This is a genomic window from Streptomyces sp. NTD91, assembly GCF_059510455.1.
Genome location: NZ_JCAJZW010000005.1, coordinates 1 through 56,564, shown reverse-complemented (window position 1 = coordinate 56,564; position 56,564 = coordinate 1). Strand labels below are relative to the sequence as shown.

49 protein-coding genes and 2 pseudogenes (1 of these 51 running past the window's edge) are annotated in these 56,564 nt (G+C 72.1%); 21 read left to right on the top strand and 30 right to left on the bottom strand.

Annotation, left to right across the window (positions count from 1 at the left end):
* On the bottom strand, positions 1 to 2,279 hold the 5' portion of the coding sequence (locus tag AC5WRT_RS07745) for a UPF0182 family membrane protein (RefSeq protein ID WP_496093625.1). 628 nt of this gene lie to the left of the window's left edge; 2,279 of the gene's 2,907 nt are visible here — the first part of the coding sequence; it begins with the start codon at positions 2,277 to 2,279; the stop codon falls past the left edge of the window.
* 163 nt (positions 2,280 to 2,442) lie between these two features.
* Between AC5WRT_RS07745 and AC5WRT_RS07740 the strand changes: the two genes are divergently transcribed.
* Positions 2,443 to 2,985, top strand: a complete 543-nt coding sequence (locus tag AC5WRT_RS07740; RefSeq protein ID WP_496093601.1) for a PPA1309 family protein — start codon at positions 2,443 to 2,445, stop codon at positions 2,983 to 2,985.
* A gap of 96 nt (positions 2,986 to 3,081) precedes the next feature.
* Here AC5WRT_RS07740 and AC5WRT_RS07735 read toward each other — a convergent pair whose 3' ends face one another.
* The 4 genes from AC5WRT_RS07735 to AC5WRT_RS07720 all read right to left on the bottom strand — a co-directional run bounded on the left by AC5WRT_RS07735 (position 3,082) and on the right by AC5WRT_RS07720 (position 6,269).
* Positions 3,082 to 4,179, bottom strand: coding sequence for a YlbL family protein (locus AC5WRT_RS07735; protein WP_496093602.1), 1,098 nt, complete (start codon positions 4,177 to 4,179; stop codon positions 3,082 to 3,084).
* 50 nt (positions 4,180 to 4,229) lie between these two features.
* Entirely contained in the window at positions 4,230 to 4,403 is a 174-nt protein-coding gene (locus AC5WRT_RS07730) for a hypothetical protein (protein WP_496093603.1), read from the bottom strand.
* Between the two features lie 183 nt (positions 4,404 to 4,586).
* A complete protein-coding gene (locus AC5WRT_RS07725) occupies positions 4,587 to 5,045 on the bottom strand; it encodes a molybdenum cofactor biosynthesis protein MoaE (RefSeq protein ID WP_496093604.1) in 459 nt (152 codons plus the stop codon).
* Positions 5,046 to 5,147: 102 nt separating this feature from the next.
* Entirely contained in the window at positions 5,148 to 6,269 is a 1,122-nt protein-coding gene (locus AC5WRT_RS07720; protein WP_496093605.1) for an SDR family oxidoreductase, read from the bottom strand.
* Between the two features lie 192 nt (positions 6,270 to 6,461).
* Here AC5WRT_RS07720 and AC5WRT_RS07715 point away from each other — a divergent pair, with 192 nt between their 5' ends.
* Together AC5WRT_RS07715 and AC5WRT_RS07710 are read left to right on the top strand one after the other, a co-directional pair.
* Positions 6,462 to 7,919 (top strand): zinc-dependent metalloprotease, encoded by a 1,458-nt coding sequence (locus AC5WRT_RS07715; protein WP_496093606.1) that lies wholly within the window; start codon positions 6,462 to 6,464, stop codon positions 7,917 to 7,919.
* A complete protein-coding gene (locus tag AC5WRT_RS07710; RefSeq protein WP_496093607.1) occupies positions 7,916 to 8,431 on the top strand; it encodes an NUDIX hydrolase in 516 nt (171 codons plus the stop codon). The genes AC5WRT_RS07715 and AC5WRT_RS07710 overlap by 4 nt, the downstream gene beginning before the upstream one ends.
* Before the next feature lie 56 nt (positions 8,432 to 8,487).
* Here the strand turns inward: AC5WRT_RS07710 and AC5WRT_RS07705 are convergent, their stop codons facing one another.
* From AC5WRT_RS07705 to AC5WRT_RS07690, 4 genes are all read right to left on the bottom strand, one after another.
* Positions 8,488 to 9,243 (bottom strand): AIM24 family protein, encoded by a 756-nt coding sequence (locus tag AC5WRT_RS07705; protein ID WP_496093608.1) that lies wholly within the window; start codon positions 9,241 to 9,243, stop codon positions 8,488 to 8,490.
* 17 nt (positions 9,244 to 9,260) lie between these two features.
* On the bottom strand, positions 9,261 to 9,941 hold the full coding sequence (locus AC5WRT_RS07700; protein WP_496093609.1) for an AIM24 family protein: 681 nt from the start codon (positions 9,939 to 9,941) through the stop codon (positions 9,261 to 9,263).
* An 11-nt stretch (positions 9,942 to 9,952) separates the two neighbouring features.
* Entirely contained in the window at positions 9,953 to 11,704 is a 1,752-nt protein-coding gene (locus AC5WRT_RS07695) for a TerD family protein (protein ID WP_496100037.1), read from the bottom strand.
* 130 nt (positions 11,705 to 11,834) lie between these two features.
* Positions 11,835 to 12,431 (bottom strand): M48 metallopeptidase family protein, encoded by a 597-nt coding sequence (locus AC5WRT_RS07690; RefSeq protein ID WP_496093611.1) that lies wholly within the window; start codon positions 12,429 to 12,431, stop codon positions 11,835 to 11,837.
* A 331-nt stretch (positions 12,432 to 12,762) separates the two neighbouring features.
* Here AC5WRT_RS07690 and AC5WRT_RS07685 point away from each other — a divergent pair, with 331 nt between their 5' ends.
* Both AC5WRT_RS07685 and AC5WRT_RS07680 read left to right on the top strand, forming a co-directional pair.
* On the top strand, positions 12,763 to 13,974 hold the full coding sequence (locus tag AC5WRT_RS07685; RefSeq protein ID WP_496093612.1) for a TOMM precursor leader peptide-binding protein: 1,212 nt from the start codon (positions 12,763 to 12,765) through the stop codon (positions 13,972 to 13,974).
* Positions 13,967 to 15,391, top strand: a complete 1,425-nt coding sequence (locus tag AC5WRT_RS07680) for an ABC1 kinase family protein (RefSeq protein WP_496093613.1) — start codon at positions 13,967 to 13,969, stop codon at positions 15,389 to 15,391. The genes AC5WRT_RS07685 and AC5WRT_RS07680 overlap by 8 nt, the downstream gene beginning before the upstream one ends.
* Positions 15,392 to 15,476: 85 nt before the next feature.
* On the opposite strand, the gene AC5WRT_RS07675 is transcribed toward AC5WRT_RS07680, so the two are convergent.
* From AC5WRT_RS07675 to AC5WRT_RS07655, 5 genes are all read right to left on the bottom strand, one after another.
* Positions 15,477 to 15,689 carry a hypothetical protein gene (locus AC5WRT_RS07675; protein ID WP_496098197.1) on the bottom strand — a complete coding sequence of 71 codons (213 nt, stop codon included), beginning with the start codon at positions 15,687 to 15,689 and terminating at the stop codon, positions 15,477 to 15,479.
* A gap of 137 nt (positions 15,690 to 15,826) precedes the next feature.
* Positions 15,827 to 16,150 carry a putative WhiB-interacting protein gene (locus AC5WRT_RS07670; RefSeq protein ID WP_496098196.1) on the bottom strand — a complete coding sequence of 108 codons (324 nt, stop codon included), beginning with the start codon at positions 16,148 to 16,150 and terminating at the stop codon, positions 15,827 to 15,829.
* Positions 16,147 to 16,515, bottom strand: coding sequence for a WhiB family transcriptional regulator (locus AC5WRT_RS07665; RefSeq protein ID WP_351799421.1), 369 nt, complete (start codon positions 16,513 to 16,515; stop codon positions 16,147 to 16,149). The genes AC5WRT_RS07670 and AC5WRT_RS07665 overlap by 4 nt, the downstream gene beginning before the upstream one ends.
* A gap of 172 nt (positions 16,516 to 16,687) precedes the next feature.
* The gene (locus AC5WRT_RS07660) at positions 16,688 to 17,008 is read right to left on the bottom strand and encodes a hypothetical protein (protein ID WP_496098195.1); all 321 of its coding nucleotides are present in this window, start codon (positions 17,006 to 17,008) and stop codon (positions 16,688 to 16,690) included.
* Between the two features lie 142 nt (positions 17,009 to 17,150).
* Positions 17,151 to 19,451 carry an ATP-dependent DNA helicase UvrD2 gene (locus AC5WRT_RS07655; protein WP_496100036.1) on the bottom strand — a complete coding sequence of 767 codons (2,301 nt, stop codon included), beginning with the start codon at positions 19,449 to 19,451 and terminating at the stop codon, positions 17,151 to 17,153.
* Positions 19,452 to 19,575: 124 nt separating this feature from the next.
* Between AC5WRT_RS07655 and AC5WRT_RS07650 the strand changes: the two genes are divergently transcribed.
* Genes AC5WRT_RS07650 through AC5WRT_RS07635 form a run of 4 tightly spaced genes read left to right on the top strand, consistent with a single transcriptional unit; the run spans position 19,576 to position 21,778 of the window.
* Entirely contained in the window at positions 19,576 to 19,833 is a 258-nt protein-coding gene (locus AC5WRT_RS07650) for a mycoredoxin (RefSeq protein WP_496098193.1), read from the top strand.
* A 52-nt stretch (positions 19,834 to 19,885) separates the two neighbouring features.
* On the top strand, positions 19,886 to 20,743 hold the full coding sequence (locus AC5WRT_RS07645; protein ID WP_496098192.1) for a phosphotransferase: 858 nt from the start codon (positions 19,886 to 19,888) through the stop codon (positions 20,741 to 20,743).
* A gap of 28 nt (positions 20,744 to 20,771) precedes the next feature.
* Positions 20,772 to 21,344: a DUF6879 family protein gene (locus AC5WRT_RS07640; RefSeq protein WP_496098200.1), complete on the top strand. Its 573-nt coding sequence runs from the start codon at positions 20,772 to 20,774 to the stop codon at positions 21,342 to 21,344.
* Positions 21,326 to 21,778 (top strand): helix-turn-helix domain-containing protein, encoded by a 453-nt coding sequence (locus tag AC5WRT_RS07635; protein ID WP_496098199.1) that lies wholly within the window; start codon positions 21,326 to 21,328, stop codon positions 21,776 to 21,778. Before AC5WRT_RS07640 ends, AC5WRT_RS07635 begins: the two co-directional genes overlap by 19 nt.
* Positions 21,779 to 21,827: 49 nt before the next feature.
* On the opposite strand, the gene AC5WRT_RS07630 is transcribed toward AC5WRT_RS07635, so the two are convergent.
* On the bottom strand, positions 21,828 to 22,412 hold the full coding sequence (locus tag AC5WRT_RS07630; protein WP_496098191.1) for a recombinase family protein: 585 nt from the start codon (positions 22,410 to 22,412) through the stop codon (positions 21,828 to 21,830).
* 152 nt (positions 22,413 to 22,564) lie between these two features.
* Here AC5WRT_RS07630 and AC5WRT_RS07625 point away from each other — a divergent pair.
* A pseudogene (locus AC5WRT_RS07625) lies at positions 22,565 to 22,660 on the top strand (NrdH-redoxin); the annotation flags it as partial.
* Positions 22,661 to 22,787: 127 nt separating this feature from the next.
* Here the strand turns inward: AC5WRT_RS07625 and nudC are convergent.
* The 5 genes from nudC to AC5WRT_RS07600 form a co-directional block, all read right to left on the bottom strand.
* The gene (gene nudC, locus AC5WRT_RS07620) at positions 22,788 to 23,732 is read right to left on the bottom strand and encodes an NAD(+) diphosphatase (protein ID WP_496098190.1); all 945 of its coding nucleotides are present in this window, start codon (positions 23,730 to 23,732) and stop codon (positions 22,788 to 22,790) included.
* Positions 23,733 to 23,871: 139 nt separating this feature from the next.
* Positions 23,872 to 25,275 carry a dipeptidase gene (locus AC5WRT_RS07615; RefSeq protein WP_496098189.1) on the bottom strand — a complete coding sequence of 468 codons (1,404 nt, stop codon included), beginning with the start codon at positions 25,273 to 25,275 and terminating at the stop codon, positions 23,872 to 23,874.
* Positions 25,276 to 25,328: 53 nt separating this feature from the next.
* Positions 25,329 to 29,003: an ATP-dependent helicase gene (locus tag AC5WRT_RS07610; RefSeq protein ID WP_496100035.1), complete on the bottom strand. Its 3,675-nt coding sequence runs from the start codon at positions 29,001 to 29,003 to the stop codon at positions 25,329 to 25,331.
* Between the two features lie 114 nt (positions 29,004 to 29,117).
* Positions 29,118 to 32,558 (bottom strand): ATP-dependent helicase, encoded by a 3,441-nt coding sequence (locus AC5WRT_RS07605; protein WP_496100034.1) that lies wholly within the window; start codon positions 32,556 to 32,558, stop codon positions 29,118 to 29,120.
* 257 nt (positions 32,559 to 32,815) lie between these two features.
* Positions 32,816 to 33,202 carry an MGMT family protein gene (locus AC5WRT_RS07600; protein ID WP_496098186.1) on the bottom strand — a complete coding sequence of 129 codons (387 nt, stop codon included), beginning with the start codon at positions 33,200 to 33,202 and terminating at the stop codon, positions 32,816 to 32,818.
* 177 nt (positions 33,203 to 33,379) lie between these two features.
* Here AC5WRT_RS07600 and AC5WRT_RS07595 point away from each other — a divergent pair, with 177 nt between their 5' ends.
* From AC5WRT_RS07595 to AC5WRT_RS07580, 4 genes and pseudogenes are all read left to right on the top strand, one after another.
* A complete protein-coding gene (locus AC5WRT_RS07595; protein WP_496098185.1) occupies positions 33,380 to 36,256 on the top strand; it encodes a lysylphosphatidylglycerol synthase domain-containing protein in 2,877 nt (958 codons plus the stop codon).
* 72 nt (positions 36,257 to 36,328) lie between these two features.
* Positions 36,329 to 37,873 (top strand): alpha/beta hydrolase, encoded by a 1,545-nt coding sequence (locus AC5WRT_RS07590; protein WP_496098184.1) that lies wholly within the window; start codon positions 36,329 to 36,331, stop codon positions 37,871 to 37,873.
* Between the two features lie 5 nt (positions 37,874 to 37,878).
* A pseudogene (locus AC5WRT_RS07585) lies at positions 37,879 to 38,152 on the top strand (alpha/beta fold hydrolase); the annotation flags it as partial.
* Positions 38,153 to 38,256: 104 nt separating this feature from the next.
* Positions 38,257 to 39,006 (top strand): hypothetical protein, encoded by a 750-nt coding sequence (locus tag AC5WRT_RS07580; RefSeq protein ID WP_496100033.1) that lies wholly within the window; start codon positions 38,257 to 38,259, stop codon positions 39,004 to 39,006.
* A 45-nt stretch (positions 39,007 to 39,051) separates the two neighbouring features.
* Here the strand turns inward: AC5WRT_RS07580 and AC5WRT_RS07575 are convergent, their stop codons facing one another.
* From AC5WRT_RS07575 to AC5WRT_RS07545, 7 genes are all read right to left on the bottom strand, one after another.
* Positions 39,052 to 39,189 (bottom strand): hypothetical protein, encoded by a 138-nt coding sequence (locus AC5WRT_RS07575; RefSeq protein WP_496100032.1) that lies wholly within the window; start codon positions 39,187 to 39,189, stop codon positions 39,052 to 39,054.
* A gap of 158 nt (positions 39,190 to 39,347) precedes the next feature.
* On the bottom strand, positions 39,348 to 39,881 hold the full coding sequence (locus tag AC5WRT_RS07570; RefSeq protein WP_496100031.1) for a hypothetical protein: 534 nt from the start codon (positions 39,879 to 39,881) through the stop codon (positions 39,348 to 39,350).
* A 327-nt stretch (positions 39,882 to 40,208) separates the two neighbouring features.
* The gene (moeZ, locus tag AC5WRT_RS07565) at positions 40,209 to 41,387 is read right to left on the bottom strand and encodes an adenylyltransferase/sulfurtransferase MoeZ (RefSeq protein WP_496098181.1); all 1,179 of its coding nucleotides are present in this window, start codon (positions 41,385 to 41,387) and stop codon (positions 40,209 to 40,211) included.
* Positions 41,388 to 41,450: 63 nt separating this feature from the next.
* Positions 41,451 to 42,200: a spherulation-specific family 4 protein gene (locus AC5WRT_RS07560; RefSeq protein WP_496100030.1), complete on the bottom strand. Its 750-nt coding sequence runs from the start codon at positions 42,198 to 42,200 to the stop codon at positions 41,451 to 41,453.
* On the bottom strand, positions 42,188 to 43,147 hold the full coding sequence (locus AC5WRT_RS07555) for an NAD-dependent epimerase/dehydratase family protein (RefSeq protein WP_496100029.1): 960 nt from the start codon (positions 43,145 to 43,147) through the stop codon (positions 42,188 to 42,190). The genes AC5WRT_RS07560 and AC5WRT_RS07555 overlap by 13 nt, the downstream gene beginning before the upstream one ends.
* A 418-nt stretch (positions 43,148 to 43,565) precedes the next feature.
* The gene (locus tag AC5WRT_RS07550; RefSeq protein ID WP_496100097.1) at positions 43,566 to 44,921 is read right to left on the bottom strand and encodes a hypothetical protein; all 1,356 of its coding nucleotides are present in this window, start codon (positions 44,919 to 44,921) and stop codon (positions 43,566 to 43,568) included.
* Positions 44,922 to 45,028: 107 nt separating this feature from the next.
* Complete coding sequence (locus tag AC5WRT_RS07545) at positions 45,029 to 46,834, bottom strand: DUF3492 domain-containing protein (RefSeq protein ID WP_496098178.1); 1,806 nt, start codon at positions 46,832 to 46,834, stop codon at positions 45,029 to 45,031.
* Between the two features lie 246 nt (positions 46,835 to 47,080).
* On the opposite strand from AC5WRT_RS07545, the gene AC5WRT_RS07540 reads away from it, so the two are divergent.
* A complete protein-coding gene (locus AC5WRT_RS07540) occupies positions 47,081 to 47,239 on the top strand; it encodes a hypothetical protein (RefSeq protein ID WP_496098177.1) in 159 nt (52 codons plus the stop codon).
* 10 nt (positions 47,240 to 47,249) lie between these two features.
* On the opposite strand, the gene AC5WRT_RS07535 is transcribed toward AC5WRT_RS07540, so the two are convergent.
* Together AC5WRT_RS07535 and AC5WRT_RS07530 are read right to left on the bottom strand one after the other, a co-directional pair.
* Positions 47,250 to 48,860 carry a DUF3152 domain-containing protein gene (locus AC5WRT_RS07535; RefSeq protein WP_496098176.1) on the bottom strand — a complete coding sequence of 537 codons (1,611 nt, stop codon included), beginning with the start codon at positions 48,858 to 48,860 and terminating at the stop codon, positions 47,250 to 47,252.
* A gap of 7 nt (positions 48,861 to 48,867) precedes the next feature.
* Positions 48,868 to 49,851 (bottom strand): alpha/beta fold hydrolase, encoded by a 984-nt coding sequence (locus tag AC5WRT_RS07530; RefSeq protein ID WP_496098175.1) that lies wholly within the window; start codon positions 49,849 to 49,851, stop codon positions 48,868 to 48,870.
* Between the two features lie 232 nt (positions 49,852 to 50,083).
* Between AC5WRT_RS07530 and AC5WRT_RS07525 the strand changes: the two genes are divergently transcribed.
* The 4 genes from AC5WRT_RS07525 to AC5WRT_RS07510 all read left to right on the top strand — a co-directional run bounded on the left by AC5WRT_RS07525 (position 50,084) and on the right by AC5WRT_RS07510 (position 51,902).
* Positions 50,084 to 50,308 (top strand): Rv3202a family protein, encoded by a 225-nt coding sequence (locus AC5WRT_RS07525; protein WP_496098174.1) that lies wholly within the window; start codon positions 50,084 to 50,086, stop codon positions 50,306 to 50,308.
* A gap of 156 nt (positions 50,309 to 50,464) precedes the next feature.
* On the top strand, positions 50,465 to 51,106 hold the full coding sequence (locus AC5WRT_RS07520) for a TetR/AcrR family transcriptional regulator (protein WP_103817680.1): 642 nt from the start codon (positions 50,465 to 50,467) through the stop codon (positions 51,104 to 51,106).
* A gap of 133 nt (positions 51,107 to 51,239) precedes the next feature.
* Complete coding sequence (locus tag AC5WRT_RS07515; protein WP_496098173.1) at positions 51,240 to 51,467, top strand: DUF3107 domain-containing protein; 228 nt, start codon at positions 51,240 to 51,242, stop codon at positions 51,465 to 51,467.
* A 171-nt stretch (positions 51,468 to 51,638) separates the two neighbouring features.
* The gene (locus tag AC5WRT_RS07510; protein ID WP_496098172.1) at positions 51,639 to 51,902 is read left to right on the top strand and encodes a hypothetical protein; all 264 of its coding nucleotides are present in this window, start codon (positions 51,639 to 51,641) and stop codon (positions 51,900 to 51,902) included.
* Positions 51,903 to 52,019: 117 nt separating this feature from the next.
* Here the strand turns inward: AC5WRT_RS07510 and AC5WRT_RS07505 are convergent, their stop codons facing one another.
* Positions 52,020 to 52,757 carry a ferritin-like fold-containing protein gene (locus tag AC5WRT_RS07505; protein WP_496098171.1) on the bottom strand — a complete coding sequence of 246 codons (738 nt, stop codon included), beginning with the start codon at positions 52,755 to 52,757 and terminating at the stop codon, positions 52,020 to 52,022.
* Between the two features lie 400 nt (positions 52,758 to 53,157).
* Here AC5WRT_RS07505 and AC5WRT_RS07500 point away from each other — a divergent pair, with 400 nt between their 5' ends.
* Both AC5WRT_RS07500 and AC5WRT_RS07495 read left to right on the top strand, forming a co-directional pair.
* A complete protein-coding gene (locus AC5WRT_RS07500; protein ID WP_496100028.1) occupies positions 53,158 to 55,443 on the top strand; it encodes a DEAD/DEAH box helicase in 2,286 nt (761 codons plus the stop codon).
* Positions 55,444 to 55,561: 118 nt separating this feature from the next.
* On the top strand, positions 55,562 to 56,440 hold the full coding sequence (locus AC5WRT_RS07495; protein WP_496098916.1) for an alpha/beta fold hydrolase: 879 nt from the start codon (positions 55,562 to 55,564) through the stop codon (positions 56,438 to 56,440).
* Positions 56,441 to 56,564: the final 124 nt, after the last annotated feature.

Genomic DNA, 56,564 nt, shown 5'->3' with positions numbered 1-56,564 from the left:
GTGAACGTCGTCGTCAGCGAGAACGCCTGCTTGCTCTGGTCCGGCATCTTCATGCTCAGGTAGTACGGCGGCACCGCGCTGCCCGAGTCGTTGGTCGGGTCGTCGGGCACCTGCCAGACCTCGCTGCCGGTGAGGAACGTCTGCGCGTCCGTCACGTGGTAGCGGGTGAGCAGCTCGCGCTGGACCTTGAACAGGTCCTGCGGGTAGCGAAGATGGGCCAGTAGGTCCTTCGAGATGGCGCTCTTCGGCTGCACCGTGCCCGGGAACGCCTTCATCCAGGTCTTCAGCACGGGGTCCTGGGTGTCCCACTGGTACAGCCTGACCTCGCCGGTGTAGGCGTCGACGGTCGCCTTCACCGAGTTGCGGATGTAGTTGACCTGGTTCTGCTGGGCCACCACCGCGCGGTTGTTGTTCGCGGCGGTCAGCGAGTCGGCCGTCGTGTCGCCCAGGGTCGTACGGGAGGAGTACGGGTAGCCGTTCGACGTCGTGTACGCGTCGACGATCCACTGGATACGGCCGTCGACGACCGCCGGATAGGCGTCGCCGTCGATGGTCAGCCAGGGGGCGACCGCCTCCACGCGCTCCTTGGGCGTGCGGTTGTACAGGATCCGCGAGCCCTTGCCGATCGCGCCGGAGTAGAGGATCTGCGGTTCGTTGAACGCCACCGCGTACGCGGCCCGGTTGATCGGGTTGTCGAGGTTGACGCCGCTCCTGCCGGTGTAGCTGGTGGTCTTCTCGTCGCCGTTGTCCGCCGAGTAGTCGACCTCCTTCTGCGGCCCGCCGACGATCGAGTAGGTCGTGGTCTTCTCGCCGTAGTAGACGCGCTGCTGGTACGTTCCGAGGTCGCCCCTGGACGGCAGGTCCGACTCGGTGAACACCGGCTGGCCCTGGTCGTCGGCCTCGGTTCCCCTGGCGGCCACCACGCCGTAGCCGTGCGTGTAGCGGAAGTGGTCGTTGATCCAGTTGTTCTTCGGGACGCCGTCGAGGTTCAGCTCGCGCAGCCCGATGACCGTGTCCTGCTCCTTGGCGTCCCCGCCGTCCTTCGAGGGGTACCGGTCGACGTCCAGGTTGGTCGGGAAGGCGTAGTAGTTCTTCATCTGCTGCGCCTGCTGGAACGTCGGCGAGACGATGTTCGGGTCCATGATCCGGAGGCTCGCCGCGTCGTCCGCGTCGCCTCGCAGCTTGGTCTTGTCCGAGGTCGTGGACTTGCCGGCGTACTCGGTGACCTTGGTGTCGCCGATGCCGTACGCCTCGCGGGTGGCCGTGAGGTTCTTCTGGACGTACGGCGCTTCCTTCGCCTGCTCGTTGGGCTGGACCTGGAACTTCTGCACGATCGCCGGGTACAGCCCGCCGATCAGGATCGCCGAGAGGACCATCAGGCCGAAGCCGATGACCGGCAGCTGCCAGGTGCGCCGCCACAGCGTGGCGAAGAACAGCAGCGCGCAGATGACGGCGATGCAGAACAGGATCGTCTTCGCCGGCAGGTACGCGTTGGCGTCGACGTAGCGCAGGCCGGTCCATTCGCCCGTCGCCTTGAAGTCGCTGGACTTCACGGCCAGGCCGTACCGGTCGAGCCAGTAGGCGACGGCCTTGAGGGCGACGAAGAGGCCGAGCAGCACCGACAGATGCCCGGTCGCGGCGGCGGTGGCCCGCGCACCGGGGCTGGTGACCCGCAGCCCGCCGTACAGATAGTGCGTGAGCGCGGCGGCGATCAGGCACAGGATGGCGGTGGCGAAGCCGAAGCCGAGCAGAAAGCGGTACCAGGGCAGGTCGAAGGCGTAGAAGGATACGTCGAGGTGGAACTGGGGATCCTTCTGGTGGAAGGGCACGCCGTTGACCCACATCAGCCAGGTCCGCCACTGGCCGGCCGCGGAGGCGCCGGCGATCAGCCCGACGAGCGCGGTGACGGCGATCAGCAGCCACTTCTTGTACGGCGCGATGCTCATCCGGTAGCGGTCGAGGCTCTGCTGCTCCATGGACATGGCACTGAGCGGGGGCCGCAGGCGGTGCGCCAGCCAGACGTTGACCCCCACCGCGACCGCCATCAGCAGGCCGAAGACGACGAAGAGGCCGATCTTGGTCCACAGCGTGGTCGTGAACACGGACGAGTAGTGCACCGACCGGTACCACAGCCAGTCCGTCCAGAAGCCCGCGAACATGGTGAAGGCCATGCCGAGGACGGCGAGGACGCCCAGTGTCATGAGCAGGGTCCGTGCCCCCCGGGACGGGCGGCCCGCTCTGATCCGTGGCCCCGTCGGGCCTCCGCCGCGGTCCGGCATCTGGAAAGCCAAGGTGCGCACCTCGAAGTCGCTGTCGATCCGTCAGGCCCGACTGGTCGCGGGCCGGCCGTGGCCCCCCGTGATCGCGGACCCACACCTATGCAACTTACTCACGGTTTGCTCGGTTCCCGATTCCGGCCCTGAACGAGGCAGGATTGTGACCATGTCCAACACTCCCATGGCAGCGAGCCCGCTCACCCGGGCCGTACTCGAGATCGACGAGTACGTCTCCGGCCTCGGCTGGGACCAGCCCGCTCGCCTCTTCGCCCTTGTCGACACCGCACGGCTGCGGGCACAGGAACCCGCGCTCGCGGCCCAGCTGGGTCTCGAGGACGAGTCCGCGTCCTCCGGTCTCACCCCGATCGAGCAGGACGAGATCCCGACCGGCAAGCCGCTGGACGAGTTCCTCGGCACGATCGCCTGGCCCGACGCGGTGACCGGCTGCGCACTCTCCGTGGAGCGCCTGATGCTGCCACCGTCCGCCGAGGCGCAGGTCCCGCGGGATCTGAGCGAGGCGCAGCTGACCAAGTGGGTGGCCGAGCACCCCGAGCGCCAGGAGGTGCGCATGACGGTCGCGGTGCTGCGCGACGGCAGCCGCGACTCGGCACTGCGGCTGCGCGAGAAGGACAGCCCGACGGAGGTCCTGACCGGCCCGGACCTGGTGCCCGGCCTGGCCGAGGCCCTGACGGCGACGTTCGAGGACTGAGTCTTCGCGGTACGGCGACGGGGGCCCCTCGTGCTCGTGGGGCGCCCTCAGCCGTGGCACGGGTCCGCCGGGCAGCACACCCGCCGTGCGTGCCGCTCAGCCCTTGGTGGTGCACTGCGGCAGCGCCGCGGTGTTCCCGGTGCGGATGTCCTTCAGCGCGTCGAGCGCGTCCTTGATCGTCCCGACCTTGACCAGCCGCAGCCCGCTCGGGGTGTCCTTGGCCGCGGCCGCGCAGTTGTCGGCCGGCGTCAGGAAGTACTGGGCGCCCTTGTCGCGTGCGCCGACGGTCTTCATCTCGACGCCGCCGATCGGGCCGACGGTGCCGTTGTCGTCGATGGTGCCGGTGCCGGCGACGAACCTGCCGCCGGTCAGGCTGCCCGGGGTGAGCTTGTCGTAGATGCCGAGCGCGAACATCAGACCGGCGCTGGGGCCGCCGACGTCGGCGAGCTTGATGTCGATGGTGAACGGGAAGGTGTGGTCGGTGCCGGCGGAGATCCCGACGATGGCCCGCTTGGGCCCGCTGTCGTCGGACGTCTTCGTGGTCAGGGTGATGTCCCGGGTCGCGGTCGCCGTCCTGTGGGCCTTCTCGGCGGCGGCCTGCTCCCTGGCGGGGACGACGGTGAAGACGACGTTCTGTCCGGGCTTGTGCCTGGTGACGAGCTTGGCGACGTCGGCGGGCTGCTTGACGGCCGTGCCGTCGACCGCCTTGATCACGTCACCGGCGTGCAGCCGGCCCTCGGCGGGGGCGCCCTTGACGACGGTGGAGACGATCACCCAGGACTTCACCGGGATGCCCAGCTGCTTCAGGGCGGCGACCTTGGCGCTCTCCTGGGACTGGCTGAACTCCTCGGCGTTCTCCTGGGTGGACTGCTGCTCCGTCTTGCCGTCCGGGTAGAGCGTGTCGTGCGGCACGATCTTGGTGTCGGGGTCGAGCCATCCGTAGACCGCCTCCACCAGGTTCATGCGGAAATCCGCGCTGGTCACCCGGACGGTCGTCATGTTCAGATTGCCGTCGGTCGGGTACGTCCTGTGCCCGGAGATCTGCAGCACCGGCTCGCCGTCGTGGTCCGCCAGCGTGTTCACGGTCGGGCCGGGGGACATCTCCGCGTACGGCACGGGGATGAGCACTCCCGCGCACAGGAGCGCGATCAGCATCAGGGTGGAGGCGAGCATCGTCGCGGTGCGGCGTGGCATGCCACGACAGTACGGGACGCCTCTGTCAGCGCACCGTCAGGGCACCCACCTCACACGCCGCCGGCACCCGTGTGGGACCGCTCCATGGCCTCCCGGAACCGGGCATAACCGTCCAGCTCGGGGCCGTCGCCGCGCACCTTGCGAGTCCTGCTGGCCCAACTGCCCCACAGCCCGCCGCCGATCGCGGCCATGAGCGGGATCAGCAGCCAGACAAGCGCCCCCATGCCGGCCTCCCAACGCTGTGAGCGTCCGCAACTGACTGATGAGCAGATTAACCGTCCGCACTGACAACGCTCACGCGAGGGGGGCGGTTACGCAACACGGGGTCGTCCGTGTGCTCCAGGTGACGTACGCCAGAGGCTCCCACCGGCCTCCCGCGGTCCGGCCACCACCCCTCGACGAGGGTGCTAAGCGCCGACCCATTCCTCCGTACCATCCGAGAACTTCTGGTGCTTCCAGATGGGCACCTCGTGCTTGAGGTCGTCGATCAGCCTGCGGCAGGCGTCGAAGGCCTCGGCCCGGTGCGGACAGGCCACGGCGACGACCACCGCCAGATCCCCGACCCGGAGGTCCCCGACCCGGTGCAGGGCGGCCAGCGCCCGCACCGGATACTCGGCCGTCACCTTCTCGGCGACGCGCCGCATCTCGGCCTCGGCACTGGGGTGACAGGAGTAGCCGAGCGCGTCCACGTCCGCACCCCCGTCGTGGTTGCGCACGGTCCCCACGAACAGGGCGACGCCCCCGGCCGCGGCGTCCCCCACGGCCTGGAACACCTCGTCCACGGAGAGCGTGGTCTCCCGGACACCGATCAGCCTGATGGGATCCTGTGCCGCCTGCTCGCCGGGGTGCTCGCTCGTGTGTGCCATGCCCCCATCGTGCCGCACGCCCGTGACACCGGGGAATACGAGATTCACCAGGCAGCCGCGTGGCCGCTTTCGGAGCCTCCTACGACGTGGCCGCGCGGCGGCTCACACGCGGCGCCGGGCCTTGCGGGCCCGCCGTACGACGGCCGCCGCGCCCAGCAGAGCCACCGTCGCCCCCGCGGCACCGGCGGCCGTGGCGTCCTTGCGCCCCAGGCGGCGTCCGGCCACTGTGTGCCGCCCGGAGACCTCCTCCAGCAGCTCCGCGAGCACCTCCTCGTTGGTCCACCGCGGCCGCCACCCGGCGTCGTGCAACCGGCTCCCGCTGACCACCCAGGGGTACATCGTGTAGGCCAGGTCCCCCGCCGGGGACGGGGTGAGCCCGATCCGGTGCAGCCGGGCCGCCGCGCCGAGCGCGACCGCCGACGGCAGCTCCATCCGTCGGATCCCGCTCAGTTCCTCGACCTCCTCCTGCTCCAGCCACCCGTCACAGCCGACGGCGAGTTCCCCCTCGACCTTCTCCAGGACGGCGTACTCCAGCGCGCTGCACAGGTCCTCGACGTGGCAGAACTGCCACGCGGGCCGGGACCCGGCGACGACCAGCAGCCGCGGCGACTCGAAGTACCGGGTCAGCGCGGTGTCGGTGCCGCCGACCAGCACGGCGGGCCGTACGACGGTGACGTTCAGCCCCGGATGCGCCCGCGGCGCGCGCCGGGCCAGCCGCTCGATCTCCAGCAGGTCCCCCACCCCGGTGGCCTCGGCGGTCGCGCGCAGTTCGGCGTCCTCCGACAGGGGCAGCTCGTTGTCCGGCAGCGCGCCGTACACCGTCGCCGAGGTGCACAGCACGACCCGGTGCACGCCGGCCGCCGCCGCGGCGGTCAGGACGGTCTGCGTCCCCCGGACGTTGTAAGCGGTGCGGGCGGCCGGATCGGTCTCCAGATCGAGGTCGAGCGCGAGGTGGACGACCACGTCGGCGCCGCGCAGCTTGTCCGCGATGGCGGGGTCGCGCACGTCGAGGATGTGCCAGGTGGCGTCGGCGCACTCGCCGCGCCGCTCGTCGATGGCGACGACCTGCCTGATCTCCTCGGAGGCCGCGAGCCGCTCGGTGAGCAGGGCCCCGACACCGCGGGCGGCGCCGGTGACCGCGACGACGGGTCCGCGCACGCCGGGAGCCGCGGACGGGGTTGAGGGGTTTCGCGCTGCGCGAACCTGAGGGTCTGGGGAACTCACCGGGCGTCTCCAGCGGTTGTCTTCAATACGAGCGCGAGTGACGCGTACGTACCAGGTGCATCCATCCTGCCGCAGGCCTGCCGTGGGCGAAGCACCGAGGCCCGATCGGGTCCGGGTGTCTACGCTGGGTGGTGTTGTCGGGCAGCCGCGCCGCCGGAGACAGACCGGCGGCCTTACCAGCCGAGGATTCCCGTGAGTGACACCCCATTCGGTTTCGGCCTTCCGCCGGAGGAGCCGGAGGACGGCGACGAGGGCAAGAAGAAGGACCAGCAGAGCGGTGGTGGGCAGGGACCGGCCAACCCGTTCGGCTTCGGCGGCCTGCCCGGAGCCGGAGGCTTTGGCGGCCCCGGCGCCGACAATCCGCTCGCAGCGATGTTCGGGTCGCTGAATCCCACGGATCTGGGCGCCGCGTTCCAGCAGCTGGGTCAGATGCTCTCCTACGAGGGGGGCCCGGTGAACTGGGACATGGCCAAGCAGATCGCCCGCCAGACGGTCGCCCAGGGCACCCCGGACGGCACGAAGGACGCGAGCGTGGGCCCGGCCGACCGCAGGGCGGTCGAGGAGGCCGTCCGCCTGGCCGACCTGTGGCTGGACGACGCGACGTCCCTGCCGTCGGGCTCCGGCTCGGCGGTGGCCTGGTCCCGCGCGGAGTGGGTCGAGGCGACCCTGCCCGCCTGGCAGGAGCTGGTCGACCCGGTCGCCGAGCGGGTCGGCGCCGCCATGGGCGACGTCCTGCCGGAGGAGATGCAGGCCATGGCGGGCCCGCTGATCGGCATGATGCGCTCGATGGGCGGCGCCATGTTCGGCACGCAGATCGGGCAGGCCGTCGGCGTGCTCGCGGGCGAGGTCGTCGGCTCCACCGACATCGGCCTGCCGCTCGGCCCGGCCGGCAAGGCCGCGCTGCTGCCGGCCAACGTGGAGGCCTTCGGCAAGGACCTCGGCGTGCCGCAGGAGGAGGTCCGGCTGTACCTGGCGCTGCGCGAGGCCGCCCACCAGCGCCTGTTCGCGCATGTGCCGTGGCTGCGCTCGCACCTGTTCGGCGCGGTCGACGGGTACGCGCGCGGGATCAAGGTCGACACGGCCAAGCTGGAGGACGTGGTCGGCCAGTTCGACCCGCAGAACCCCGAGCAGCTGCAGGACGCGCTCCAGCAGGGCATGTTCCAGCCGGAGGACACGCCCGAGCAGAAGGCCGCCCTGGCCCGTCTGGAGACCGCTCTGGCCCTCGTCGAGGGCTGGGTGGACGCGGTCGTCCACGCGGCCGCGAAGCCGCGCCTGGCGTCCGCCGACGCGCTGCGCGAGACGCTGCGCCGCCGACGTGCGACGGGCGGCCCGGCCGAGCAGACGTTCGCCACGCTGATCGGCCTGGAGCTGCGCCCGCGCCGGCTGCGCGACGCCTCCCGCCTGTGGGCCTCGCTCACGGACGCGCGCGGCGTCGACGGCCGGGACGGTCTGTGGGCCCACCCGGACATGCTGCCGACGGCGACCGACCTGGACGACCCGGACGGCTTCGTGCACCGCGAGCAACTGGACTTCTCCGAGCTGGACAAGATGCTCGGCGAGGCCGCAGGCGGTCACCGGGGCAAGCCGGACCTGCGCAAGAAGGACGACGGCGAGGCCGAGACCGACGACAAGGACGGCGACACCGAGTGAGCCTCCACGACGACGCGGTCCTCGTGCTGAAGGAGTACGGGGACCAGGAAGAGCTGCGCCAGGCCTACCTGGACCACCTTCAGGCGCACCCGGACGGCCTGTGGAAGGCCTGCCGGGCCGGACACATCACGGCGAGCGCTCTGGTGGTCGACCCGGAGCGCGGGCGGGTGCTGCTGACCCTGCACAAGAAGATCCGGATGTGGCTGCAGATGGGTGGCCACTGCGAGCCGGCCGACGCCACACTGGCGGACGCCGCGCTGCGCGAGGCGACGGAGGAGTCGGGCATCGCGGGGCTGACGCTGCTGCGCGGCGGCCCGGTGCGCCTGGACCGCCATCACACGCCCTGCGCCTGGCACCTGGACGTGCAGTACGCCGCCGTCGCACCGGACGGCGCCGTGGAGGCGATCAGTGACGAATCTCTCGACCTGCGCTGGTTCACCTACGACGAGGTGGCCGGTGTGGCCGACGAGTCGGTCGTACGGCTGCTGGCGGCCACCCGCGCCAGGCTCTGAACGGGCGAGGGGCGATCGTCTTCGAGGTCGCCCCTCGCGTTCACCCCACCTGCCGCTCAGTTCCAGACGTTGCCCTGGTTCTGCCCGCGGGCCCCGTGCTGCCCCATGCCGAACTGCGCGGCGAGGCCCTGCCCGATCACCGCGTTCTGCGGCGGCAGAAGCTCGCTGGGCTGGACGAGCGCGAACCCCGAGCCCATGAAGCTCAGCTCCCAGCCCTCACCGGTGTTGCCGCGCCGGCGCCACACCCCGGAGGAGTGCGTCTGGGCCTGCATCTGTACGCGCAGTCCGGTCGACCAGGCGACGATCGCGTCCGCGTCGCAGTTGACGTACTTGTCGGGCGTGACCTGCATCAACAGCGGCGCGCCCGAGGTCATCAGGGCGACTTTGCCGCGCCCTGTGATGTTCAGCTGGTACTTCCCCGAGCCGGAGATGCCGTAGAGGCTGTCGACGGCGACGACCTCGTAGTGCAGCGAGGAGTCCATGGCGAGGACGTAGGAGCTGTCGACGGTCAGCCCGTCCTGCTCGACGTCCATGATGTGCACGTGCTGGGCCAGGTTGGCGAGGTACACCGTGCCCTGCCCGTGACAGCGCATCAGGTCCAGGCCCTCGCCGGTGTACGCACGCGCGCGTGCCTGGTCGTTGCTGCGGTACTCGGCGTCGAACTCGACCAGGCCCTGGTAGGCGACCATCGTGCCCTTGCGGGCGAGGATGTCGTCGTGCCCCTCCAGGGTGACCCGGAGCAACTGCTGGTTCTGCAACGCCCAGCGCTCCTGCGTCCGGACGTCGTTGTGCGCGAAAAGCGGACTCTGCATGGCTTCCTGACTTCCCCTCAGCCCCGGACCCGGAGACGGTCGGTGCTGTCCTCGCTGGGCTGGACGACGACGATGCCCTGGCCGGAGAAGGCCATCTGGTAGGCCTCTCCGCTGCCCCGGCCGATCAGCGACTGCGCCTTGAAGCTGCGCTTGCCCTTCACCTTGAGGTTGGGCGACCACGCGACGAGCGCGTCCGGGTCGACGTACGTCTCGTCCTCGCCGCCGCCGCAGTCGACGACGATCGGCGTGCCCCGGGAGGTCAGCGCGACCCATCCCTGCCCGGAGATCTTCGTGTTCCACAGGCCCTGACCGGCGAACTTGGCGAGCCCCTTCACACGCTCCACGCCCCAGGCGAGGTGCGCGTCGAAGGCGAGCAGATTGGTGGCGTTGACGGAGATCCCGTCGCCGTTGAGGTTGATCACGACGACGTCGGCGCCGTAGTCGGCGAGGTAGAGCAGGCCGTCGCCGGAGCACTTCATCAGGGGCGCGCCCTCGCCGGTGATCCAGTCGCGCGCGATCTGGCGGACGGCCGGCGGGTTGGGCTCGTACTGGACGAAGCCTTCGTAGGCGACCATCGAGCCCACGCGCGCGAGGAGGTCGTTCCCGGTCTGCATGGCGACCTTCAGCATGTGGCTGCCGTGGTTCTCCATGCGGGCGGTGACGGGGGCGGGGGCGAAGCCCGCGAGCGGCTGGTTCATGACGGGCTCCCTCAGACCTCGTACGGCTGGACGACGATGAAGTTGCCGGGAGCGCCCCGGAACTGGAGGTTGACGCTCTCGCCGGTGTCGCCCGGGTAGGCGTTGCGGCGCATGCGGACCTGGCTGGAGACGATCACCTGGGAGGCGGCCGACCAGGCCACGACGGCGTTGCAGTCGGCGAAGGTCGTCGGCGTGACCGGCAGCACCACGGGTGTGCCGTGCGTCTTGACGACGATCGTGCCGGTGCCCTGGAACTGCATGGTGAACAGCGCGCCGCCGGGGATGCCGTGCCCCTCGATACGGCGGACCTCGTACTGAAGGCCCTCGTCGAAGGCGAGGACGTTCTCCGCGGACACGCAGATCGCGTCGCCCTGCAGCTCCACGGGGTGCAGATGGGTGGAGTTCTCGGCGAGGAACACCTGGCCGTTGCCGGTGCAGCGCATCAACTGCATCTCCTGGCCGGTGGCGTTGCCGACGATCCGCCCGGCGAAGCCGGCACCCTTGTAGGCGAAGTCGACCTTGCCCTGGTAGAGCACCATGCTGCCCTGCTTGGCCAGCACCGGCTGCCCGCCGATGCCGAGGTCGACGCGGATGAGCTTCTTGTTCTGCTGCGTCCAGCGCTGTCCGGTCGGCGTCTCCTTGTACATCTGCAGCGCGGCCGTGACCCCGGCACCGCCCTGCGGGGTGCCCTGCGGCACTGCGTAGGCATCGGGCCGGCCGGACATCTGCCCGTAGCCCGGCGGCATGGGCGCGGAGGGCCGGCCGCCGTAGGAGGGCGGCTGCTGGCCGTGGCCGGGCGGCATCGGCGCGGCCGGGCCGCCGTAGGACTGCTGCTGGGGCGGCTGACCGTACGGCTGCCGGGGCGGCTGACCGCCGTACTGCGGCTGGTCGTACGGCGCGGGGGCCGGGGCCGGCGGCGGGACGGTGGCGCCGGCGGACGGGATCATGGGGGCGATGACCGTCGGCGCGGCGTGCACGTTCGGCGCGGGTGCGGGAGCCGGCGGCGGCATCTGGCCGGGGGGCGTGAAGCCCTGCGGGGGCGTGGCTCCGGACGGCGGGGGGAAGCCCTGTGCGGCGGGCTGCGGCACGGGGGCCGCAGTGGGCGCGGGAGCCGACGGAGCAGGGGCGGGAGGGGCCGGGGCGGCGAACGGGGGCGGGGTCGTGGCCTGGGCGGGTGGCGCGAAGCCGGGGGCGGCACCGGACTGCGGCTGCTGCGCGGCGACAGGTGCCTCCTCCTCCAGCACCTCGCCGCCGAAGTTCTTCAGCAGCGCCTCCAGTCCGCCGTCGAAGCCCTGTCCGACGGCCGCGAACCGCCACACGTCCTTCAGGTAGATGTCGCCGAGCATCACGGCGCGCTCGGTGGAGAACTCGGCGCCAGTGAACGCGTAGCGCGCGACCTCCTCACCGCCCGCCACGATGCGCAGGTAGCCGGGGGCGATCTGCGACATCTGCCCGTCGCCGTCGACGGTCGCAGTGAAGGACAGCTTGCGGATGTGCGACGGGATCCGGTCCAACGTGACCCGGAACGACTCGGTGTCGCCCGCCTGCGCGCCGAGCAGCTGGATGGACTCCTCCGGGGACTTCGGCTGGTTGAAGAACACGAAGTACCGGTCGTCCGAGAGGCGCTCGTCGGCGTCCAGACCGAAGCAGCTGATGTCGAAGGTCAGCCCGGGGGCGGAGATCTGCACGCCTACGTACAGATCCGTGCCCGCCGTGAGGTCACTGATCCTGGCCTTGTGGCCGCGTTGGAATTCCCTGGCCATGCGTAACGACCGTCCCCCATCCCGAATGTGAGTTGCGTCGCGCCAGGCTAACGGCTCGGTCCGGGATCGGACGCAACCGGTACAGACCCGGTACACAACCGCGTCCGGAGACGGACCGAGGGCACACGGCTCACTGTCTGCGCGCCCCGGGCACATGCGGCAGCCGCTCCGCCGCGACGACCCCTTCGAGGTAGCCGCGGGCCCGCTCCGTACGCGGGTACGTCTCCAGCAGCCGCCAGAAGTCCGGCCCGTGGCCGGGGACCAGGAGATGGGCCAGCTCATGGCAGAGGACGTAGTCGACGACGTACTCGGGCATCCCCTGCAGCCGGTGCGACAGCCGGATGCTGCCCTCGGCCGGGGTGCACGAACCCCAGCGGGTGTTCTGGTTGGTGACCCAGCGCACGGAGGCGGGCCGGGCCCGGCCGTCGAAGTACTGCGCCGACAGCCGCTCGGCACGCTCGGCCAGCTCGGCGTCGCCGAGCACCCGCCTGCTCTCCTGGGCGGCGAGTTTGTCGAGCATGACGGTGATCCAGCGCTGCTCCTCCGCCTTCGACATCCGGGCGGGGATCAGTACGACGGTGCGATCGCCCTCGCGGTACGCGGAGACCGTCCGGCGGCGCCGGGCACTCCTGCGGACCTCGATCGCGCTCGCCCCCGAGCCGCCGGGCGGCTGGCTCGTCGTGCTGCGCTGTGTCTCTCCGGCGCGGTGCAGTGGGTCGGCGGGCACGCCCCGACGTTACCCGCTGGGCACGGCCGAAGTCCCGGCTCCGGAACGGTTGGATGCCAATCCCCACCGTGCGTTTGATTCCTATGATTCCTACGACCGATCCGCACATCCGGTTTATCCGGTTCACCGGGTTCCGTGCGGGCCCTTCGACCGCTTCACCCCGGCAGGTTGTACGACCATCACCCCCAGCCTGTGGACAACTCTCGGCGCCGGCCCCCTGCACACGGCATGCTGGCAGGCGTCGGCGGAACATGACCGGTTCCACCGGCGAAGCGACGTTCCGGACGCTCCAGGTGGTCCGGGATGCTTTCCATCGATACGGGGGCCCCTCATGCATCCGGTGGTGAAACCCGCGCTGCGGCGCGGCTGGCGTGATCGCGACACCGTCCAGTTCGGGATGACGCCCGCGCACGCACTGACACTGGGACCGATGGACCCGGCGACGCGCGACGTCCTGGACCTGCTCAACGGCACCCGCGGGCTGCCGCTGCTCCGCGAGGAAGGCCGCCGCATGAACCTCCCGGCCGGCCAGGTCGACACCCTGCTGGCACGGCTGACCCGGGCAGGCCTGATCGACGACGCACGCGGCGGCGGACCGGCCGCAGACGCGCTGCGCCAGAAGACAGAGGTCCTGCGGCGGCTGCGTCCCGACCTCGCCGCACTGTCCCTGACCACGGCCGAGCCGGGCGGCGCGCTCGCCCGGCTCGCCGCCCGCCGCGCCCTGCGCGTGCAGGTACGGGGCGCGGGACGGGTCGGCGCGATCCTGGCCTCGGCGCTGTCGGGCGCCGGGGTCGGCGAGGTCGACGTGCGCGACAGCGGACGCGTGGAGCCGTGGGACGTGGCGCCGGGCGGGCTGCCCGCCGAGTCGGTCGGCGAACGCCGGGACACCGCCGCGCGGGCCGCCGTACGCCGCGCGGCACCCGACCGCCCACCGCGCCACGCCCACTCCCCCGGATCCGGCACCCGGGACCCCGGACACGCCCTGGTGATCCTCACGCCCCGGGACGACGTGGCCGTGCACGCCCCCGACCCGGCCGACGCCGAGCCGCTCGTGGCCTCCGGCACGCCTCATCTGTACGCCGGCGTCGTCGAGGGCACCGGTGTCGTCGGACCGCTCGTCCTGCCCGGGGAAACCGGCTGCGCCGGCTGCCTGCACCTGGACCGCACGGACCGGGATCCGGTGTGGCCGCGACTGACCGCCCAGTGGAGGTGCGCCAGGGCCCGCCGGGTGGGGGCCTGCGATCTGACGCTGGCCACGGCGGTCGCCGGGCTGGCCGCGGCACACGCGCTCGCCTTCCTCGACGGGCGGTCGCCGTCCAGCACCGGCATCCGCTGGGAGGTCTCCGCACCCGCTCTGGACTGGCAGACCCGACCGGTTCGGCCGCATCCGGCATGCGGGTGCGGCGCTGCGGACAGACCTAAAGAGGAGCACTCCTCAACCGACGGCTCGGCACGCGCGACAATGGCGGTGCGACGACCGTCGACGGAGCGACGCACAGCGGGCGCGGCGCGGCCGACTGTGACTTGGAGGGCGCATGTCTGATCTTCCCCGGAAGGCGGTCACCCGTACCGCCAAGCTCGCCGCGCTCCCGCTCGGCTTCGCAGGCCGGGCCACCTGGGGGCTGGGCAAGCGGATCGTGGGCGAGTCCGCGGAGATCGTCGGCCGGGAACTGCAACAACGCACGGCGGAGCAGCTGTTCAAGGTGCTGGGCGAGCTGAAGGGGGGTGCGATGAAGTTCGGGCAGGCCCTGTCCGTCTTCGAGTCCGCGCTGCCCGAGGAGGTCGCCGGCCCCTATCGCGCCGCCCTGACCAAGCTCCAGGAGGCGGCCCCGCCGATGCCGACCCGCACGGTGCACGGGGTGCTCGAGGAGCGGCTGGGTCCGGACTGGCGCGACCTGTTCGAGGAGTTCGAGGACAAGCCGGCCGCCGCCGCCTCGATCGGGCAGGTGCACCGGGCCGTGTGGCACGACGGCCGGGAGGTGGCGGTCAAGGTGCAGTACCCGGGCGCCGGCGAGGCCCTGCTCTCCGACCTCGGGCAACTCAGTCGGTTCGCACGCCTGCTGGGACCGCTGATTCCCGGCATGGACATCAAGCCGCTCATCGCGGAGCTGAGGGACCGGGTCTCCGAGGAACTCGACTACGACCTGGAGGCCCAGGCCCAGACCGCGCACGCGGAGGAGTTCGCCGACGACCCGGACGTGGTGGTCCCGGCGGTGGTGCACCAGTGCGATCAGGTTCTGGTGACGGAGTGGATCGACGGCATCCCGCTGTCGGAGGTCATCTCGGACGGCACTCCCGAGCAGCGGGACCGCGCCGGCCAGCTCCTGGCCCGGTTCCTCTTCTCGGGCCCGGCCCGCACCGGCCTGCTGCACGCCGACCCGCATCCCGGAAACTTCCGGCTGCTGCCCGGCGGTCCGGCCGGCGAGGACGACTGGCGCCTGGGCGTCCTGGACTTCGGCACCGTCGACCGGCTGCCCGGCGGACTGCCGTTGCCGATCGGGGTCTCGTTGCGCATGACGCTGGACGGCGAGGCCGAGACGGTCTACGAACTCCTCTGCGAGGAGGGCTTCGTGAAGGAGTCCATAGAGCTGGATCCCGACGCGGTCCTCGACTACCTGCTGCCGATCATCGAACCGGCCCGCGTCGAGGCGTTCACCTTCAGCCGCGGCTGGATGCGCAACCAGGCCGCCCGCATCGCCGACCCACGCTCCCCCGCGTACCAGCTGGGCAAGCGGCTCAACCTGCCGCCGGCCTATCTGCTGATCCACCGGGTGACCCTGAGCACGATCGGCGTCCTGTGCCAGCTCGGTGCCACGGTACGCCTCCGCGAGGAGCTGGAGGAGTGGCTACCGGGTTTCGTCTCCGAGAGCACGGATGTCACGGAGGGCACGCAGGTCGGCGACGTCCCCGGCCTCACGGACGACGAGCTGCCCGAGGAGGAGTCCGCGGCGGAGGCGTGATCCGGGGTACGCGGGATCGGGTGACGCGGGGTCCTCGAAAGTGGGGAGGGGGCGGGGGGCGGGGGGGAGGCCGCCGAAAGGCTGCTCACCACCACGACGAGTCCAGCCGGCCCTCGATCGCCCTCAGGTTCTCCCTGGAGCAGGTGTCGCAGAAGTACTGGCGGACGCCGTTCTCCACGGAGCAGGTCCAGGTGGCGGGCGGGGGGCCGTCGGCGGGGGTGCCGCAGCGGGCGCACACATGGATGCGGCGCTCCGAGGTGGAGCCGCCCTGATCGCTTCCTCCGGGAAGACTCGTCACCTGGCGACAATAACTCCCTCGGCGGCCGATCGCCGTACAACGCACCGCGGGGGCCGGTCCGTTCGGCCGGACCGGCCCCCGCTCCAGAAGGCTTCGCCTCCCGGGCCGGGAGGCCACCGCTTCCGCAGGTGTGATCGTTACTGCATGACCGCCATGGCCAGCGCGCGCCGGGCGCGCAGCGAGGCGCGCTCGGCCCGGCGCTGCATCCTCTGGGCGACCGCCAGGCGCACGGCCCGGCGTTCCCTCCCAGCGGCATGGAGTCGCTCGTGCATATGCGCACGAGCCAGGGCTTCTTGCATGAGTTGCATCTCTCGGGTCCTGTTCTGGCGCGCTTCGGTCGCGCCGGTGGTGGTGACGTCTTCGGTCGCGGAGCCTGCGGGCTCGCTGGTGGACGGCTTCATCGGGGCCTGCTTCTGGGGGTCGTGCGTGAGGGGGCGGTCGATCGTTCCTGCGGTGTTCATGCCGTGACCGGGTTCTTCCGCGGGCGGCCACGCGGCCGCTTCCGGGCGACGACGACACCCTGGACGAACAGCTCGCCGCCCCAGACGCCCCAGGGCTCGCGCCGCTCCTTGGCGCCGGCGAGGCAGGCCTCGATCAGCGGGCAGGTGCGGCAGAGGGACTTGGCGTACTCGACGTCCGCGGGCGACTCCGCGAAGAAGACCTCCGGGTCGTAGGAGCGGCAGGGGACGGGTACGCCGAGGTTCTCGATGGCGTCGTCGAGCGCGGTGAGCGCGGTGAGGGGGATCAAGGTGGGGTCCTCCGTGAGGCCGGGCGGGGGGATCGTTTGCGAAGGCGGTACGGACGGGGCGTGCGCTTCGAGTTGCACGGTCTGTCTTCCTCGTCTGGTCGTTCCGGCCGGTTGACCGGGTGTCGGCTTGGTACCGGGTTCTTTTCTTGTCCCGAGGCCCCTTCGCTCCGTCGTCCCCGTTCGGGGAAAACAGAAGGGCCGCGGATCCCGGATGGGGTTCCGCGGCCCTGAAGGCGCCGGCCTGATCGGATCAGGCTGGATCACTCCAGGGTTCTGGCCCACGGAAGGCCCACATCAGGTGGTGCTGCGTCGTCTGCTTCCGGAATCCGGCACCGGCCGCCGCAAAGGCATAGGCCTGTGCCTGTGCCGCTACCGCTTCCAGTGCCTTGGTCGGTCGCTCATTGCGCTCACGGACGGGAAGGCCCGCGAGAGCGTGGGAGGACTCCGGACGGACGGCACGAATGCCGGACAGACCGGTGCCCTGGTGAGAGGCGCCGAGCATGCACAGGGAGACGGCCGAGCGATCGGTCAGTTTGGCCGTGCTGATGGTGCTGGTGTTGATGCTGATCACTGGACTCGCCTCCTCTCGGCGTCTCTGGGACTGGGGTGAGCCAGTCCGTTCGGATGTGCAAGTACATCACGGAACCAGGGCCTTGGAGAAGGCCGCTGCTTCCGTGCCTAGAACCTATGGGGATTGCTGGGGGACGCGCAAACTATTTTTTCGACGAGTTCGCATCAGTCGTCCTCGTCGCCTGCCCCGTCTCGCGCCCTGCACAGATGGCCAGAACGTCCGGTCCGTAGCTGCGCAGCTTGCGGCTGAGGACGCCGGGGATGCGGGAGAGTTCGGCGGGGCTCTCCGGCCTCGCCTCGGCGATGGCCATGAGGGTGCGGTCGGTGAACACACAGAAATCGGGCTGTCCGGTGCGCTCGGCCTGGACCGCGCGCCACTCCCGCAGCCGTTCGTAGAGCCCTTCGTCCATGTCGGAGGGGCAGTCCTCACAGCGCATCAGCTTCATCTCACCCGCGTCGGTGAGGGTGCGGCCGCAGACCCGGCAGCGGGCGGGGGTGCGCTGGGCGCGCCGGGGGGCGGGGGTGGTGCGCCCGGCCGTCCCGCGCTCGACGCCTCCGGCCGTGGCGGTGCCGGTGCGGCCGACCGTGGCGGTGGTGCCGGGGCGCAGCCCGTCGAGGAAGCGGCTCGGTCTGCGGTTGGGCCGGCCGCCGGGCGAGCGGGACAGGGCCCAGGAAAGGTGCAGCCGTTCCCGCGCACGGGTGACGCCCACGTAGAGGAGCCGACGTTCCTCCTCGATCTGCTCGTCCGTTCTGGCGTAGGTGATGGGCAGCATGCCCTCGGCGACACCGACCAGGAAGACGACGTCCCACTCCAGTCCCTTGGCGGCGTGCAGGGAGGCGAGCGTGACGCCCTGGACGGTGGGGGCGTGCTGGGCGCCCGCCCGCTCGTCGAGTTCGGAGACGAAGTCACCGAGGGTGGCGCCGGGTCTGGCGGCGGCGAGGTCCTGGGCGAGGTTGACGAGGGCGGCGAGGGACTCCCAGCGCTCTCTGACGGCGCCGGAGCCGGCCGGGGGCTCGGTGGTCCAGCCTTCTCCGGACAGGACGGCACGCACCTGGGAGGGCAGGTCCACGGCGTCGTCCAGCAGGGAGTCGTTGCCGCCGAAGCGGGCCGCGCCGCGCAGGGCGATGCCGGCCTTGCGGATCTCGGGCCGATCGAAGAAGCGTTCGGCTCCGCGCAGCTGGTACGGGACGCCGGCGTCGGCGAGGGCCTGCTCGAAGGTCTCGGACTGGGCGTTCGTGCGGAACAGAACGGCGATCTCGGCGGCCGGGACGCCCGCGTCGATCAGTTCGCGGATGCGCCGTGCGGTGCCTTCGGCCTCGGCGGGCTCGTCCGTGTACTCGGTGTGGACCGGCTCGGGGCCCGGGGCGCGCTGGGAGATCAGTTCCAGCCGGTGGTCGGCGGCGCGGCCGCGGGCCTGGGCGAGCAGCCCGTTGGCGAGGTGCACGACCTGGGGGGTGGAGCGGTAGTCGCGGACGAGTTTGACGACGGTGGCGCCGGGGTGGCGGGCGCGGAAGTCGAGCAGGTGGTCGGGTGTTGCTCCGGTGAACGAGTAGATGGTCTGGCTGGCGTCGCCGACGACGCACAGGTTGTCGCGGTCCCCGAGCCACAGCTCCAGCAGCCGCTGTTGCAGCGGGCTGACGTCCTGGTACTCGTCGACGACGAAGTACTGGTACTGGGCGCGGACCTGTTCGGCGATGTCGTGCCGGTCCTGGAGGACGGCGACGGTGAGCAGCAGGACGTCCTCGAAGTCGATCACGCCGCGGTCGCGCTTGAGGTCTTCGTAGGCCGCGTAGAGGTGGGCGATCTCGGCGGGGGCGCGCGGGGCCTCGCGGCCGGCCTTCGCGGCCGCGTACGGGTAGTCGGCGGGGGTGGTCTGGGTGACCTTGGCCCATTCGATCTCGGCGGTGGCGTCGCGCAGCTCGCCCCGGTCCAGCCGGGTGCCGAGGCTCGCTGCCGCGTCGGCGACGAGTTGGATCTTGCGGTCGATGAGCCGGGGCATGCTGCCACCGATCGCTTTCGGCCAGAAGTACTGGAGCTGGCGCAGGGCGGCGGAGTGGAAGGTGCGGGCCTGGACGCCGTGGGCACCGAGCTGGCGGAGCCGGCCGCGCATCTCGCCGGCGGCGCGGTTGGTGAAGGTGACGGCGAGGACGCTGGAGGGCTGGAGGATGCCGGCGCGCACCCCGTAGGCGATGCGGTGGGTGATGGCGCGGGTCTTGCCCGTGCCCGCTCCGGCCAGGACGCACACCGGGCCGTGCAGGGCGGTGGCCACCGCTCGCTGCTCGGGGTCGAGCCCGTCGAGCACCGCGTCGGCGGAGTCCGGTGCCTGCGGGAAGAGGGTGGAGTGCGTTGCTGCTGTCACACCGCCATGCTGCCAGGTCGCCCGGGACTGCCGTGCCGGTTGTCCACAGGCAGGCGCAGATGGTCGTACTGATGCGGTCGGCATCACCGTGGCCTGTGGACATCCCGGGGCGCAGCGGCCGGGGATACCCCGGGTGGGAATGGCCGGCGGCTCGCGTACGTTCCTCCCCCTGGACGATTTTCCGAGCTGCCTGAGGAGCGCGAGAGACATGCAGGGCACTGTGACGATGTACAGCACGACTTGGTGCGGCTACTGCCGGCGGCTGAAGAGCCAGCTGGACCGGGAGGGCATCGCCTACACCGAGATCAACATCGAGCAGGACCCCGAGTCCGCCGCTTTCGTGGAGAAGGCGAACGGCGGAAACCAGACGGTCCCGACCGTCCAGGTAGTTCCCTCCACTGGTGGCGCCGAGGTCGTGATGACGAACCCGAGCCTTGCCCAGGTGAAGCAGGCGCTCGGCGTCTGACTCACATGACGCCCACGACCCCCGACCGGCCTGGCGCCGGATCGGGGGTTTTGTGTGCCCAGCCTGTACGAGGCGGCCTGGCGGTAGCGTGATCGGCATGACGACCGAGGACGAGGCGGACTGCGAGGCGCTGGTCGGAGGCATGGTGAACGCGGGCGCGGTCTTCCGCCGGGGTGCGTTGGTGGAACGCCCGGCACCGCACAACGCACACGCCCTCCATGCCCACCTCCTCGCGCTGAAAGAGCACGGCTTCGACGCGGCTCCGACTCCCGTGGGTCTGACTGCTGACGGTCGTGAGCAGCTGACCTTCATTCCTGGCGACGTCGCTCTGCCGCCGTTCCCGCCCTGGGTGCTGACAACAACCGCTCTCGAATCAGTGGGGATCCTGCTGCGCCGCCTGCATGGGGCCAGCGCGACCATCGCCGTCGACACAGACGTCGAATGGCCCCAGAACCTCGCCGACCCGGAGGGCGGAACGATGTTGTGCCACAACGACGTGTGCCCGGACAACGTCGTCTTCCGCGACGGTCGTGCCGCCGCCTTGATTGATTTCGACCTGGCGGCTCCGGGCCGTCCTCTCTGGGACGTGGCCATGGCCGCCCGCTACTGGGTTCCCATGCTTGATCCGGTATCCGCAGCTGTCCTGTATCCCGCCGGATTGGACGCGCCTGCACGGCTGCGGATCCTCGCCGACAGCTACGGCCTCTCGGCGGGAGAGCGCGCCGCATTGCCCGGCGTGATCGAACAGGCCACGGAGATCTGCCGGGCCTTCGTCGCCCGCCGCGTGGCTGACGGTGATCCTCTCTACCTCCAAGCGCTGGCCGACCGTGGCGGATGGGAACGCTGGGACCGCATGCAGGCCTGGCTGGCCGACCACCGCGAGACGTTCACTGTCGCGCTGCTGGACTGACGTGCTCGGGCGCTGATCCCCCTCTCACCTGCCGAGGACTGCCGGGGCCACACCGACGCCGGACACCAAGTGTGCGACTTTCCCGTTCTGGAAAGTCAGCGGTGAGGAGTTCGGCCGCCTCTTCGAGATCTTCGAGCGGACCGCGTTCCGGCTGGAGACGCTGGACGTGTACGACGTGGAAGAGGAGCAGGACGAAATCGCGCGGTTCCTCGCGGGCGAGGACATGGGCCCGGAGTGGGACGACAACCCATGGGTGCGCTCGATGACCGACAAGGGCAAGAGCGTGTCCCGCGTTCATGTCCTGCGCTCCCCTCTGACCGACTACCTCCGCTACGAGTTGTCGGCCTACCCCGGCAACATCAAGGCCGGGGAGTCCATCGGGATCATCGACCTTGCCGACCAGGAGTCGACCGGCCTGCCTGATCACGACTTCTGGCTCTTCGACGACCACGACGTGTACCGCATGCACTACACCCCCGAGGGCAAGTTCACCGGCGGTGAACTCCTGCCGGCCGAACGGCTCCCGGAGTACCAGGGTTACCGCGACCTGGCGCTCACCCGCGCCGTGCCGTTCGCGGCCTACTGGGAGCGGCATCACTGACCAAGGACTCAATCGGGAGAGCCCTGCGGGCACTGCGCGAAGCATCGGGACTGACCGGTGACGCGGTGGCCCGCAGCTCTTCCATGTCCGCCGGGAAGCTCTCGAAGATCGAGAACGGCCGGACCCTGCCCACCGTGCAAGACGTCGAGCTGATCGTGTCCGCGTTCGGAGTCTCGGAGGCGGTGAAGGAACAGTTCCTCGCCACTGCCCGAGCAGAGGCCACGGAGGCTACTGCCTGGCCCGTGCTGCGCCGCATGCCGGACTCCTTCAGGCCCGCCCTGAGGGACGGCGAGCACCGCGGCCGAGGCGTGCTGGATGGGGTGCCGTTCGAGCGACGTGCGCCTCTGTGCCTGCCTCTGTTGACTTGTCCCTGTGAGTCCAGGCAGGGGCAGGCATCGTGCGCCTGTCAGGCGGCGTTACACGCCCGTGCATGACAGCGGCCCCGGCGACACCGGCGCCTTTCTGTGTCGCTGTGCGCCTGCCTCAGGCACGCTCTCCGAGGTGGCGGTACAAGGTGGCCCGTGACACCCCGAGAGCCTTGGCGATGGCGCTCACGCTCTCGCCCTTCGCCTTCCTGGCACGGGCCACGGCGAGCACATCCTCGTCCACCACAGTCGGCCGTCCGCCGGTACGCCCCTGCGCCTTGGCTGCGTCCAGTCCTGCGCGGGTGCGCTCCTTGATGAGGCTGCGCTCGAACTCCGCCATGGCGCCGACCACCTGAAGCATGGGACGGCCGTCCGCCGTACCGGGGTCGATGTTGGCCAGCGCACCCGTGAGCACCTTGAACCCGATGCCCCGCTCTCGAAGAGTGTCGACCATGGTCACAAGGTCGATGAGGGACCGGGCGAAGCGGTCGAGCTTCCACACGCACAGGGTGTCGCCGGGTCTCGCGTAGTCGAGTGCGGCCGTGAGTTCTGGCCGGTTGGTGTTCTTCCCGCTGGCCTTGTCCTCGAAGATGCGGGCGCATCCTGCGGCCGTCAGCGCGTCGCGCTGAAGCTGTGCTTCCTGGTCGTCGGTGGAGACACGGGCATAACCGATGAGCTGGCCAGTGATCGTGTTCGTCGTCACGGCCGGGACTGTCTCAGAACTCGTCTCAATACGCCAAGCCTGGGACGGTTACCTACGGACAGACGGACCACACCAAGCGCCCTGGGCTTGTCGTTCACCCTTGCCCCTCCCCAAGACATGGGCAGCCCTCCCCGGCCGCGACAAGGTGAGAGGGAAGTCTCCAGACCGTCCCGACCGTACTCTTCGCGGACGGCACCACGCTGACGAACGCGTCGCTCGCCCAGGTGAAGCAGAAGCTCGCGGCCTGACGCTCTCGGGTGTCCGCGGTGATCACGGCCGAGCAGGGCGCATCGCAGCGGGTGCAGGGCGGCCCCTGACCGGATCGGGGGCCGCCCTGTCGTGTCCCGGCGCTGCCGCAGGTCGCACGAACGCGGATCACACGAAGCTGCGCGTCGGCAGCGGCTTGCCGTACCACATCTCGATCAGGCGGGCCGCGATGGAGATGCCGTAGGGCGGCAGCACCTCGCCGGACTCGAAGGCGTCGTGCAGTTCCTCGCGGGAGAACCAGCGGGCCTCGTGGATCTCGTCGCCGTCGACGTCGATCTCGGTCGAGGTGGCGTGGGCCATGAAGCCGAGCATCAGGCTGGAGGGGAAGGGCCAGGGCTGGCTGGCCACGTATTCCACGTCGCCCACGGTGACGCCGACCTCCTCGGCCACCTCGCGGCGCACGGCCTGCTCGATGGACTCGCCGGGTTCGACGAAGCCGGCGAGCGTGGAGAAGCGGCCCTCGGGCCAGTGGACCTGGCGGCCGAGCAGGATGCGGTCGTCCGCGTCGGTCACGGCCATGATCACGGCCGGGTCGGTGCGCGGGTAGTGCTCGGCGCCGCAGGCCGGGCAGCGGCGGATGTGACCGGCGGCGGCGATGACCGTGCGTTCGCCGCAGCGGGAGCAGAATCGGTGGGTGCGCTGCCAGTTCTCCAGGCCGACCGCGTGCACCATCAGTCCGATGTCGCGCGCCGACAGCAGCAGGCCGGCCTCCCGCAGCCCGGCGGGGCGTGCGGACTGGTCGATACGGCCGGGCAGCGAGTCCTTCTGCAACGCGAAATAGCTGACGCCTTCCTCGTCGATGCCGAGGAAGTAGCGGTGTGCCTCGGTGAGCGGGGCCTCGAACGAGGGGGTCATGACGAGTTCGGTCCGGCCGTCCGTCGTCTCGTCGATGAGCACCTGGCCGCCGGAGACCACGAAGCAGCGGGTCGTGGGGTGGCTCCACGCCGCGGCGAGCCAGGCCTCGTCGAGCCGGTGGTGGGCGGCACGGTCGATGCCGCTCGGGGCGGTGAGCGAGATGGGTCGGTCGGCTGTGTCGTCGGTCCAGGTGGTCACGGGTGCTTCCAACTCCCCCAGTGCGGCGGTTCGTTCGGCGGGCGGTTCGGCGGGACGTGGGCGGGAGGCCACCGGGCGGGGCGGGGCGGTCCTTCCAGTGTGCCCCGCGCACGGTGCCCTCCCGTACTGAGCCGGCCGGTCAGGGCTCGGTACGCCAGTGCTCGGCCAGGTCGCCCCAGAGGTAGGCGCTGGTCTCGACGCCTTTGAGGAGGAGGTCGAGCTCCACCTTCTCGTTCGGGGCGTGCCAGCCGTCGGAGGGGACGGAGATGCCCAGGAAAAGCACGGGGGCGTCGAGGACTTCCTGCAGGTCGGCGGCGGGTCCGGAGCCTCCCTCGCGGGTGAAGCGGACCGGTTTTTCGAAGGCCCGGCCCATGGCGCGGAGCACGGACTGCAGCGCGGGGTGGTCGAGCGGGGTCAGGCACGGGCGCGTGGCCGCGCCGAAGCGGATCTCGTGCCGGATCCCGGTGGGTACGTGCTCCTCGGCCCAGGCGCGGACGGCCTTCTCCAGGTGGTCGGGGTCCTGTCCGGCGACCATCCGGAAGGACAGCTTCACCATGGCCGAGGACGGGATGATCGTCTTGCTGCCGGGGCCCTGGTAGCCGCCGCCGATGCCGTTGACCTCGGCGGTCGGGCGGGCCCAGGTGCGTTCGAGGGTGCTGTATCCGGCCTCGCCGTGGGTGGCGCGGGACTTGGCGGTGTCCAGCCAGCGCTCCTCGTCGAAGGGCAGCTCGGCGAACAGCTCGCGCTCGCGTTCGGTCAGCTCGACGATGCCGTCGTAGAAGCCGGGGATCGCCACCCGCGCGTGCTCGTCGTGCAGGGCGGCGACCAGGCGGGCGGTCGCGGTGGCCGGGTTGGGTACGGCGCCGCCGAAGGAGCCGGAGTGGATGTCCTGGTCGGGGCCGTACAGACGGATCTCGCACTCGGCGAGGCCGCGCATGCCGGTGCAGACGGTCGGGGTGTCCGCGGACCACATGCCGGTGTCGGAGACGATCACGGCGTCGGCGGCGAGCCGTGCCGCGTGCTCCTCGACCAGGGCGCGGAAGTGCGGGGAGCCGGACTCCTCCTCGCCCTCGATCAGCAGCTTCAGGTTGACCGCGGGGGCCGTGCGGCCGGTGGCGGCGAGGTGGGCGCGGACGCCGAGTGTGTGGAAGAACACCTGGCCCTTGTCGTCTGCCGCCCCGCGCGCGTAGAGGCGGTTTCCGCGGACGACCGGTTCGAAGGGCTCGCTGTCCCAGCCGTCCTCGCGGGCAGCGGGCTGCACGTCGTGGTGGCCGTAGACGAGGACGGTGGGCGCCTGGGGGTCGTCCGAGGGCCACTCGGCGAACACGGCCGGGGCGCCGGGGGTCTGCCAGATCTCGGCGGTCGGGAAGCCGGTCTCCCCGAGTTTGGCGACGAGCCAGTCGGCGCTGCGCCGTACGTCCGGCGCGTGGTCGGGCTGGGCCGACACGGAGGGGATGCGCAGCCATGCGGCGAGGTCGTCGAGGAAGGCGGCGCGGTGCTGCTCGATGTACGTACGGACGGCGCTGTCCGGGGTCTGGCTCATGCTCACGAGCCTATCGGCCCGCACCGACATCCTCGGCGGGCGGTTCGTCACACTCAGACCGCCCGGTGTGCCGTTTCGGGGTCTTCCCCTCCGGGGTCGTCGCCGAGAAGCCGTTCCAGGGCGGACCGGTCCGGCAGGTCCCGCGGCCGTGCCACCTCGCCGGTGCGTACGTACAGGAAGGCGGCCGTGACGGACTCGGGCGGGACGCCCTGCTGCTCGGCCCAGGCCAGCCGGTACACGGCGAGCTGGAGCGGGTCGGCGCTGCGGGTGCGGCCGGTCTTCCAGTCGACGATCTCGTAGGTGGCCCGGTCGCCGTCGCCGTGCTTGTAGACGGCGTCGATGCGGCCCCGTACGACGCGGCCGGCGAGGATCAGCTGGAAGGGCGCCTCGACCCGGTAGGGGGTGCGCCGGGCGTACTCGGTGCGTTCGAAGGCTTCCTTCAGGGTCTCCAGGTCCTGTTCGTCGGCGATCGCGGCGTCGCTGCCGGGCAGCTCGTCCGGTTCCAGCAGGGGCAGTGTCAGCTCCTCGAAGCGTGATTCGACCCAGGCGTGGAACCGGGTGCCCCGGCGCGCGGCCGGTTGCGGGGGGCGTGGCATGGGGCGCGCGAGTTCCTGTGCGAGCCCGTCGGGGTCCTCGGCCAGGCGCAGCAGCTGGGACGCAGTGAGCGTGGCGGGCAGCGGGACGTCGGTGACGGCCTGCCGGGCGCGCAGCAGCTCTCCGGTGAGCGCGTCCAGGTCGCGGTCCCAGGAGGCGACGGTACGGGCCTCCTCGGGGGTGAGGTGGGCCGGGTGCCGGGGCTCGGCGGGGTGCTCGCGGTGGCCCGGGGCGGGCGCCTGGTGCGGGACGGTGGGCCGGCCGGCTCCCCAGCCGTCCCGTTCGGCCGGTCCGTCCGGGGCGGGGGTGAACGTGGCGTACGACGGTTCCTCGTCGGCGACGGCGGTCGCGGTGCCGGCGGTGGTCTCGTCGGCCGGTCCGTCCGTGCCGCCGTCTTGGTACGGCAGGTCGTCGTACGGGAAGCCGGTGTCGGCGTACGGGTCGTCGCCGTACGGAAAGCAACCCTCCGCGTACGGATCGTCGTCGTAGGGGTCGTCGTCCGGGGGCGGGGGCCAGTCCGGGTCGTCGAGGGTGGCGGGGGCGGGGGCGGCCGGCGGGTGGTCGGCGCCGCGGGCGGCGAGGGCGTCCAGGTGGGCGAGGACGGTCTCGGCGGCGGCCCGGCGGCGGGCCAGCGCGGCGGCGTCCAGCGGCAGCGGCCACGCCTGGTCGGCGCCGGCCGTGTGCAGGGCGGGGTTCTCCTCGTCGTCGGCGGGCTGCTCGGCCCACGCCTCGATCTCGCCGTGCCCGGCGACGCAGTGGTCGTGCAGGGCCCGGAGGAAGTCGGAGGGACCGCGCGGCTTCTTCTGGCTGGGCCCCCACCAGTGGCCGGAGCCGAGCAGCAGGGAGCGGGGTCGGGTGAAGGTGACGTAGCCGAGGCGGAGTTCCTCGGTGTGCTGGTGGTCCTTCATGGCCTCGTGGAAGGCCTTCATGCCGCGCGCGTCCCAGCTGTCGACGTCGGGCAGGGTGTCGCTGTCGCCGCGCAGGGCGTGCGGCACCACCTTGGCCTGCGCCGTCCACTTCTCGCGGCTCTGCGCGCTGGGGAACGTTCCCTTGACCAGCCCGGGAACCGCTACGACGTCCCACTCCAGTCCCTTGGACCTGTGGGCGGTGAGCACCTTGACGGTGTTCTCGCCGCCGGGGAGGGCGTTGTCGAGGCCCTTCTCGTACTGCGCGGCGGTGCGCAGGAACCCGAGGAAGGCGAGGAGGGTGGCCTCCGCGTCGCTCGCCGCGAAGGAGGCCGCGACGTCGAGGAAGTTGGACAGCGTTTCGCGGCGGCGGGCGGCGAGGGCGTGGGGGGATGCCGACAGCTCCACCTCCAGCCCGGTGACGGCGAGGACGCGGTGCAGGACGTCCATCAGCGGGTCGGACAGCGAGCGGCGCAGGTCGCGCAGCTCGGCGGCCAGGCGGGCGAAGCGTACGCGCGCATCCGGCGAGAACGGCAGCCCGTCGTCGTCCGCCTCGGCGTCCATGGGCGCTTCGAGGAAGGTGTCGAGGGCGTCCGCGAGCGATATCACCTCGGCCGGGTCGACGCCTTCGACGGCGGCGGCGAGCCGGCGGTCCGGGTCGTCGGTGCCGTCCATGCGCGCGTGGGCGACCAGCAGGCGGGCGCGGCGGCCCAGCAGGGCGAGGTCGCGGGGGCCGATGCGCCAGCGCGGGCCGGTCAGCAGGCGTACCAGGGAGGCGTTGGCACCGGGGTCCTGCAGGACCTCGCAGACCGCGACGAGGTCGGCGACCTCGGGCAGGTGCAGCAGTCCGGACAGGCCGACCACCTCGACGGGGACGTCCCGGGCCACGAGGGCGCCCTGGATCCCGGCGAAGTCGGTCGCCGTACGGCACAGTACGGCGATCTCGCCGGGGGGCGTACCGGTGCGCACGAGGTGCGCGACGGAGTCGGCGAGCCAGTCGAGTTCCTCGGCGTGTGTGCGCAGCAGGGCGCAGCGGACCGTGCCGTCGTACTCGGCGCCGGTGGCCGCACGCAGGGCCTCAACGCCCGTGTGCATGGCGCGCAGCGGCTCGGCCAGGCCGTTGGCGAGGTCGAGGAGGCGGCCGCCGCTGCGACGGTTCTCGCTGAGCGCCTGCCGGGTGGCGGGACGACCGTCGGCGTGTGCGAAGTGCGTGGGGAAGTCGTCCAGGTTGGCGACGGATGCGCCGCGCCAGCCGTAGATCGCCTGGCAGGGGTCGCCGACCGCGGTGACGGGATGGCCCGTGCCGCCGCCGAAGAGGCCTGCCAGCAGGACGCGCTGGGCCACGGAGGTGTCCTGGTACTCGTCCAGGAGGACCACGCGGAACTCCTTGCGCAGCAGCCGGCCGACCTCGGGGATGCGGGCGAGGCGGGCGGACAGGGCGATCTGGTCGCCGAAGTCGAGCAGGTCGCGCTCGCGCTTGGTCTTCCGGTAGCGGCGGACGAGGTCGGCCAGTTCGCGGCGGGCGGCGGCCGTCTCGGGGACCCTGCGCAGGTCGGCGTTGGTGAGCCTGGTGCCCTCGAGGGTGTGGAGCAGATCCGCGTCCCAGGCGCGCAGCTCCTCGGGGTCGACGAGGTGTTCGGCGAGTTCGGAGTCGAGGGCCAGCAGGTCGCTGACCAGGTCGGCGAAGGACCGGGTCAGAGCGGGGTAGGGGCCGGGGGCCTCGCGGAGCACGCGCGCGGCGAGCTGGTAGCGGGTGGCGTCGGCGAGGAGCCGGGAGGTGGGCTCCAGGCCGAGGCGCAGGCCGTGGTCGGTGAGAAGGCGGCCGGCGAAGGCGTGGTAGGTCGAGATGAGCGGCTCGCCCGGGGGGTTCTCCGGGTCCGGCCAGAAGGCGTCCGCCCCAAGCGGTGTCGTTGCGGGGTGGTGGTCGGGCGAGGGGAGGGGGTCCGGGTCGGTGACGCCGGCCTTGATCAGCGCTTTGCGGACGCGTTCGGCCAGCTCACCGGACGCCTTGTTGGTGAAGGTCAGGCCGAGGACCTGTTCGGGGGCGACCTGGCCGGTGCCGACCAGCCAGACGACGCGGGCGGCCATCACGGTGGTCTTGCCCGACCCGGCTCCGGCCACGATCACCTGCGGGGCGGGCGGCGCGGTGATGCAGGCCGTCTGCTCCGGGGTGAACGGGATGCCGAGGAGCTCTTTGAGCTGCTCGGGGTCGGTGATACGGGCGGGCATGTCGAAAGAGGCTAGCGGCGGCCACTGACAGTGGAGGACGAATCCATCCGCCGGGCAGGAAGAAGCGCAGGTCAGTCCGTGTGGTGCCGTACGTCACCCGGGCATCGGCGGCCCTCACTCGACCACGTGGCGCCCCTCGGGCCGGGCGCTGCACGAGGCGCGGAACGCGCAGTGCGCGCAGTGCTGGCCGGTGTTCGGTGTGAACCGCTCGTCGAGGACCTTGCCGGCGGCGGTGGCCAGCAGTTCGCCGACCCACTCCCCCGGCAGCGGCTCCTGGGTCTGCACCTTGGGCAGGCTCTCGCCGCCGTCGCGCTTGGCGGCGCCCTGTCTGAGGTGGACCAGTTCGGCGCCGCCGGGTTCGGGGCGTACGCCGTCGAAGGCCTCGTCGACGGCGCCTTCGCGGACGGCGAGCTGGTAGACGGCGAGCTGGGGGTGGCGGGCGACCTCGGCGGCGCTGGGTGCCTGTTTGCCGGTCTTGAAGTCCACCACGTAGGCGCGGCCCTCGCCGTCCGTCTCCACGCGGTCCATCTGGCCGCGGATGCGTACCTGGTAGTCGCCCGCTTCCAGGGTGACGTCGAAGTCCTGCTCGCTCGTCACCGGGGTGCGCCCGGTGCGGTCCAGCACATGCCAGTTCACGAAGCGTTCGAGTGCCGCGCGCGCGTTGTCCTTCTCCTGCCGGGACTTCCAGGGCGCGTCGAAGGCGAGCGCGTTCCACACCGAGTCCAGGCGTTCCATGAGGACGTCGAGGTCGGCCGGGCTGCGGCCGGAGGCGACCTCGTCGGCGAGGACGTGGACGACGTTGCCGAAGCCCTGCGCGGTGGTGGCAGGGGCGTCGGCCTTCACCTCGCGGCCGAGGAACCATTGCAGCGCACAGGTGTTGGCGAGCTGGTCGAGGGCGCTGCCGGAGAGCACGACCGGCCGGTCGCGGTGGCGCAGCGGCACCTTGCTCTCGGTCGGGTCGTACATGCCCCACCAGCGGTAGGGGTGCGCGGACGGCACCAGCGGGCGGCCGTCCTCGTCGGTGAGGGCGGCGAGCCGGGCCAGGCGGCGGGCGGCGGCCTCGCGCAGGGCGGCGGACGCGCGCGGGTCGACGGTGGTGGCGCGCAGCTCGGCGACGAGCGCGGTCACCGAGAGCGGGCGGCGGGGGCGGCCGGTGACGTCCTTCGGCTCGACGCCCAGTTCGGTGAGGAAGCGGGACGGCTGGTCGCCGTCGTCGGCCGGTGCCTTCACGGCGGTGACGACGAGGCGTTCGCACGCGCGTGTGGCGGCCACGTAGAACAGCCGGCGCTCCTCGGCGAGCAGCGCGCCCGGGGTGAGCGGTTCGGCCAGTCCGTCCCGTCCGATGCGGTCGGCCTCGAGGAGTGAGCCGCGGCGGCGCAGATCGGGCCACAGCCCCTCCTGGACGCCGGCGACGACGACCAGCCGCCACTGCAGGCCCTTGGAGCGGTGCGCGGTCATCAGGCGGACGGCGTCGGGGCGTACCGCGCGGCGGGTGAGCGTGTCGGCGGCGATGTCCTCGGCCTCGATCCCCGCCAGGAAGTTGAGCGCCCCGCGGCCTCCGGTGCGCTCCTCCGCACGGGCGGCGGTGGCGAACAGCGCGCACACGGCGTCCAGGTCCCGGTCGGCGTTGCGGCCGGCCGCGCCGCCGCGCCGGGCGGACCGCTCCAGACGTGCCGGCCAGGGCGTGCCCTGCCACAGGTCCCACAGCGCCTCCTCGGCCGTACCGCCGCCCGCGAGGCGTTCGCGGGCCTTGCGGAGCAGCGCGCCGAGGCGTTGCGCCCCGCGCGCGTACGCCGGGTCGTGCACCGCCAGGCGTTCGGGTTCGGCGAGCGCGCGTGCGAGCAGGACGTCGGACGGCGGCGGCAGCGGGTTCCCGGCCGCCCGCTCCTCCTCGCGCAGGGCACGCCCGAGGCGGCGCAGGTCGGCCGGGTCGGTGCCGGCGAGGGGCGAGGCGAGCAGGGTGAGCGCGGTCTCCGTGTCGAGCCAGGAGCAGGAGCGGTCCGGGGCCGGCTCGGCGCTGTCCTCGGGGGCAGTGGTGCCGGGAGCGGCGTACGGGGCGGCGGCTTCTGCGGTGGCCTCTTCGGAGGCGGCTTCCCCGGGTTCCTGCGACGGGCCTTCGCTCTCGGGGCGGCCCGGGGCTGTGTGCTCCTCGTGGAGGCGGACCTCGGCCGCGGCCACCGCACGCAGGGCCGTCAGCAGCGGGGCCACCGCCGGTTCGTGGCGCAGGGGCAGGTCGTCCCCGTCGATGTCCAGCGGGACGCCGGCGGCGGTGAGGGCGCGGCGCAGCGTGGGCAGGCTGCGGGAGCCGGCCCTGACCAGGACGGCCATGTCACTCCAGGCGACGCCGTCCTCGAGGTGTGCGCGGCGCAGGACGTCCGCGATGTTGTCCAGTTCCGTACCGGCCGTCGGGTACGTGTAGACCTCGACGCGGCCCCCGTCCCGTACGGCGGCCGGCTCGCGGTGGGCGCGGACCTTGTCGGCGGGCAGCCGGGTCAGCGGCATGCGCTGGGTGATCACGCGGGTGGCGGCCAGCAAGGCGGCGCCGGACCGGCGGCAGGTGCGCAGCACCTCCACGGGAGCGGGACGGCCGTCCGCGCGCGGGAAGGCCGCCGGGAAGCCGAGGATGCCGTTCACGTCGGCACCCCGGAAGGCGTAGATCGACTGGTCGGGGTCGCCGAAGGCGAGCAGGGTACGGCCGCCGCCGGCCAGCGCGTGCAGGAGCCGCACCTGGGCGGGGTCGGTGTCCTGGTACTCGTCGACGTACACCGCGTCGTACCGGGCGGCGAGCCGTACGGCGTTTTCGGGGCGGCGGGCGAGCAGGACCGCGCGGTGGACCAGTTCCGCGTAGTCGATCACGCCCTGCATGTCGAGCACGTCGAGATACTCGGCGAGGAACGCGGCGGCGGCGCGCCAGTCGGGGCGGCCGATGCGGCGGGCGAAGGCGTCGAGCGCGTCGGGGCCGAGGCCCAGTTCACGGCTGCGGGCGAGAACCGCGCGCACCTCGTCGGCGAAGCCGCGCGTGGTCAGGCAGGCGCGCAGTTCGTCGGGCCAGCGCACGCGCCCCGGTGCGAGCCGCTGCAGTTCGGGCTGCCCGGCGAGCAGCTCGCGGACGGTGACGTCCTGCTCGGGGCCGGAGAGCAGCCGTAGGGGCTCGGCGAACAGACCGCTGTCCTGGTGGGCGCGCACCAGCGCGTAGCAGTACGAGTGGAAGGTGGTCGCCCGGGGCGCGCGGGCGGCGCCGATGCGCAGGGCCATGCGGTCGCGGAGGTCGACGGCGGCCCTGCGGCTGAAGGTCAGCACCAGGATGCGGTCGGGGTCGGCGCCGCGGGCGATCCGCGCGGCCACGGACTCGACGAGGGTGGTCGTCTTGCCGGTGCCGGGACCGGCGAGGACGAGGAGGGGGCCGTCGCGGTGGTCAACCACGGCGCGCTCTGCCGCGTCCAGACGAGGGGGAGCCACAGTGGCCGGCGGGGTCCGGACCAGCCGGTAGGCGCCACGACTCCCCTGCTGCACCGGGGGGTGCGGCAGTCGCCTGGTGGTGGAGGAGGAGCTCACGTGATCGGCCGGTCCTGGTGTGCGTGCTGGTGGGCGGGCGGTCACGCGTGCGTGACGGTGGCCGCGGGGTGAGCGGGACACGTGCAGCTGACGCTACGCCGCCGCCCCGGCCGGAAGCAGAGGTTCCGCTTCTTCCCTCGGGGCGCTCCGGCCACGCCTGTCCCACATCCCTCGAACGTACGTCATGCCACGGATGTCCCCCACGTCACCCGTACGGGCTATGGGCTCTCGCCGAGGGCATCGGATGGCGGAAGCTGTCAGGTGTGACCCTCCGCGCCCGCCTCGCCGTCCCACCGGGCCCGCCGCATGTCGAGCCGCGGCAGATGCCCCTCGGCGCTCCTGGCCGCCTCCTTCAGCGGCGTGCCCTCGGCGCGGTAGTGGGCGAGCGCGCGCAGTTCGTGGCCGGGCAGCAGAACCCCGTCGGCCCGTACGACCCGCCACCACGGGACGGCGCCGCCGTAGAGGGACATCACCCGGCCGACCTGGCGCGGTCCCCCTTCCCCGAGCCATTCGGCGACATCGCCGTACGTCATGACCCGCCCCGGCGGGATCCGCTCGGCGACCTCGAGGACCCGCTCGGGGTACTCCGGAAGCGCGTCCGCGTACTCCGCGCGGATGTGCGTCTGCTCGCTCATTCGCTCCATCCTGCCGCACCCCACCGACATCGCGGCGCGGGCGGCGGGCAACGGCCCTCTCGCTCCCGGACGGCGCTTGGGGCAGACTGTGCGCCCGCGCATCCGCACCCTGATGCCCGCGAGTGCCGGTACGGCATGCCACCATCGTGCGGGCGGTGACTGGTGATACGAGACCAAGAAGAGACCATGAAGCAGCAGGGCGTGCACCCCGAAGGCGCGGCGGGCACCCCTGATGCCGCAGCGCGCCCGGGCACCGCCGGCGGCACGGCCGGCAGCACTGGCGCCGCGCGGCAGGACACCGGTCCGGGCAATGACACCGACGCCGGCTCACGCGCGCGTGACCACGGATCGGCCGACGACGACGGCACGCGCGCGCGTGAGGACCGCCACAACGGCGGCGACGGCACCGACGGGGCGCACGTCCCGGAGAACGCGACCTCCGACCGCGGTCAGGGCGCGGACGACGATCCGCACGCCGAGGCCGTCGAGGGCGACGAGCCACTGCTCCCCGCGCGTGTGCATCGCCCCTCCGACCTCATGCGGCTTCTGGTCGGCCTGTTCGCCATCGTGGTGCTGCTCGCGATCGCCGCGTTCGCGCACGGCACCACCTCGGGCTTCGAACAGGACATCAACAAGGGCACCGGTCAGGCCCCCGACCTGCTCATCAAGATCGCAGGTCTGGCGTCCAGCATTGCCATCCTGCTCGTGCCGGTCGCCTTCGCGATCGAACGGCTGATCAAACGCGACGGTCTGCGCATCGCCGACGGCGTCCTCGCGGCGGTCCTCGCCCACGGGGTGACCCTGGCCACCGATCTGTGGGTCGCCCGGGCCGCCCCGGGCTCGATCCAGGAGGCGCTCACCCAGCCGTCCCCGAGTGACCTGCATGCCCTGACCGACCCCGTGCACGGCTATCTGGCCCCCGTCATCGCCTATATGACGGCCGTCGGCATGTCCCGCAGACCCAGATGGCGCGCCGTGCTGTGGATCGTCCTGCTGCTCGACGCGTTCTCGATGCTGGTCACCGGCTACACGACCCCCTTCTCGATCATCCTGACGGTGCTGATCGGCTGGGCCGTCGCCTACGGCACGCTGTACGCGGTCGGCTCCCCCAATGTGCGCCCGACCGGGCAGACCCTCATGGCGGGCCTGCGGCACGTCGGCTTCCGCCCGGTCAGCGCGGCCCGCGAGGAGACCGTGGAGTCGGAGAACGGCGACCGCGGCCGCCGCTACTTCGTCACGCTGGAGGACGGCCCACCACTCGACGTCACGGTCGTCGACCGGGAACAGCAGGCCCAGGGCTTCTTCTACCGCGCGTGGCGCAATCTCACCCTGCGGGGCTTCGCCACCCGCTCCAGCCTCCAGTCGCTGCGCCAGGCGCTGGAACAGGAGGCGCTGCTGGCGTACGCGGCCATCGCGGCCGGCGCCAACGCACCCAAGCTGATCGCCACCTCCGAACTCGGCCCCGACGCCGTCATGCTCGTCTACGAGCACACCGGCGGGCGCACGCTGGACTCGCTGGCCGACGAGGAGATCACCGACGAGCTGCTGCGCAGGACCTGGCTCCAGGTGCAGGCGCTGCAGTCGCGGCGCATCGCCCACCGCAGGCTCGCGGGCGACGCGATTCTGGTGGATCGTTCCGGCACCGTGATCCTCGCCGAACTGCGCGGCGGCGAGATCGCGGCCGGTGAGCTGCTGCTGCGCATGGACGTGGCCCAACTGGTCACGACGCTCGGCCTGCGGGTCGGCGCGGAGCGGGCGGTGGGCTCGGCGGTCCGTGTGCTCGGTCCCGACGCGGTCGCCGACTGCCTGCCGCTGCTCCAGCCGATCGCCCTGACGCGCTCCACGCGCGCGACCCTGCGCAAACTGGCCCGGGAGCAGGCCGAGCGCGAGCGGGAGGCGGTGCTGGAGGCCTCCCGGCATACCAGGCAGGCACGTCCGGAGGAAACCGGTGCCCAGGGCACGGACGCCCTCGGAAAGGCCGACAAGAAGGCCGTTCGCGCGCAGGCGCGGGCCGAGAAGCGAGCCATCGACGAGGCCCTGGAGGAAGCGCGTGAGGAGGACCTGCTCACGCAGATCCGCCACGAGGTGCTGCGGATCAGGCCGCAGGCGCCGGTGGAGCCGGCCCGGCTGGAGCGGGTGCGGCCGCGGACGCTGATCAGCTTCATCGCCGGTGCCATCGGCGCGTACTTCCTGCTGACACAGCTCACTCACATCGAGTTCGGGCCGCTCGTCGCGAACGCCCAGTGGGGCTGGGTCGCGGCGGCCGTGCTGTTCTCGGCGCTCAGCTATGTGGCGGCGGCGATGCAGCTTCTCGGGTTCGTCCCCGAACGAGTGCCGTTCCTGCGGGCCGTGGCAGCACAGGTGGCCGGCTCGTTCGTGAAGATCGTGGCACCGGCGGCGGTCGGCGGTGTGGCCCTGAACACGCGGTATCTGCAGCGCGCGGGCGTCCGGCCGGGGCTCGCGGTGGCGAGCGTGGGTGCCTCGCAACTGGCCGGGCTCGGCTTCCACATCCTGATGCTGCTGTCCTTCGGCTATCTCACCGGCACCGAGAAGACGCCGTCCCTGTCACCGTCCCGGACGGTCATCGCGGGCCTGTTGACGGTGGCGGTGCTGGTGCTCGTCGCGACGTCCGTGCCGTTCCTGCGGAAATTCGTCGTCACGCGCGTGCGGTCTCTTTTCGCCGGTGTCGTGCCCCGCATGCTCGACGTCCTGCAGCGGCCGCAGAAACTGATCACCGGCATCGGCGGCATCCTGCTGCTGACGTTCTGCTTCGTGATGTGCCTGGACGCCTCCATCCGGGCGTTCGGCGACGGCTCGGCCTCGCTCAGCATCGCGAGTGTCGCGGTGGTGTTCCTCGCCGGCAACGCCCTCGGATCCGCGGCGCCCACCCCGGGCGGCGTGGGCGCCGTCGAAGCGACCCTGACCGTCGGCCTGATCGCCGTCGGCCTGCCCAAGGAGGTCGCCGCCCCGGCCGTCCTGCTGTACCGCCTGCTGACGCTGTGGCTGCCGGTGCTGCCGGGCTGGCTCGCCTTCAACCAGCTCACCCGCAAGGGAGCCCTGTAAGGCAGGTGGCGGGCGTACCTCGTACGGCCCGCGCCCCGCGCGCCCCGGCGTGCGTGCCTCCAGGATGGGAGCATGGCGAACCCCTCCCGGCTGCGCGCCGCCGCCCTGCTCGGCTCTGCCCTGCTGTTGTCCGGCCTGCTGGCCGGATGCGGCACCGGCACCCAGGACGGCGACCTCGCGACGCAGAAGCTGGACTGGAAGGACTGCCCGGCCCCGTCCGAGGCCGAGGGCGGCGGCAGCGCCCCGTCGCCGCTGCCGCACGGCGGCACCTGGCAGTGTGCCACCATGCAGGCGCCGCTGGACTGGAGCAAGCCGAAGGGCGACACGATCGGCATCGCGCTGATCCGGGCCAGGGCCAGTGGCCCCGCGAGCCGGCGGATCGGTTCGCTGGTGTTCAACTTCGGCGGCCCCGGCGGCAGCGGCGTCAGCTCGCTGCCCGCCTTCGCCTCGGACTACGAGGCCCTGCGCACCCGCTACGACCTGGTCAGCTTCGACCCGCGCGGGGTGGGCCGCAGCGCCCCGGTCACGTGCGAGAGCGACTCCCAACTGGACGTGTACTTCCAGCAGGACGGCACCCCCGACAACAGCGCGGAGCGCACCGCACTGCTCAACCGCACCAAGCAGTTCAACGCGGCCTGCGAGGCGCACTCCAGGAAGATCCTGCCGCACGTGGCGACCACCGACGCCGCCCGCGACATGGACCTGATGCGCCAGGTCCTCGGCGACGACAAACTGCACTACTTCGGCATCTCCTACGGCACCGAACTCGGCGGCGTGTACGCCCACCTGTTCCCCCGGCACGTCGGCCGGGCGGTACTCGACGCCGTGGTCGACCCCACGCAGAACCCCGAACAGAGCGCGCTCGGACAGGCCAGGGGCTTCCAGCTCGCGCTGGACAACTTCGCCGAGGACTGCACCTCCAGGACCACGGAATGCCCGATCGGCACCACCCCGCAGGACGTGAAGAACCGCATCGCGAGACTGCTCGACAGCCTGGACAAGAAGCCGATCCCGGGCATCCCGCCGCGCCTGCTCACCCAGACCGCCGCGACGAACGGCATCGCGCAGTCCCTGTACTCCAAGGACTTCTGGGAGTACCTCACCGAGGGACTCGAGCAGGCGTACGCGGGTGACGGAAGGATTCTCATGCTGCTGTCCGACGCGATGAACGGCCGCAGCGAGGACGGGGAGTACAGCAACATCACCGCCGCGGACACGGCCATCAGCTGCGCCGACGAGAAGCCGCGGTACACCGTCGGCTACGTCCAGCAGAAGCTGGGCGAGTTCCGCGCCGTCTCCCCGCTGTTCGGGGACTTCCTGGCCTGGGGCATGCTCAGCTGCACCGACTGGGCCGTGGCGGGCGCCGCCGATCATCCCGACGTCAGCGCCCCCGGTTCGGCGCCGATTCTCGTGGTCGGCAACACCGGCGACCCGGCCACCCCGTACGAGGGCGCGAAGAAGATGGTCGAGGCACTCGGCAAGGGCGTCGCCGTGGAGCTGACGTACAAGGGCCAGGGACACGGCGCGTACGACAGCAAGAACAGGTGCGTGCAGAGCGCGGTGAACGGCTACCTGCTGGACGGCAGGGAACCGAGGGCCGGCAAGGTCTGCTCCTGATCCACAAGGGCTGCCGGAAGGCCGCCGGCACGCTGCTCGCCCATGTTTCGACCACCGGCACCGGCCGCGACACGGACCTGGTGCGCCAGGTCCTCGGCGATCCACGGATGCACTGCTTCGGCATCTCCTACGGCACCGGACTCGGCGGCGTGTACGCCCACTTGTTCCCGAAGCGGGTGGGACGGACGGTCCTCGACGCGGTGGTGGACCCGACCGCGGACACGGTGGGCCCCGGCCGAGAGCCAGACCCGTGGCTTCCAGCGGGCACGGGACGACCACCGTCCGGAGCCGCCGCACCCGGCCGCTCGCCTCCAAGCCGGTCCGGCGGCGCAGTGGGTGCCCTGCTACCCTGCGGCACCTTGATCACGTCGAGGGGAGAAGTGGTGCGCACCGCCGCTGTGATCCGGTTCGTGGTGGGGGCCCTGGTCATAGCGTCCGCCGCGGCCTGCACCAGCAGCGCCCAGCCGGTCGCTGCGAACAAGGCCAAGCCCCTTCCGCCGATGTCCGCGGCACAGTTGCGTACGCATCTGCTGCCCGCCATCCTGCCGAAAGGCTGGATCTCTCAGGCGGATCCGGCCGATCCGGGGCCGGGCAGTGCCGCGCACGGCGAACCCCGCTGCGCCTTCCCGGGCGGCGGAGACCTGGTGGATGCCGGAGCCACGGCCGCCGTGGCGTCCGCAACGGCCTCGTTCAGCGGGGGACACAGCGCCGGAGGCGGTGTCATGGCCGGTGGGGAGACTCTGTATTCGTTCTCCGCGGACGGCGCCGCCCGAGCCATGCGTCGCATACGACAGCTGGCGGCCGAGTGCGCGAAAGTCGTCACGCCTGCCATCCCGTCCACACTCGGCGCCCCCAGCTCCACGGAGCGGTTTGCAGCGGTCTCCGGGCCCCGGATGGGCGACGACAGCATCCGGGTGCGGGCCACCACGACCTGGAGCGACCACCCCAGGGTTGTCCTGCACGACGATGCGCTGGTCGTGCGTGAGAGCAACACCCTCATCGTTCTCTGGTGCGTCCCGACGACTCAGGCCGAGGTGGACACGGTCCTGTCGTTCATTCCCGAAGCCGTCGCGCAGGTGCGCTCGCGGCACCCCGCCCCGGTGGACGCGGCACACCGAGCGGCCGACGCGTGAAGGTCCCGCGCTTCAGTTCGCGGTGACGCCGTGAGGGAGCTGGATTCAACCCGTCTCGGCGATGAGTCCGTCGAGCAGACCGGGCTGGTACGGCATCCGTTCCGGGCGGGTGCGGGCCAGTGCGGCAAGCCCGTCGAGGCCGCACGGGCCAGGTTGCCCGGGCTGCTCTTCGGTGGTGCCCACACGCCGTCGGCCGGATCGAGGTCGGGCATGCAGGTGAGGAAGCGGAAGGAGGGGCCCGCCCTGGGACGCGCCGGATCAGGGCGAGGCCCTCTGCGGTGACGGCGCGCGACGAGGCCCAGTCGCGCCTGGAGAGCACAACGGCTGTGGCCCACTGGACCTCAGCAGTTGGACAGCGCCTCGCTTCGGAAGGTGTTCCGGTCTTCGACCTTGCTACTCGTATCGTCGCCCTTGCCGACCAAGAGCTGGTCGGCCGTCAAACGGCGGAAGGATTTCAGAGTGAACGTCATGGATGACTCCCGGCTCTCACTTCCGGCGGTGGCGACCGAGGCGGTGTACTTCGCACCGGGCAGCAATTCCTGAAGACCGTCGTCGTCCAGGCCGTTGCTGTCATGCCGCAGAGTCCACCCGGCCGGGACCACGAAGGCGGTGATGGTCTCGGTCCGGTCATGGGCAGGTGCCACCACCGACCACTGATGGCCGATCGACCCGACCGGCGCGTCTTCCTCGATGGATGCGTCCAGAACGGACTCGCCAGGGCACAGCGCGACGGACATCTTCACGTGACCACCGGCCCACTGGAGCGCCAGGAGGGGCCCGGCATCGAACGGGCTGGGAGGATTGGGATCACACCCGGTGACCCAGACGACGCCCGCAACGCTGCAGGCGAGGACCGCAGGGAACCGGAGTCGCATCGTTCCTTGCCTGCGCACAACGGCCCCCCGGGGTGAGTGCGGACGCTTGATCGCGCAGTGTGCCGAGAATGACTTGAACCGGTCAAGAGCCAGGTGAAGGCGCACCGGGTGCCGCTTTCGTCCTTGCGGGGCCGACGGCTGTCCCCGGCCTGGCCGCACGAGTCACGCCCGAGTACCCTCCCGGGCCGTCCTGGGGTCGTGGATCCGCCCGCCGCTCGGGCCGTCCCGAGGCCGGCCGACGCCGGCCGACAACGACAGAAGCCCACGGCATCCGACCGGGTCGGAGCCGTGGGCCTCGTCAGTCCTGCTGGTGAGGCAGGCCGTTGATCAGTAGACCGGTTTGTGCGGTTCGATCTGGTTGACCCAGCCGATCACGCCGCCGCCGACGTGGACGGCGTCGGAGAAGCCCGCGGACTTCAGGACCGCGAGGACCTCCGCACTGCGGACACCCGTCTTGCAGTGCAGGACGATCTTCTTGTCCTGCGGCAGGGTCTCCAGGGCGGTGCCCATGAGGAACTCGTTCTTCGGGACCAGCCGGGCGCCGGGGATGGAGACGATCTCGTACTCGTTCGGCTCGCGGACATCGATGATCTCGATGTTCTCACCGTCGTCGATCCACTCCTTGAGCTGCTTCGGAGTGATCGTGGAGTCGGCGGCCGCCGCCTGGGCCTCCTCGGACACGACGCCGCAGAAGGCCTCGTAGTCGATGAGTTCGGTGACGGTCGGGTTCTCACCGCAGACCGCGCAGTTCGGGTCCTTGCGGACCTTGACCTGGCGGTAGGTCATCTCCAGGGCGTCGTAGATCATCAGACGGCCGACCAGCGGCTCTCCGATGCCCGCGAGGAGCTTGATGGCCTCGTTGACCTGGATGGAGCCGATGGACGCGCACAGCACGCCCAGGACGCCGCCCTCGGCGCAGGAGGGGACCATGCCGGGGGGCGGGGGCTCCGGGTAGAGGCAGCGGTAGCAGGGGCCGTGCTCGGACCAGAAGACCGAGGCCTGGCCGTCGAAGCGGTAGATCGAACCCCACACGTACGGCTTGTTCAGCAGCACGCACGCGTCGTTGACCAGGTACCGGGTCGCGAAGTTGTCCGTGCCGTCGATGATCAGGTCGTACTGGCTGAACAGGTCCATCACGTTGTCGGCCTCGAGCCGCTCCTCGTGCAGGACCACGTTCACGTACGGGTTGATGCCCTTGACGGTGTCCCGGGCGGACTCCGCCTTGGAGCGGCCGATGTCGGACTGGCTGTGGATGATCTGGCGCTGCAGGTTCGACTCGTCGACCTCGTCGAACTCCACGATGCCGAGGGTGCCCACGCCCGCGGCGGCCAGGTACATCAGCGCCGGCGAGCCCAGCCCGCCGGCGCCCACACAGAGCACCTTGGCGTTCTTCAGCCGCTTCTGCCCGTCCATGCCCACGTCGGGGATGATCAGGTGGCGGGAGTACCTGCGGACCTCGTCTACGGTGAGCTCAGAGGCTGGCTCGACCAGGGGTGGCAGCGACACGGGGACTCCGTTGGTCGGTCAATCACTACGGTTGTTCTCGTCGTAACACTGCCACGGCCTTCTTCATTCCGAGACACCTGTTCCGATGCGCGAGACGATTTCGTCCCAGTAGCCGGGCATCGTCTCCCAGGGGTCGGCGCGGCCGCGGTGGTCCGGGTGGTCGGTGAAGTAGATCGTCGCCGCGCCCTGCCAGCGGGCGATGCGCAGCGCCTCCTCGAGGTGGCCGCGCGGCACGCCGTGCACGAAGTGGCAGAAGCGGTCCGGCGGATAGTCGGCGGTCCACTCGGCGACCTGCGACCAGCGGTAGTCGGACCAGGCACCGGAGAAGGTCACCAGTTGGTCGGCGCTCTCCGCGTACCCGGGGTGCGGATGGCTGCCGTGACCGAGGACGATGTGAGCGGTGTCACTGATCGCCCGGAGTGTGGCGACCGCGCGGTGGACCTCCGCGAGCGCGCTGCGCTCGGTGGGGCAGCGGTCCAGCAGGAAGCCGTCGAGCCGGTACCAGTCGAGGTAGCGGTGGGCGTCGGAGATCAGGTCGGCGAAGGCGCGGGCACCGTGGATGAGGTCCAGGTGACCGAGGACCCGGACGCCGGCGCCCCGCAGCCGGCCCGCCGCCTCCAGGCAGTGCGGATCGGGGCAGGTGCCGGGGCCCTGGGCCACGTTGAGGACCACCCAGTCCAACGGGACGCCCGGCCGGGCGAGTTCGGCCCACTGAGCGGGGGCGACGAGCGGGTGGGCGTAACCGGGGATGCCGAGGACGGTGCGCAGGCCGGTGCTCGTGGCGCCCACGGTGGTGCTGGTCAGATGCGGCATGCCGCCTCCATCCAGATGTCGGCCAGGGATTCTTCGAGGTTGATGCGGGGCCGCCAGCCGAGCCGGTCGCGCGCGGTGCGCACGTCGGCCTGCTGCCAGCCGCCGCAGCCGTCGGGGTACGGGTACGCCACCGGAGCCGTGTGGTCGGCGTCGCCACGGGGGTGGCCGATGGCGCTGCGCAGCGGTCCGGGCGGGGCGTCGAGGTCGTGCAGGGCGCCGCCGTATCCGGCCACGCGGGCGAGGACGGTGGCGGCGTCGCGGAGGCGGACGGCGCGGCCGGAGCCGATGTTGATGACGCCCTGCGCGGCGGAGAGGGAGGCCGCGTGCACGGCGCGGGCGACGTCGCGTACATCCACGAAGTCGCGCTGCACGCCGAGTCCGGCGAGCTTGAGCTCGCCGTCGCCGGACTGCATGGCGCGGCGCATGGCCTCGGCGAGCCGGCCCAGCGGGGTGCCGGCCGGGGTGCCGGGGCCGACCGGGGAGAAGACCCGCAGCACGACGGCGTCCAGGCCGGAGCCGAGGACCAGTTCGGTCGCGGCGAGCTTGCTCACGCCGTACGGGCCGCCGGGGCGCGGTACGGCGTCCTCGGCGGTGGAGGAGCCGGGCTGACTCGGCCCGTACTCGGAGCCGCACCCGATCTGCACCAGTCGGGCCCCGCAGCCGCTGCGGCGCAGGGCCTCGCAGACGGTGGCGACGGCCACGGTGTTGTGCCGGGTCAGTTCGCGAGCGCCGCCGCGGATGGCGCCCGCGCAGTTGATGACCACGCCGGGGTGGACGGCGTCGAGGAAGCGGGTGAGTGCACCGGGGCTGCCGGTGGCGAGGTCGAAGCGGACGTCGGCGTCGTCGCCGCGGCCGAGCGCGGTGAGCTGGACGGCCGGGTCGGCGAGCAGGCGGTCGGCGACGAACCGGCCGATGTATCCGTTGGCTCCGATCAGTAGGACCCTCATCGGGCGGCTCCCGGGGTGTGGGCGCCGGTGTGGCCGGCTGCGCAGATGGGACAGGTGGGGCCGATGCGGCTTGCGGTACTCGTGCCCGCGTGGTCGGCGGTACCGGAGTGACTGGCGAGGTTCACGCGGCCGACGGTGTTCATGTGACTGCCCGGCACCCTTGCGCTGGGCCGGCAGGGCGCGGTGCGCCGGGACGGAGTGGCGGTTCCGCCCGTTCTCACGATGCCGGCGGATCCGGTGGTTCCCCGGACTCCGGCTCCGGCGGTCCCGGCGGCGCGTGCGCCCGCGGCGGCTGCGGACGCGCCCGCGGTTCCGGGGGCTCCGGACGCTCCGGGTCGGGAGGTGGTCATCTGTCTTTCTCCTTCGGAAAGGGGTGGTGCGGTCGCTTCCGGCGGTGACCCGGGCCGGCGGCGGACGGTCATTCGGGGGCTCCCGTGGGAGCGTGTGCCGAGGCCCTGGTGAGGGTGCGCCCGGCGTGGCACAGCAGGGCCAGCGCGGGGGCACCGCAGGCGAGGGCGGGGACGGCGGCCTCCCCCCAGGCGTCCACGAGGGCCCGCACGGGGGTCGCGAGGACGGCGCAGCCGGGCAGCCTTCCGGCCAGCGGCAGGGCGAGGGCCAGCACCTCCGTGGCCGCCGCGGCACCGAGCGCCAGCGCCGGGGCGTGCCGGTGACGGTGCACGGTGAGCAGGCGGGCGAGCAGCAGCAGGGCGCCCAGGGCGAGGGTCTGCGGGTAGGCCGCGGGTGCGTGCAGGACGGTGGCGCACACCAGGAGCAGGGCGGTGAGCGCGCCCAGGAAGACGGCGAACGTACCGAACAGCAGCGGTGTGGCGGCGGCCGTGAAGTCCTGCAGGCCCCGGCTGCCTGCGAGCCTGCGGCGGGCGCCCACGGTGAGCAGGTGGGCGCACCAGGCCGCCGGGGCGCAGGCCAGGGTGAGGGCGAGGAGGGGCGCGACGGCCGTGGGCCAGCCGCCGTGCGGGGCGCCGGTCGGCAGGGCGTCGGGGCCGCCCGTCGCCACGGCCGCGAGAAGGCCGTCGCCGAGGAGGGCGTATCCGAGCAGCCAGAGGGTCCACGCGCGCGTGGCGCTGGGCGTACGCCCAACGCGCGTGCCGGGCGGGCCGGCGAGGGGGCCGCGGCGCAGGGCGCCACGCGTGGCGAGGGCCACGGCGAGGACGCCGGCGGCGGCGATCAGCAGGCGGGGCTCGCCGCGGGTGAGGCGCAGTCCGGCCGCGGTGGCCACGCCGAGGGCACCGGGCAGCAGGGTGAGCAGGACCCAGCCTGCGCGGATTCGGGGCACGGGCAGGGGCTCGGGCTCCGGGCGCGGCTCGGCGCCCCGCGGTACGCGCGCGTACAGCTCCTCGGCGAGCGAGAAGACGTCGCGGTGGCGGAAGCGGGCGGCGGTCCGGTCGGTGACGCCGTGTGCCTCCAGCCCTGCGGCGATCTCCAAGGGGTCCACGGCCCGCTCGCACAGCTCGCGGTGCCGGTGCAGCAGGGCCTTCACGGGGTCGGCAGCGCCACGCCGGGGTGCGACGACGCGCCGCCTGTCGGGCTCCGAGCCGCCGGATTCCCCGGCAGCGACAGTGCCGGGGTCGCGCCGGCGGCCCTGCGCAGGACCGCCGGACCGTCGCACCTGCCCGTCCGGCGAGGTCTCGCCGAACAAGCCCTCCTCACCGGACAAGCCGTCCTGGCCGGCGTCCTCCGGCCCGAGCTGCCCGAGCCACTCCCCCGCCCCGGCGTCCCAGGGCTCGCCGGCACGGGGCATCCCGGGCCGGTCCATTCCGCCCGACACCCCCGATCGCAGCGCGTCCTGCTCCCCCGGTGCGCCCTGTTCGCTCGACTCGCCCACCGCATCGTGTCCGTCGCGGCGGTCGTCCCGTACGCCCATCACGCCCCCTCCACCGCGGCCAGCGGTGTGGCGCGCACCGGTGTGCCGACGGCCCAGCCGGGAACGCCGCGCGGGGCCATGCGGGCCGTGGGACCGGTCCAGCGGCCGGGGACGTGGGACTCGGCAGGCGTGGCGAAGGGCCGTGGCTCTCCGGACTCGTCGAGGACGACCCGGCGGACCGGGCAGCGTGACACGATCTGAAGGTAAATGCCGTGAAATGCCGCGATGTTCTGCTCGACGGTGAACAGCTCCAGTGCGCGGGCGCGTGCGGCGGCACCGAGGCGCTCACGGCGCTCGGGGTCGCGCAGCAACGCCACGCCCGCCTCGGCGAGCGCTCGTGGATTGCGCGGGGGTACGACGAGCCCCGTGCCTCCGATGACCTCGACCACCGCGCCCACGTCCGTGGACACCGTGGCCCGGCCGCAGAACATGGCCTCGATGAGACCGACCGGGAAGCCTTCGACCACGCTGGACAGCACGACGACGGCTCCGCCGGCGTACGCCTCGGCGAGCGTGGGCGCCTCGGGCCCGCCGATCTCCTCGAAGGAGACCGGGTTGTCGCCGACGGCGTGCACCCCCTCGGCCTCGTCGGGGAAGAGCTGTGCGGCGAGCGCCCTGCAGTGGCCGAGGTAGGACGCGCCCTCGGGACCGGCGGGTGCGCCGACGATCCTCAGGCGCGCCTTGGGCTCCTCCTTGCGGATCTCGGCGAAGGCGTGCAGCAGCGAGATCAGGTCCTTGGCGGGTTCGACCCGTCCGACCCAGACCAGCGTGTCCGGGACTGCGCGCTCCGGGGCCTCGCCGACCTCCGCGAAGCAGCTTGCGTCCCTGCCCGGGTAGACGGTGCGGATCCGGGCCCGGTCGGCACCGCACCGCTCCTGCCAACGGCGGGCGTGCGCGTTGCCGACGGTGAGGATCTCGGCGCGCCGGTAGACCTCGGCGGCGAGCCGGCTGTGGAAGGCGCCGAGCAGCGCGCGTACGGCGGGGGCGGCGGTGTCGGGGCCGAGGGCGAGGTAGTGCGAGCGGAGCTGCACGCCGTACTCCGTGACGAGCAGCGGCACGTCGCAGAAGTGCCGGGCGAGCAGCCCGGGCAGGGCCGCCGATCCGCCGGCGGTGGCGTGGCAGAGGTCGACCGCGCCGAGGCCGTCGTCGCCGTACCAGTCGAGAGAGAGAGGGCGCAGGGCGCGTTCGAGGTGTGCGGTGACGGTGAGCAGATCGGGTACGCGCGCCTCGCGCGCCGTGCGCAGCGCGCCGGGGGCGCGGCAGACGCGTTCGAGGGTACGTACGGCGTTGTCCGAGCGCAGGGCACCCACCAGGCCGCCTTCCTCGCGGGCGAGTTCGGCGAGCCCGTACAGCGCACTGCCGAAACGGTCCGCCATATCGGCGGACGCCCCCTCGCAGACGCCCTCGGTTCCGGCGCTCACCGCCTGGACCAGCTCTCCGTAGCACTCGGCGAAGCGTCGGCGCGCACGCCGCCCGTGTGCCGCTCCGTCGCCCTCGGCCGTCCACAGCGGCGCCGTACGCACCCTGCTGACGTGCGGCGGGACCGGGACCCAGCCGGCGTCCTCCTGGCTCCGGCTGCGGCTGAGCGCGTAGATGTCGAACTCGTGCTGGTCGAGCCCGCGCACGAGCCGGTCGCACCAGAGTCCGGCGTCACCGCTCACATACGGGTAGCCACCCTCCGTAAGCAGTCCGATGCGCACGTGTGCACCCCCGATCTCCCGTCCGGTGAGCCGCCGTTGGGCCGGCGGCTCGCAGCGGGACGAACGTAAGCGGACAAGGCGGTGGCGCGACGGACGGTTGTCCATCGCGCCACCAAAAGGGGTGAACAGCCGTAACTTTCGCGTGCGGGACGCGTTCGGCCGCGCTAAGGGCTCACAGTGGCGTCACTCGAGCACGAAACGTTACGCCTCCGGTGAGGCGCGGACCGGACGGGTTCCCGCCGCGGTCCGCGCCCCGCCTCACGTCACAGCCGGTTCGCGCCGGGCCGCGCGCCGCCGGGCCGCCCGGCCCACGACCTCGCGGTCGTACCGCAGGTCAGCGACCGGGTCGCGGTGGGCGTTGAGCAGCGGCACGGCGAGCGCGACCAGGACGAGCAGCGCGACGACGGCTACGGCGGCCAGGGCGGCGGCTGCGCGCGCAGCCGCCGCCAGGACCGACGGGCTCCCGAGGCCGCCGGGACGGACGACTGCGGCCCGGTCAATGCGACATGAGCAGCGCCTGTCAACTCCCGGGATAGGGCCAGGGGTTGGGCAGACAATGGATTCCGTCATGGTCGAGGAACTTGGTCTGCTGCTGCATGACGGGAGCGAGTTCGCCGTTCTTCTGGCAGGTCACATGGCCGTGCCCGAGACGGTGCCCGACCTCGTGGTTGATCAGCATCTGCCGATACGCGTGAATTTTGTCCCCATACGTCTTGCTGCCCTGGGCCCACCTGTACGCATTGATCATGACGCGTTCGGTGGCGGCCGAGTCGCAGGAGACGTTGTCCTCCGTGGTGTCGAGACCGGACTTCGCGCACCACGTGGCGGTCGTGCCGGGACTGGCCAGCGTGATCACGAAGTCGGGCTTGCCGGAGGATGTCCGCTCGAAGGTACGGGCACCGCCGTGGGCCCAACTGCGGTCGTCGTTCAGGGTCTTCTGCACGGCCTCGGCGAACAGCTTGCCGTCCAGGTCCAGACCCTGCTCGATGTCCACGCGGTAGGTGTATTTCTGCCCCTTGCCCGGGGCCCTGTCGAAACCGGGCACCGTTTCGAACTTCCCCGAGCCCTTCAGCGTCGGGCCGAGCGGGTACTTCCGGTCCATCGCCTGCTCGTACGACAGCGTCACCGTGCCGGGCGAGGCCGGCGGGGACGCCGCGCCGGGGGTGCGTGCGTCGCGGGCCTGGTCGGTGGCGGACCTCGACCGCGCGGCGCCGGTGTCGTGCTTCCCGGTCACCTGGCCGGCGACGACCACCGCGAGCACGGTGGTGATGGCGGCCGCGGCGACACCGGTGAAGGCCCGCGCGGGGCTCCGCCGGTCCTGGCCGGGTGCCGCTGCGTCGCCGTACGACCGCGGCTCCTCGGTGGTCGCGCGCGCGGCTCCCCGCGCCCCTGTCGGGACACTGCCGCCCGAGCGCTGGGCGGGAGGGCCGACGGGGAGTCCGTCGTCGCCGTCCGTCTCCGGCGTGTCGGGCGTGTGCGCCGGGTGCGCCGGGTGCGCCTCGGCACGGTGGAGCCCGCCGGCTCGGGGCGCGAAGACGTTCATGTCGTCGTCCGCGCCGACACCGCCACGGCGGCCGTCGTGGCCGTCGGCGAAGGCGTCGAGGTACTCCTGCCGGGGCCCGGCCCCCGGCCCCGCCGCCCGCTGCCGCGGAAACACGGCACCGGGCCCGGCCGCCCCCGCGAACTCCCCCCAGCCACCGCCTGCTTCCCGCTGCTCGGGGTGCCCGCCACGCGCGGGAGCACCCCCACGGAACCTCGGGACACCGTGCGCGGGAGTGCCGTCGGGCAACCGCGGCACACCATGCGCCGGAGTGCCGTCAGGAAGCCTCGGCACGCCACGCACCGGCGTGCCGTCGGAGAACCCCGGCACACCACGCGCGGGCGTACCGACGCCGGAACGCGGCACCCCCTGCGCGCGTGTGCCGGCTGACGGGCCCTGCGGCGGACGGCCGTCGGCGGCGCCGGGGTCTTCCGTCGGTGCGGGGCGCTGACCCGGCAGCAGTGGCCGGCCGTCGCGCTCGGCCGGCGCGGTTCCGTCGGTCGTACGGGGGTCCCGCCGGCCTGTCGGCCTGGCGGGCATGCCCGTGGAGGCGTCCTTCGGGACCGGGCCGCGACGGCTGTGGCGTCCCACGCCGGCCTCAGCTCCCCGCGCCCGAGTCGGCGACGGCGGTCCGGGCGTCCGCGAGGAGTTCACGGAACGCCGTGGCCACCACGTCCGGGTACTCCATCATCGCCACGTGCCCGGCGTCCGGCAGGGACAGCAGGCGGGAGTCGCGGAAGGCGCGGGCGGCCCGGCGGGCCATGCGGAAGCCGACCAGTTGGTCACGGCCGCCGTAGATCAGCAGGGTCGGCGCGAGCACGCGCTCGGCCTGGCGCCACAGTCCGTGCTGTCCGCCGAGCGTGTAGGCGTTGACGATCCCGCGCGCCGAGCGGGCCATCGCGTCCCAGAAGTACGGCAGTTGCAGCCGCCGCTCCAGCTCCTCCACGGCGTCCTGGAACGCCTCGGGCGACACGCGCGCGGGGTCGCCGTAGCAGAGCGCCATGACGCCGCGCACCCGCTGTTCGGCCGTCCAGCCCCTGGTGAACCGGGTGAACAGAGCGGCGACTCCGGGCACGCCGAGCAGGGCGGTCGGCACCGCCGTGCGCTGGATGCGCAGCTCCGGCAGGGCGGGCGACACGAGCGTGAGCGAGCGGACGAGGTCGGGCCGTACGGCGGCCACGCGCGTGGTGACCGCGCCGCCGAGCGAGTTGCCGAACAGGTGGACCGGTCCGCGGCCGGCCGCGTCGAGGTAGCGGATCACCGCGCGCGCGTGCCCGGTGACCGAGTAGTTCCCGTCGTCCGGAGGCGGCGAGTCGCCGAAGCCCGGCAGGTCGACCGCCTCGCTCTCGACGACGCCGTCCAGCTCGGCCATCAGCGACGACCAGTTCTGCGAGGAACCGCCGAGCCCGTGGACGTACAGGGCGGCCGGCAGGCCCTCACGGACGGGACGGCGGGAACGGACCGACAGGGTGACTCCGGGCAGCCTCACGGAACGGAGCCGCTCGCCCTCGCGGACCCGGACGGGCGCCACTCTGGGAAGGACGCTGGCGGCCGATACGGATGGCGACTCGGTCGAAGACATGCAGCAATGTTACGAGGTGATCACGCCGTGGTTCATGTGTTCGCCGTCACAGCGTGAACATGCCAGATGCTCGGAGCGGTACCGGCGGCGGACGAGGACCGTCGGCCGACAGGAGTCGCGAACGGGCGAGACGGCATGGCGTCCGGATCTGCTGTCTCCTAGGCTCGTACAGAGGGCACCCGCATGTGGCCCCTGCTGTTTCCAGGGACGTTCGTAGGAAGGGAGCCCGACCATGACCTATGACCCCACCGAACCCGACGCGATCGAGGATCTGGAGGCCGAGACGGCCCCGGAGATCGACGTCGAGGCCAACGAGGTGGACGCCGTCGAGCAGCACGCGGACATCGCGCCGGACCGTGACGACCCGCTGACCGCGGTGAATCCGGACCGGGCGAACGAGGCCGATCTGGTCGAACAGGCGCGCGTGGTCTCGCTCGACGAGGACGACTACCGCTGACCCCGACCGACTCCCACGGCCCCACGAGGAACCCAGTGCGGCTTTCGTCACCGTCCGGTACGTGAAATTCTGCGCTCGCACCGCGCACACCACGGTTACCGAAAAGTACGATGGCCGCGCGGTGACACCGCGATATGGACGACTTTGGGAGGCGGCGTGACAGCCATCGAGCAAACTGAGGCGGCACGCCCGCGTGGCACCCGTCTGCCGCGCCGAGCCCGACGGAACCAGCTGCTGGGCGCGGCCCAGGAGGTTTTCGTCGCGCAGGGCTACCACGCCGCGGCGATGGACGACATCGCCGAGCGGGCCGGCGTGAGCAAGCCGGTGCTCTACCAGCACTTTCCCGGCAAGCTCGACCTCTACCTCGCCCTGCTGGACCAGCACTGCGAGTCGCTGATCCAGGCCGTGCGGAGCGCGCTCGCCTCGACGACCGACAACAAGCAGCGCGTCCGGGCGACCATGGACGCCTACTTCGCCTACGTCGAGGACGACGGCGGCGCGTTCCGGCTGGTGTTCGAGTCGGACCTGACGAACGAGCCCGCGGTGCGCGAGCGCGTCGACAAGGTCACGAACGAGTGCGCCGAGGCGATCTGCGACGTCATCGCCGAGGACACGGGCCTGTCGCGCGCGGAGTCGATGCTGCTCGCCTCCGGCCTCGGCGGCCTCGCCCAGGTGGTGGCCCGTTCCTGGCTGCACAGCGACCGCAGCGTGCCGCGCGACCAGGCGGTGCAGCTGCTGACGTCGCTGGCCTGGCGGGGCATCGCCGGCTTCCCGCTGCACGGCAGCGAACACCACTGACGGCCGTACGCTCCGGCGGCTGTTCGCTGATGGCGTTCCGGCCCGGAGCGTGTACGTCCCCTCACCGGGCTAATGTGTGCAGAAGTAGGGCGCGGAAGATCGCGCAATCACTGACCGTCGGAGGGACATAGCCGTGGAGGTCAAGATCGGCGTGCAGCACGCGCCCCGCGAGATCGTTCTGGAGAGCGGTCAGAGCGTGGAGGAAGTCGAGCGTGTGGTGGCCGAGGCGCTGGCCGGGAAGACGGGGCTGCTGAGCCTTACGGACGAGAAGGGCCGCAAGGTCCTGGTCCCGACCGACCGCCTCGCGTACGTGGACATCGGCGAGCCGACCGTGCGCAAGGTGGGCTTCGGCGCGCTGTAGTCGGACATCGTGCACAAGGGCCCGTCGGCCGCGAGCCGCCGGGCCCTTTCGCGTGGAATATGCACACGGGCGGAGCACGACTCCTCCACAGTGGAGGATTGAACTTCGCAGGTCACGGGTAGGACGGGCTACGACCGTCAAGGGCAGACGTGCCGTGGGAGGGACCCGGAGATGATCCTGGAAGCGCTCGGATCCGCTGTGCTCGGTCTCGTCCTCGCCTCGGCGGCGGCCTATCGCCTGTCCCACCGCCTGCCGGCCCGCCCGCTGGTGCTGTGCACGGGTGTCGCGGGCGCCCTCTTCGGCGACTTCGTCACGCACACCGCTCTCGGCCCGGATGTCGCCTGGCTGAGCCTCCTGGGCGCCGCGATCATCTCGGTGGCGTCCCTGTCGCTCCTGCTCCGCCCGGGAAGACTCCGCCGATCAGCGACGGCGTGACAGCGCCGCCTCTCCAGCGAACGCGCAGGGTGCCCCGAAGGGGGCGCGGGGAGCCGCGCGACCGGGCGCGGCGGACTCCCAGCCGCGCGACTCACCCCCGGCAGAGCGCACCGGCTGTCAGGCCGCGAGGCCCAGCGCGGCCATCCGTTTGGTGTGCGCCTCGGTGATCCGCGAGAACATCTTCCCGACCTCCGCGAGATCGAACCCGTCGGCAACGCCACCCACGAGCATCGTCGACAGCGCGTCCCGGTCGGCGACCACCCGCTGGGACTGCGACAGGGCCTCGCCCATCAGGCGTCGCGCCCACAGCGCCAGCCGGCCGCCCACGCGCGGGTCGGCGTCGATGGCGGCGCGCACCTTCTCCACCGCGAACCCGGCGTGCCCGGTGTCGTCGAGGACGGCGAGGACCAGTTCGCGCGTGTCGGAGTCGAGGCGCGCCGCGACCTCGCGGTAGAAGTCGCTCGCGATCGAGTCGCCGACGTACGCCTTGACCAGACCCTCCAGCCAGTCCGAGGGCGCCGTCTGCTTGTGGAAGCCGTCCAGCGCGGCCACGAACGGGTCCATCGCCGCCGTCGGCTCCTGACCGATCTCGGTCAGCCGGTCACGCAGCCGCTCGAAGTGGTGGAACTCGGCCGAGGCCATCTTCGCCAGCTCCGCCTTGTCCGCGAGGGTCGGCGCGAGCTTCGCGTCCTCCGCGAGCCGCTCGAACGCCGCGAGCTCCCCGTACGCGAGTGCGCCGAGCAGATCCACGACGGCGGCGCGGTACTGCGGGTCGGCGGAGGCCCGCGTCCAGTCCGCGAAGGCGACGCCGGTGGGTGCGGCGGACTCGTTCTCAGGCTTGTCAGAGCTAGTCATGAGGCGCACAATAGCCCGCTCGCGCGGCGCCGGAAGGCCCTGTCCGATCACTGTGACCACCACGACGTGACCAAATCGGCCATCGCATGTGCGCGATTCCGGGGTATGGTGGTAAGGCGCCTGCCAGAGCGTCGACAGTGTTCGACGTCTCCGCACAGGCCGCACGTATGAGGATGCCCGGTCGGTGGCCCGATCGGCTCCGACCCGACAGCCCTCCGTGGCCGTACGAGTCCGTACGACGACCGGAGGGACACCCTCAGCGGTACGAGCGCTAGAGCGTCGGCAGAGGTCCCGTGTCATACGGCTTGCCTTGAGTGGCTCGCCCGTACGGCAGCCGACGTCCCCGGCACGGTCGCACTTGACCCCCGCGCTCGCCTCGCGCCGCGCACACAGAAGAGGCATGACCCTGACTACCACGTTTCGAGACCTCGGGATCCTCCCCGAGACCGCCGAGGCCCTGGAGGCCGTCGGCATCATCACTCCCTTCCCCATCCAGGAGATGACCCTCCCCGTCGCCCTTTCCGGCACGGACGTCATCGGCCAGGCCAAGACCGGCACGGGCAAGACGCTGGGCTTCGGTCTTCCGCTCCTCGAGCGCGTCACCGTCCCCGCCGACGTCGAGGGCGGACGCGCCGCCCCCGAGGCCCTCACCGACTCCCCGCAGGCCCTCGTCGTCGTCCCCACGCGCGAGCTGTGCACCCAGGTCACCAACGACCTGCTGACGGCGGGCAAGGTCCGTAACGTGCGCGTGCTGGCGATCTACGGCGGCCGGGCGTACGAGCCCCAGGTCGAGGCCCTGAAGAAGGGCGTCGACGTCGTCGTCGGCACCCCGGGCCGGCTGCTCGACCTCGCGGGCCAGAAGAAGCTGAACCTGAAGCACGTCAAGTGCCTGGTCCTCGACGAGGCCGACGAGATGCTCGACCTGGGCTTCCTGCCCGACGTCGAGAAGATCATCGACATGCTGCCGGCCAAGCGCCAGACCATGCTGTTCTCGGCGACCATGCCGGGCGCGGTCATCGGCCTAGCGCGCCGCTACATGTCCCGGCCCACACACATCCGTGCCACCGCGCCGGACGACGAGGGCGTGACGGTCGCGAACATCAAGCAGTTCGTCTACCGCGCGCACAACATGGACAAGCCGGAGATGGTCGCCCGCATCCTGCAGGCCGAGGGCCGCGGGCTGGCGATGATCTTCTGCCGTACCAAGCGCACGGCCGCCGACATCGCCGAGCAGCTGCAACGCCGGGGCTTCGCCGCGGGCGCGGTCCACGGCGACCTCGGGCAGGGCGCCCGCGAGCAGGCGCTGCGCGCCTTCCGCAACGGCAAGGTCGACGTCCTCGTCTGCACCGACGTCGCCGCTCGCGGCATCGACGTCGAGGGCGTGACCCACGTCATCAACTACCAGTCCCCCGAGGACGAGAAGACGTACCTGCACCGTGTCGGCCGTACGGGCCGCGCGGGCGCCAAGGGGACGGCGATCACGTTCGTCGACTGGGACGACATCCCGCGCTGGCAGCTGATCAACAAGGCGCTGGAGCTGGACTTCAACGACCCGGTGGAGACGTATTCGAGCTCCCCGCACCTGTTCTCCGACCTCGGCATCCCCGAGGGCACCAAGGGCATACTGCCGCGCTCGGAGCGGACGCGTGCCGGTCTGGACGCGGAGGAGCTGGAGGACCTCGGCGAGACCGGCGGGCGTGGCGCCCGCGGCCGCGGCCGGGGTGGCCGAGGCGAGCGGGACGACCGTCCCGGGACCGGCACCGGCGAGCGCGAGCGCGAGCGTACGGCCCGTACCCCGCGCCGACGCCGCCGCACCCGCAACGGCGCCCCGGTCGACGCGACCGCCACCGCCGCGGTACCGGCCGCCGAGACCGGCGCCGAAGAGGCCACCGAGGACGCCACCGCGCCCCGCGCCCTGCGCCGCCGTCGCCGTACGCGCGGCGGAGAGCCGGCCCAGCCGGTGACGGCCGCCCACGCCACCGAGGCCGCCGTGGAGACGGTGGACACGGCGGAGGGCCCGGCTCTGTCGGAGACTCCGGAGGCGCCCGAGAAGCCGCGTCGCCGCCGTACCCGCAAGTCGGCGGAGCCGGCCGTGACCGAGACGGCCCCCGCGGCCGAGACCCCCGCGCCCGTGACGGAGGCCGTACCTGTGGCTGTCGAGCCCCAGGCCGCCGAGACCGCCCCCGTGGAGGTCACGGAGGCCAAGCCGCGCCGCCGTACGCGCAAGACGGCCGAGCCGGCCGCCGAGACGGCGGTCGCCACGGCCGAGGGCACGGAGGACAAGCCGCGCCGCACCCGCAAGACGGCCGCCACCGCCGAGACCCCCGCGGACACCGCCGAAGGCACGGAAACCAAACCCCGCCGCACCCGCAAGACAGCAGCCACCGCCGAGACCCCCGCGGACACCGCCGAAGGCACGGAAACCAAACCCCGCCGCACCCGCAAGACAGCAGCCACCGCTGCCGAAGCGGACACGCCGCAGGCCGAGGCCAAACCCCGCCGCACCCGCAAGACGGCCGCCACCGCCGAGGCGAACGGGGACGGTGAGGTGGCCGCTCCCAAGGTGCGCCGGACCCGCAAGGCCGTCGCCGCGCAGATCCCGGCGCAGGCCGGCGAGGAGCCGAAGGCGGAGCCGAGCCGTCGTACGCGTAAGGCGACGGCGGTCGTCGAGGCCGCGGAAGGCTGATCCCGCACACCGTCACCGACGGACACACGCGAGGGCCCGGTCCACCCCAGGTGGGCCGGGCCCTCGCGTTTCCGTCTCCGTTCGCGCACCGCCCCTCCCCGCCCGATAACCTCTACCCATGAGCAGGCCCGCCACCTTCGTCCCGCCTCCCGGGGCCCGCGCGTACTTTCTGCGGACCGCGCGGGGGGAGTTCGCCGTCGTCGACGCCCCCGCGGCCGACGGGGTCGAGCCGCGTGGCGTGGCGCTGTTGCTGCCGGGGTTCACCGGGAGCAAGGAGGACTTCAATCCACTCCACGTGCCGCTCGCACGGCGCGGGTACCGGACGGTGACCGTCGACGGGCGCGGGCAGTACGAGTCGGACGGACCCGACACCGACGAGTCCGCCTACGCGCAGGAGGAGTTGGCGCGGGACGTGCTGGCGCAGGCAGAAGCTCTCGGGGAACCGGTGCATCTGCTCGGGCACTCGCTCGGCGGGCACATCGCTCGCGCGGCCGCACTGCTCGACCACGCGCCCTTCCGTTCACTCACGCTCATGGCCTCCGGCCCCGCGCAGATCTCGGAGTCCCAGCAACTGCGGGTGAAGCTGCTGCGGGACGCGCTGGCGGTGATGGGCATGGCGGAGGTGTGGGAGGCGATCCAGACGATGGAGGCGCTGGAGGACACCGTCACGCACGCGCTCGACAGCGGGCTGGACGACCTGCGGCGCCGCTGGCTGGGCACGAAACCGGCCCAACTCATAGCCACCGGACGCCAGTTGTGCACGGAACCGGACCGTGTGGCGGAACTGGTCGGGCTGCCGCTGCCGTTCCACGTCCTGTCCGGGGCACGGGACGACACCTGGCCGCTGCCCCTGCTGGACGACATGGCGGCACGGCTCGGCGCGCGGCGGACGGTGATCGAGGACGCCGAGCACTCCCCCAACACCGACCAGCCCCTCGCCACGGCCCGGGCACTCGCCGACTTCTGGGACGGAGCCCGGCTCGGCGAACGGCGCTAGGGCGTGTTTCGAAAGTGGCGTCGTCCGCCCGGAGGGCGGGGTCCGCGGCGTCTGGTGCGGTGCATCGCAAGGCGGAGGGTCGTCCTCGTACCGGGCATACGTGGACGATCCCGACAACGCGGCG

Bases quoted from the DNA above. Each gene is read 5' to 3' on its own strand.
- AC5WRT_RS07725 (WP_496093604.1), bottom strand. From the start codon at position 5,045: ATGGCACACACGAGCGAGCACCCCGGCGAGCAGGCGGCACAGGATCCC.
- AC5WRT_RS07595 (WP_496098185.1), top strand. From the start codon at position 33,380: ATGAAGCAGCAGGGCGTGCACCCCGAAGGCGCGGCGGGCACCCCTGAT.
- AC5WRT_RS07680 (WP_496093613.1), top strand. From the start codon at position 13,967: ATGTCTGATCTTCCCCGGAAGGCGGTCACCCGTACCGCCAAGCTCGCC.
- AC5WRT_RS07505 (WP_496098171.1), bottom strand. From the start codon at position 52,757: ATGACTAGCTCTGACAAGCCTGAGAACGAGTCCGCCGCACCCACCGGC.
- AC5WRT_RS07495 (WP_496098916.1), top strand. From the start codon at position 55,562: ATGAGCAGGCCCGCCACCTTCGTCCCGCCTCCCGGGGCCCGCGCGTAC.
- AC5WRT_RS07740 (WP_496093601.1), top strand. From the start codon at position 2,443: ATGTCCAACACTCCCATGGCAGCGAGCCCGCTCACCCGGGCCGTACTC.
- AC5WRT_RS07655 (WP_496100036.1), bottom strand. From the start codon at position 19,451: ATGCCGACCGCATCAGTACGACCATCTGCGCCTGCCTGTGGACAACCG.
- AC5WRT_RS07545 (WP_496098178.1), bottom strand. From the start codon at position 46,834: ATGGACAACCGTCCGTCGCGCCACCGCCTTGTCCGCTTACGTTCGTCC.
- AC5WRT_RS07600 (WP_496098186.1), bottom strand. From the start codon at position 33,202: ATGGAGCGAATGAGCGAGCAGACGCACATCCGCGCGGAGTACGCGGAC.
- AC5WRT_RS07590 (WP_496098184.1), top strand. From the start codon at position 36,329: ATGGCGAACCCCTCCCGGCTGCGCGCCGCCGCCCTGCTCGGCTCTGCC.
- AC5WRT_RS07525 (WP_496098174.1), top strand. From the start codon at position 50,084: ATGACCTATGACCCCACCGAACCCGACGCGATCGAGGATCTGGAGGCC.
- AC5WRT_RS07500 (WP_496100028.1), top strand. From the start codon at position 53,158: ATGACCCTGACTACCACGTTTCGAGACCTCGGGATCCTCCCCGAGACC.
- AC5WRT_RS07610 (WP_496100035.1), bottom strand. From the start codon at position 29,003: ATGCCCGCCCGTATCACCGACCCCGAGCAGCTCAAAGAGCTCCTCGGC.
- AC5WRT_RS07555 (WP_496100029.1), bottom strand. From the start codon at position 43,147: ATGAGGGTCCTACTGATCGGAGCCAACGGATACATCGGCCGGTTCGTC.
- AC5WRT_RS07650 (WP_496098193.1), top strand. From the start codon at position 19,576: ATGCAGGGCACTGTGACGATGTACAGCACGACTTGGTGCGGCTACTGC.
- AC5WRT_RS07735 (WP_496093602.1), bottom strand. From the start codon at position 4,179: ATGCCACGCCGCACCGCGACGATGCTCGCCTCCACCCTGATGCTGATC.
- AC5WRT_RS07560 (WP_496100030.1), bottom strand. From the start codon at position 42,200: ATGCCGCATCTGACCAGCACCACCGTGGGCGCCACGAGCACCGGCCTG.
- AC5WRT_RS07615 (WP_496098189.1), bottom strand. From the start codon at position 25,275: ATGAGCCAGACCCCGGACAGCGCCGTCCGTACGTACATCGAGCAGCAC.
- AC5WRT_RS07705 (WP_496093608.1), bottom strand. From the start codon at position 9,243: ATGCAGAGTCCGCTTTTCGCGCACAACGACGTCCGGACGCAGGAGCGC.
- AC5WRT_RS07670 (WP_496098196.1), bottom strand. From the start codon at position 16,150: ATGAACACCGCAGGAACGATCGACCGCCCCCTCACGCACGACCCCCAG.
- AC5WRT_RS07730 (WP_496093603.1), bottom strand. From the start codon at position 4,403: ATGGGGGCGCTTGTCTGGCTGCTGATCCCGCTCATGGCCGCGATCGGC.
- AC5WRT_RS07550 (WP_496100097.1), bottom strand. From the start codon at position 44,921: ATGGACCGGCCCGGGATGCCCCGTGCCGGCGAGCCCTGGGACGCCGGG.
- AC5WRT_RS07530 (WP_496098175.1), bottom strand. From the start codon at position 49,851: ATGTCTTCGACCGAGTCGCCATCCGTATCGGCCGCCAGCGTCCTTCCC.
- AC5WRT_RS07510 (WP_496098172.1), top strand. From the start codon at position 51,639: ATGATCCTGGAAGCGCTCGGATCCGCTGTGCTCGGTCTCGTCCTCGCC.
- AC5WRT_RS07700 (WP_496093609.1), bottom strand. From the start codon at position 9,941: ATGAACCAGCCGCTCGCGGGCTTCGCCCCCGCCCCCGTCACCGCCCGC.
- AC5WRT_RS07695 (WP_496100037.1), bottom strand. From the start codon at position 11,704: ATGGCCAGGGAATTCCAACGCGGCCACAAGGCCAGGATCAGTGACCTC.
- AC5WRT_RS07570 (WP_496100031.1), bottom strand. From the start codon at position 39,881: ATGCGACTCCGGTTCCCTGCGGTCCTCGCCTGCAGCGTTGCGGGCGTC.
- AC5WRT_RS07685 (WP_496093612.1), top strand. From the start codon at position 12,763: ATGCATCCGGTGGTGAAACCCGCGCTGCGGCGCGGCTGGCGTGATCGC.